Annotated in this window: 53 protein-coding genes and 1 pseudogene (1 of these 54 running past the window's edge); 20 read left to right on the forward strand and 34 right to left on the reverse strand. The window is 49.5% G+C overall.

Annotated features, from left to right (window positions below; translation table 11 throughout):
- A protein-coding gene (punR, locus tag BZG72_RS05650) for a DNA-binding transcriptional activator PunR (protein WP_046073314.1) crosses the window boundary here: on the reverse strand, nucleotides 1–321 show its 5' portion. 579 nt of this gene lie to the left of the window's left edge; 321 of the gene's 900 nt are visible here — the first part of the coding sequence; the start codon lies at nucleotides 319–321; its stop codon lies off the left edge, out of view.
- Nucleotides 322–427: 106 nt separating this feature from the next.
- On the opposite strand from punR, the gene punC reads away from it, so the two are divergent.
- The gene (punC, locus tag BZG72_RS05655) at nucleotides 428–1,633 is read left to right on the forward strand and encodes a purine nucleoside transporter PunC (RefSeq protein ID WP_077666318.1); all 1,206 of its coding nucleotides are present in this window, start codon (nucleotides 428–430) and stop codon (nucleotides 1,631–1,633) included.
- A gap of 60 nt (nucleotides 1,634–1,693) precedes the next feature.
- Here the strand turns inward: punC and BZG72_RS05660 are convergent, their stop codons facing one another.
- From BZG72_RS05660 to BZG72_RS05680, 5 genes are all read right to left on the reverse strand, one after another.
- Nucleotides 1,694–3,355 (reverse strand): acyl-CoA dehydrogenase family protein, encoded by a 1,662-nt coding sequence (locus BZG72_RS05660; RefSeq protein WP_077666319.1) that lies wholly within the window; start codon nucleotides 3,353–3,355, stop codon nucleotides 1,694–1,696.
- Between the two features lie 75 nt (nucleotides 3,356–3,430).
- Nucleotides 3,431–3,859: a VOC family protein gene (locus tag BZG72_RS05665; protein ID WP_046073317.1), complete on the reverse strand. Its 429-nt coding sequence runs from the start codon at nucleotides 3,857–3,859 to the stop codon at nucleotides 3,431–3,433.
- 16 nt (nucleotides 3,860–3,875) lie between these two features.
- A complete protein-coding gene (locus BZG72_RS05670) occupies nucleotides 3,876–4,586 on the reverse strand; it encodes a DUF4336 domain-containing protein (protein ID WP_077638456.1) in 711 nt (236 codons plus the stop codon).
- Nucleotides 4,587–4,658: 72 nt separating this feature from the next.
- Nucleotides 4,659–4,952, reverse strand: a complete 294-nt coding sequence (locus tag BZG72_RS05675; RefSeq protein ID WP_077577859.1) for a hypothetical protein — start codon at nucleotides 4,950–4,952, stop codon at nucleotides 4,659–4,661.
- A gap of 12 nt (nucleotides 4,953–4,964) precedes the next feature.
- Nucleotides 4,965–5,513 (reverse strand): lipocalin family protein, encoded by a 549-nt coding sequence (locus BZG72_RS05680; RefSeq protein WP_077666320.1) that lies wholly within the window; start codon nucleotides 5,511–5,513, stop codon nucleotides 4,965–4,967.
- Nucleotides 5,514–5,740: 227 nt separating this feature from the next.
- Between BZG72_RS05680 and BZG72_RS05685 the strand changes: the two genes are divergently transcribed.
- Entirely contained in the window at nucleotides 5,741–6,520 is a 780-nt protein-coding gene (locus BZG72_RS05685; RefSeq protein ID WP_077577861.1) for a TerC family protein, read from the forward strand.
- Here BZG72_RS05685 and BZG72_RS05690 read toward each other — a convergent pair.
- Nucleotides 6,517–6,843, reverse strand: coding sequence for a DUF4144 family protein (locus tag BZG72_RS05690; RefSeq protein WP_077666321.1), 327 nt, complete (start codon nucleotides 6,841–6,843; stop codon nucleotides 6,517–6,519). The two genes, BZG72_RS05685 and BZG72_RS05690, sit on opposite strands and share 4 nt — an antisense overlap.
- On the reverse strand, nucleotides 6,840–7,202 hold the full coding sequence (locus BZG72_RS05695; protein ID WP_077666322.1) for a DOPA 4,5-dioxygenase family protein: 363 nt from the start codon (nucleotides 7,200–7,202) through the stop codon (nucleotides 6,840–6,842). The genes BZG72_RS05690 and BZG72_RS05695 overlap by 4 nt, the downstream gene beginning before the upstream one ends.
- A gap of 168 nt (nucleotides 7,203–7,370) precedes the next feature.
- Between BZG72_RS05695 and BZG72_RS05700 the strand changes: the two genes are divergently transcribed.
- Nucleotides 7,371–7,844: a peroxiredoxin gene (locus BZG72_RS05700; protein ID WP_046073324.1), complete on the forward strand. Its 474-nt coding sequence runs from the start codon at nucleotides 7,371–7,373 to the stop codon at nucleotides 7,842–7,844.
- A 40-nt stretch (nucleotides 7,845–7,884) separates the two neighbouring features.
- Here BZG72_RS05700 and BZG72_RS05705 read toward each other — a convergent pair whose 3' ends face one another.
- Nucleotides 7,885–8,400 (reverse strand): prolyl-tRNA synthetase associated domain-containing protein, encoded by a 516-nt coding sequence (locus tag BZG72_RS05705; protein WP_077666323.1) that lies wholly within the window; start codon nucleotides 8,398–8,400, stop codon nucleotides 7,885–7,887.
- A gap of 279 nt (nucleotides 8,401–8,679) precedes the next feature.
- Nucleotides 8,680–9,582, reverse strand: a complete 903-nt coding sequence (locus BZG72_RS05710) for a LysR substrate-binding domain-containing protein (protein ID WP_197075722.1) — start codon at nucleotides 9,580–9,582, stop codon at nucleotides 8,680–8,682.
- A gap of 258 nt (nucleotides 9,583–9,840) precedes the next feature.
- Here BZG72_RS05710 and BZG72_RS05715 point away from each other — a divergent pair, with 258 nt between their 5' ends.
- Nucleotides 9,841–11,856, forward strand: a complete 2,016-nt coding sequence (locus BZG72_RS05715; RefSeq protein WP_077666324.1) for a BCCT family transporter — start codon at nucleotides 9,841–9,843, stop codon at nucleotides 11,854–11,856.
- Between the two features lie 43 nt (nucleotides 11,857–11,899).
- On the opposite strand, the gene BZG72_RS05720 is transcribed toward BZG72_RS05715, so the two are convergent.
- Nucleotides 11,900–12,475, reverse strand: a complete 576-nt coding sequence (locus BZG72_RS05720) for a nucleoside deaminase (protein WP_077666325.1) — start codon at nucleotides 12,473–12,475, stop codon at nucleotides 11,900–11,902.
- A 205-nt stretch (nucleotides 12,476–12,680) separates the two neighbouring features.
- Between BZG72_RS05720 and BZG72_RS05725 the strand changes: the two genes are divergently transcribed.
- A complete protein-coding gene (locus BZG72_RS05725; RefSeq protein ID WP_077577869.1) occupies nucleotides 12,681–13,802 on the forward strand; it encodes an efflux RND transporter periplasmic adaptor subunit in 1,122 nt (373 codons plus the stop codon).
- 10 nt (nucleotides 13,803–13,812) lie between these two features.
- Nucleotides 13,813–16,905 carry an efflux RND transporter permease subunit gene (locus tag BZG72_RS05730; protein ID WP_077666326.1) on the forward strand — a complete coding sequence of 1,031 codons (3,093 nt, stop codon included), beginning with the start codon at nucleotides 13,813–13,815 and terminating at the stop codon, nucleotides 16,903–16,905.
- 81 nt (nucleotides 16,906–16,986) lie between these two features.
- On the opposite strand, the gene BZG72_RS05735 is transcribed toward BZG72_RS05730, so the two are convergent.
- Nucleotides 16,987–17,880 carry a LysR family transcriptional regulator gene (locus BZG72_RS05735; protein ID WP_077666327.1) on the reverse strand — a complete coding sequence of 298 codons (894 nt, stop codon included), beginning with the start codon at nucleotides 17,878–17,880 and terminating at the stop codon, nucleotides 16,987–16,989.
- A 90-nt stretch (nucleotides 17,881–17,970) separates the two neighbouring features.
- On the opposite strand from BZG72_RS05735, the gene BZG72_RS05740 reads away from it, so the two are divergent.
- Nucleotides 17,971–18,900 carry a DMT family transporter gene (locus BZG72_RS05740; protein WP_077666328.1) on the forward strand — a complete coding sequence of 310 codons (930 nt, stop codon included), beginning with the start codon at nucleotides 17,971–17,973 and terminating at the stop codon, nucleotides 18,898–18,900.
- Nucleotides 18,901–18,987: 87 nt separating this feature from the next.
- Here the strand turns inward: BZG72_RS05740 and BZG72_RS05745 are convergent, their stop codons facing one another.
- The gene (locus BZG72_RS05745) at nucleotides 18,988–20,235 is read right to left on the reverse strand and encodes an NAD(P)/FAD-dependent oxidoreductase (RefSeq protein ID WP_077666329.1); all 1,248 of its coding nucleotides are present in this window, start codon (nucleotides 20,233–20,235) and stop codon (nucleotides 18,988–18,990) included.
- A gap of 325 nt (nucleotides 20,236–20,560) precedes the next feature.
- On the opposite strand from BZG72_RS05745, the gene BZG72_RS05750 reads away from it, so the two are divergent.
- The 4 genes from BZG72_RS05750 to BZG72_RS05765 all read left to right on the forward strand — a co-directional run bounded on the left by BZG72_RS05750 (nucleotide 20,561) and on the right by BZG72_RS05765 (nucleotide 25,571).
- Nucleotides 20,561–21,787, forward strand: a complete 1,227-nt coding sequence (locus BZG72_RS05750; protein WP_077666330.1) for an ATP-grasp domain-containing protein — start codon at nucleotides 20,561–20,563, stop codon at nucleotides 21,785–21,787.
- Nucleotides 21,780–23,759 carry a hypothetical protein gene (locus BZG72_RS05755; RefSeq protein WP_077666331.1) on the forward strand — a complete coding sequence of 660 codons (1,980 nt, stop codon included), beginning with the start codon at nucleotides 21,780–21,782 and terminating at the stop codon, nucleotides 23,757–23,759. The genes BZG72_RS05750 and BZG72_RS05755 overlap by 8 nt, the downstream gene beginning before the upstream one ends.
- 130 nt (nucleotides 23,760–23,889) lie before the next feature.
- On the forward strand, nucleotides 23,890–24,897 hold the full coding sequence (locus BZG72_RS05760; protein ID WP_077666332.1) for an amidoligase family protein: 1,008 nt from the start codon (nucleotides 23,890–23,892) through the stop codon (nucleotides 24,895–24,897).
- Nucleotides 24,873–25,571: a gamma-glutamyl-gamma-aminobutyrate hydrolase family protein gene (locus BZG72_RS05765; RefSeq protein ID WP_077606356.1), complete on the forward strand. Its 699-nt coding sequence runs from the start codon at nucleotides 24,873–24,875 to the stop codon at nucleotides 25,569–25,571. The genes BZG72_RS05760 and BZG72_RS05765 overlap by 25 nt, the downstream gene beginning before the upstream one ends.
- Nucleotides 25,572–25,638: 67 nt before the next feature.
- Here the strand turns inward: BZG72_RS05765 and BZG72_RS05770 are convergent, their stop codons facing one another.
- The 8 genes from BZG72_RS05770 to BZG72_RS05805 all read right to left on the reverse strand — a co-directional run bounded on the left by BZG72_RS05770 (nucleotide 25,639) and on the right by BZG72_RS05805 (nucleotide 30,083).
- Complete coding sequence (locus tag BZG72_RS05770; RefSeq protein WP_046073335.1) at nucleotides 25,639–26,112, reverse strand: 2TM domain-containing protein; 474 nt, start codon at nucleotides 26,110–26,112, stop codon at nucleotides 25,639–25,641.
- A gap of 147 nt (nucleotides 26,113–26,259) precedes the next feature.
- Entirely contained in the window at nucleotides 26,260–26,475 is a 216-nt protein-coding gene (locus BZG72_RS05775) for a VF530 family DNA-binding protein (RefSeq protein WP_046073336.1), read from the reverse strand.
- A gap of 76 nt (nucleotides 26,476–26,551) precedes the next feature.
- Nucleotides 26,552–27,160, reverse strand: coding sequence for a GNAT family N-acetyltransferase (locus BZG72_RS05780; RefSeq protein WP_077666333.1), 609 nt, complete (start codon nucleotides 27,158–27,160; stop codon nucleotides 26,552–26,554).
- Nucleotides 27,161–27,180: 20 nt separating this feature from the next.
- The gene (locus BZG72_RS05785; protein WP_241832524.1) at nucleotides 27,181–27,738 is read right to left on the reverse strand and encodes a GNAT family N-acetyltransferase; all 558 of its coding nucleotides are present in this window, start codon (nucleotides 27,736–27,738) and stop codon (nucleotides 27,181–27,183) included.
- Nucleotides 27,731–28,252, reverse strand: coding sequence for a GNAT family N-acetyltransferase (locus tag BZG72_RS05790; RefSeq protein WP_077666334.1), 522 nt, complete (start codon nucleotides 28,250–28,252; stop codon nucleotides 27,731–27,733). Before BZG72_RS05790 ends, BZG72_RS05785 begins: the two co-directional genes overlap by 8 nt.
- Nucleotides 28,253–28,391: 139 nt before the next feature.
- Nucleotides 28,392–28,940, reverse strand: a complete 549-nt coding sequence (locus BZG72_RS05795) for a hypothetical protein (RefSeq protein WP_077577978.1) — start codon at nucleotides 28,938–28,940, stop codon at nucleotides 28,392–28,394.
- The gene (locus BZG72_RS05800; protein WP_077666335.1) at nucleotides 28,937–29,476 is read right to left on the reverse strand and encodes a GNAT family N-acetyltransferase; all 540 of its coding nucleotides are present in this window, start codon (nucleotides 29,474–29,476) and stop codon (nucleotides 28,937–28,939) included. Before BZG72_RS05800 ends, BZG72_RS05795 begins: the two co-directional genes overlap by 4 nt.
- A gap of 19 nt (nucleotides 29,477–29,495) precedes the next feature.
- Nucleotides 29,496–30,083: a GNAT family N-acetyltransferase gene (locus BZG72_RS05805; protein ID WP_077666336.1), complete on the reverse strand. Its 588-nt coding sequence runs from the start codon at nucleotides 30,081–30,083 to the stop codon at nucleotides 29,496–29,498.
- 211 nt (nucleotides 30,084–30,294) lie between these two features.
- On the opposite strand from BZG72_RS05805, the gene BZG72_RS05810 reads away from it, so the two are divergent.
- Entirely contained in the window at nucleotides 30,295–30,939 is a 645-nt protein-coding gene (locus tag BZG72_RS05810) for an NAD(P)-dependent oxidoreductase (RefSeq protein WP_077666349.1), read from the forward strand.
- A 62-nt stretch (nucleotides 30,940–31,001) separates the two neighbouring features.
- On the opposite strand, the gene lhgO is transcribed toward BZG72_RS05810, so the two are convergent.
- From lhgO to BZG72_RS05830, 4 genes are all read right to left on the reverse strand, one after another.
- Complete coding sequence (gene lhgO, locus BZG72_RS05815; RefSeq protein ID WP_077666337.1) at nucleotides 31,002–32,237, reverse strand: L-2-hydroxyglutarate oxidase; 1,236 nt, start codon at nucleotides 32,235–32,237, stop codon at nucleotides 31,002–31,004.
- Between the two features lie 7 nt (nucleotides 32,238–32,244).
- On the reverse strand, nucleotides 32,245–34,398 hold the full coding sequence (locus tag BZG72_RS05820) for a TRAP transporter permease (protein ID WP_077666338.1): 2,154 nt from the start codon (nucleotides 34,396–34,398) through the stop codon (nucleotides 32,245–32,247).
- An 83-nt stretch (nucleotides 34,399–34,481) separates the two neighbouring features.
- Nucleotides 34,482–35,492, reverse strand: a complete 1,011-nt coding sequence (locus tag BZG72_RS05825; protein ID WP_077606274.1) for a TAXI family TRAP transporter solute-binding subunit — start codon at nucleotides 35,490–35,492, stop codon at nucleotides 34,482–34,484.
- Nucleotides 35,493–35,786: 294 nt separating this feature from the next.
- A complete protein-coding gene (locus tag BZG72_RS05830; protein WP_077666339.1) occupies nucleotides 35,787–37,136 on the reverse strand; it encodes a sigma-54-dependent transcriptional regulator in 1,350 nt (449 codons plus the stop codon).
- Nucleotides 37,137–37,280: 144 nt separating this feature from the next.
- Between BZG72_RS05830 and BZG72_RS05835 the strand changes: the two genes are divergently transcribed.
- The gene (locus tag BZG72_RS05835) at nucleotides 37,281–39,440 is read left to right on the forward strand and encodes a sensor histidine kinase (RefSeq protein WP_077666340.1); all 2,160 of its coding nucleotides are present in this window, start codon (nucleotides 37,281–37,283) and stop codon (nucleotides 39,438–39,440) included.
- A gap of 28 nt (nucleotides 39,441–39,468) precedes the next feature.
- Here the strand turns inward: BZG72_RS05835 and BZG72_RS05840 are convergent, their stop codons facing one another.
- Together BZG72_RS05840 and BZG72_RS05845 are read right to left on the reverse strand one after the other, a co-directional pair.
- On the reverse strand, nucleotides 39,469–39,966 hold the full coding sequence (locus BZG72_RS05840; RefSeq protein ID WP_077666350.1) for a GNAT family N-acetyltransferase: 498 nt from the start codon (nucleotides 39,964–39,966) through the stop codon (nucleotides 39,469–39,471).
- A 206-nt stretch (nucleotides 39,967–40,172) separates the two neighbouring features.
- On the reverse strand, nucleotides 40,173–40,601 hold the full coding sequence (locus BZG72_RS05845; RefSeq protein ID WP_077486335.1) for an organic hydroperoxide resistance protein: 429 nt from the start codon (nucleotides 40,599–40,601) through the stop codon (nucleotides 40,173–40,175).
- A 179-nt stretch (nucleotides 40,602–40,780) separates the two neighbouring features.
- Between BZG72_RS05845 and BZG72_RS05850 the strand changes: the two genes are divergently transcribed.
- Both BZG72_RS05850 and BZG72_RS05855 read left to right on the forward strand, forming a co-directional pair.
- Nucleotides 40,781–41,224, forward strand: coding sequence for a MarR family winged helix-turn-helix transcriptional regulator (locus BZG72_RS05850; RefSeq protein ID WP_077666341.1), 444 nt, complete (start codon nucleotides 40,781–40,783; stop codon nucleotides 41,222–41,224).
- A 117-nt stretch (nucleotides 41,225–41,341) separates the two neighbouring features.
- Nucleotides 41,342–41,578 (forward strand): RNA recognition motif domain-containing protein, encoded by a 237-nt coding sequence (locus BZG72_RS05855; RefSeq protein ID WP_077666342.1) that lies wholly within the window; start codon nucleotides 41,342–41,344, stop codon nucleotides 41,576–41,578.
- A 58-nt stretch (nucleotides 41,579–41,636) separates the two neighbouring features.
- Here the strand turns inward: BZG72_RS05855 and BZG72_RS05860 are convergent, their stop codons facing one another.
- Complete coding sequence (locus tag BZG72_RS05860) at nucleotides 41,637–41,957, reverse strand: HigA family addiction module antitoxin (protein ID WP_077577889.1); 321 nt, start codon at nucleotides 41,955–41,957, stop codon at nucleotides 41,637–41,639.
- Nucleotides 41,958–42,140: 183 nt separating this feature from the next.
- On the opposite strand from BZG72_RS05860, the gene BZG72_RS05865 reads away from it, so the two are divergent.
- Together BZG72_RS05865 and BZG72_RS05870 are read left to right on the forward strand one after the other, a co-directional pair.
- A complete protein-coding gene (locus BZG72_RS05865) occupies nucleotides 42,141–42,392 on the forward strand; it encodes a hypothetical protein (RefSeq protein WP_025739952.1) in 252 nt (83 codons plus the stop codon).
- Nucleotides 42,389–43,216, forward strand: a complete 828-nt coding sequence (locus tag BZG72_RS05870; protein ID WP_077666343.1) for a TauD/TfdA dioxygenase family protein — start codon at nucleotides 42,389–42,391, stop codon at nucleotides 43,214–43,216. The genes BZG72_RS05865 and BZG72_RS05870 overlap by 4 nt, the downstream gene beginning before the upstream one ends.
- Before the next feature lie 13 nt (nucleotides 43,217–43,229).
- Here the strand turns inward: BZG72_RS05870 and BZG72_RS05875 are convergent, their stop codons facing one another.
- Nucleotides 43,230–43,739: a GNAT family N-acetyltransferase gene (locus BZG72_RS05875; protein ID WP_077666344.1), complete on the reverse strand. Its 510-nt coding sequence runs from the start codon at nucleotides 43,737–43,739 to the stop codon at nucleotides 43,230–43,232.
- A gap of 336 nt (nucleotides 43,740–44,075) precedes the next feature.
- On the opposite strand from BZG72_RS05875, the gene BZG72_RS05880 reads away from it, so the two are divergent.
- On the forward strand, nucleotides 44,076–44,453 hold the full coding sequence (locus BZG72_RS05880) for a hypothetical protein (RefSeq protein WP_077666345.1): 378 nt from the start codon (nucleotides 44,076–44,078) through the stop codon (nucleotides 44,451–44,453).
- On the forward strand, nucleotides 44,401–44,940 hold the full coding sequence (locus tag BZG72_RS05885; RefSeq protein WP_131828026.1) for a hypothetical protein: 540 nt from the start codon (nucleotides 44,401–44,403) through the stop codon (nucleotides 44,938–44,940). The genes BZG72_RS05880 and BZG72_RS05885 overlap by 53 nt, the downstream gene beginning before the upstream one ends.
- Nucleotides 44,941–45,113: 173 nt before the next feature.
- On the opposite strand, the gene BZG72_RS05890 is transcribed toward BZG72_RS05885, so the two are convergent.
- Nucleotides 45,114–45,557: a hypothetical protein gene (locus tag BZG72_RS05890; protein WP_077600484.1), complete on the reverse strand. Its 444-nt coding sequence runs from the start codon at nucleotides 45,555–45,557 to the stop codon at nucleotides 45,114–45,116.
- 331 nt (nucleotides 45,558–45,888) lie between these two features.
- On the opposite strand from BZG72_RS05890, the pseudogene BZG72_RS05895 reads away from it, so the two are divergent.
- Nucleotides 45,889–46,863 (forward strand): annotated as a pseudogene (locus BZG72_RS05895) (IS30 family transposase).
- A gap of 83 nt (nucleotides 46,864–46,946) precedes the next feature.
- Here the strand turns inward: BZG72_RS05895 and BZG72_RS05900 are convergent.
- The 4 genes from BZG72_RS05900 to BZG72_RS05915 all read right to left on the reverse strand — a co-directional run.
- Nucleotides 46,947–47,546 carry a glutathione S-transferase family protein gene (locus tag BZG72_RS05900; protein ID WP_077666346.1) on the reverse strand — a complete coding sequence of 200 codons (600 nt, stop codon included), beginning with the start codon at nucleotides 47,544–47,546 and terminating at the stop codon, nucleotides 46,947–46,949.
- Nucleotide 47,547: 1 nt separating this feature from the next.
- Nucleotides 47,548–48,699 carry a YbfB/YjiJ family MFS transporter gene (locus BZG72_RS05905; protein WP_198930054.1) on the reverse strand — a complete coding sequence of 384 codons (1,152 nt, stop codon included), beginning with the start codon at nucleotides 48,697–48,699 and terminating at the stop codon, nucleotides 47,548–47,550.
- A 131-nt stretch (nucleotides 48,700–48,830) separates the two neighbouring features.
- Entirely contained in the window at nucleotides 48,831–49,430 is a 600-nt protein-coding gene (locus tag BZG72_RS05910; RefSeq protein WP_241832525.1) for a methyltransferase domain-containing protein, read from the reverse strand.
- An 8-nt stretch (nucleotides 49,431–49,438) separates the two neighbouring features.
- Nucleotides 49,439–49,756 (reverse strand): integrase core domain-containing protein (locus tag BZG72_RS05915; protein ID WP_158075449.1); only part of this gene is annotated, 318 nt, incomplete at its 5' end.

Raw genomic sequence — 49,756 nt, forward strand, 5'->3', positions numbered from 1 at the left:
GACGCTATCTTCGCGCACGACGTTGTCCAGCGCTAACGCGACACTTTGTGTCCAACCATTGGCCACACGTTGTGTTTGCTGGCGAATAGTTTCCATGTTCTTAATCATCTCACGCGATTGAGAGACAAAAAACTCCCCCGCCGCCGTCAACCGAACCTGACGATGAAGCCGCTCAAACAGGGTAACCGCCAGTTTGTCTTCAATCTGGCGCACCGTGTAGCTCACCGCACTCGGTACTTTGTGCAACTCGTCGGCCGCCGCGGAAAAGCTTCCTCGCCGTGCGACCACGTCTATCACTTGAAAATCTTGGTAAGAAAACATTCAAATCAATTTTTTTGAAAGCAATGTTCAAATCATAGCGTTTCACAGCATAGATTGTTAGTCATAAACTGCTTGTTACACTATTATTTACATCAAGAGATAAAAAATGAACAAACAAGTGCCGTTTATCACTCTGTTCTGGCTAGCAGGGCTAAGTATGCTGGGCTTTTTAGCCACTGATATGTATCTGCCCGCTTTTGAAGCCATGCAAGTCGATTTTGCTACATCGTCCGCAAATATTGGGTTGACCTTAAGTATATTTTTGCTTGGTATGGCTTGCGGTCAACTGGTTTATGGTCCGCTGTCCGACCGCGTTGGCCGTAAGCCTGCGCTATTGATCGGCTTGCTTCTTTATATTGTCGCAACTGTCGTATGCCTTTTCGCGAGTAATATTTATCTGCTACTCGGTGCACGTCTTGTTCAAGCATTGGGCGCATGTAGCGCGATTGTGATTTGGCAAGCGGTGGTCATTGATCGCTATGAGGGTAAACTAGGTCAGAAAGTGTTCGCCACTATCATGCCATTAGTTGCCTTATCTCCAGCTCTAGCACCATTATTAGGTGCCTACTTACTCCAGCATTTTGATTGGCGCAGTATTTTTGTGGTTTTATTTGTACTAGGACTTGTTTTCGTTGCTCTTACTCTACGTGAAAAAGAAAGCTTAGCTAAGCCAGTACAAGACACTAAAATTATTGATAAACTTAAAAGTGACTACCAACAAGTTTTTAAATCAAAAAAATTCATCGGTAATATGCTCATTTTCGCGGGTTGTTCCGCTGCATTTTTTGCCTATCTGACAGGGTCACCGTTCGTGATGTCCGCCATGGGTTATACCGAAGCGGATATTGGTCTGAGCTATATTCCACAAACCATTGCTTTTGTCGTCGGTGGTTATGCCTGTCGTCATGCCCTCAACAAGCTTAAAGATCACAGTATCTTACCTTGGCTGCTTAAGCTGTTTGTCATCAGTGTCGTGGTTATCTTTTTGATCAGCTGGCGCACCGACGTCACCAACATCTGGGCAATTTTAGGTCCGTTTTGTTTCCTCGCAGCAGCGAACGGTGCCATCTACCCACTGGTCGTCAATCGCGCCTTGGAAGATTTCAAATCCTGTAGCGCGACCGCTGCGGGGCTGTTGAACTTCTTACAAATGATGGTCTGCTTCGTGGCGAGCGCCGTGGTGTCTGCGTTTGCAGCCTCCGGCTTGATCGCCGTCACCACGGTGATGCTGTCAACCTGTGCGGTGGTGATTATTGGCTTTGGCTTGGTCTGGCATGCAAACCGTCAAGCGCAAACGCTAGCAGCCGCGTAAGGCAACGGGGTTTAGAGACTAAAAAGGCGTCTTTCCAGACGCCTTTAAGTGGCCTCTTGCTTATCCGCTGGACTGCGGCATCGCGCGAGAGATGATCGCTGTCATATCAATGTGCGAAGGGAGCGTACCATATTGATGATATTCTGAGGTTTCGACACGCGCTTGCACGAAGGACTCGGCAATGTCTGGTTCTCCATAACGCAACAGTGTCGCAGCTTGCCACAGTATCGCCATTTTCTCTATCACTTGGCGAGCACGATAAGCTAACATCTCAGCATTACCTAGGTGTCGTTCCAGCAGATCTACCGCTCTATCAAAAGCGTCATTCGCCCCTGTCGCACAGCGTAATTCTGCAATGAAGACCGATACAGTATCCGGCTCTCGAGTCAGCACTCGGAGTAAATCCAAACATTGCACATTACCCGATCCTTCCCAAATGGCGTTAACAGGTGCCTCACGATAAAGCCGACTGGCGACATTTTCGTTTACATAACCCACCCCACCCAAGCACTCCATCGCTTCATAGGTATGTTGTACTGCGCGCTTACAAATCCAATATTTACCAATAGCCGTGCCAATCCTAACCAAGGCGGCTTCATGTGGGTTATCCAGTTGTTCAAGCGCCCGAGCCAATCGCATGGAGATCGCGAGCGCGGCTTCTGACTCTAAGGCCAGATCAGCCAAAACATTTTGCATTAATGGCTGATGGTGCAAAGGTTTACCAAATACCTCACGACCTGCAGTATGCCAAACGGCCTCTTTGGTGGCTTGTGCCATAAGAGCGCTAGAGCCTATCATGCAGTCATAGCGCGTTAATGCCACCATTTGAATAATGGTTTTAATCCCCTTTCCTGGCTCACCTAACAGCCACCCCTGCGCATCACGAAACTCAATTTCCGAACTGGCATTTGATTGGTTTCCTAGCTTGTCTTTCAGACGCTGAATTTGAATCGGGTTTTTACTCCCGTCTTCTCGCCAACGTGGAACCAGGAAGCAGGACAAACCGTGGTCAGTTTGTGCGAGAACAAGAAAGGCATCACTCATGGGTGCTGAACAAAACCATTTATGCCCCACCAGTGAATAACGTTTACCTCCTCCGGGCGCTTCACAAGGCGTTGCATAGGTTGTATTAGCCCGCACATCCGATCCTCCTTGCTTTTCGGTCATTGCCATTCCGATAGTGACACCCGCTTTCTCAAACCAAGGAATGTTACGTCCATCGTAGCGACCACTCACGATTTTAGGCAGCCATTTTTCTGCGATATCTGCTTGAGCTTGTAATGCGGGTACGCTGGCAAATGTCATGGTGAGCGGACAGCCAGAGCCCGGATCCGCATGGGTGTGAAGAAATGCCATGGCAGCACGAACCACATGACGCCCCGAGGCTTTTTCACACCAAGGCATGGCGCAATGGCCATGCTCGATAGCATGTGCCATGAGCTGATGATACGCCGGATGATAATCAACCTGATCAATTCGATAGCCAAAGCGGTCAACAGGCCGGAAAGTGGGCAGAAACTGATTCGCATCCATACCCGCCTCTAACAGGTCGCCGCCGATACGGCCACCAAACGAGGTTAAACGGTCTTCACCCCATTGCCCGCCAAATTGCGCGACCCAATACTGTAAAATACGGTCCGCAGTGAAGGCATTATAATTTTCCAACGGCTTTGGTTGATTAAAAACAACATGTGTATCCGATTGATGGTTTTTGCTTTCCATTGCTTGTTGCGCTCTCCATGTCTTTATCGAAAGTCATCATGTAAGTAGACGACGCGTTCACCTTTATGACTGTCACTAGTCCAAGACAAGGCTGCCGTTATCATCAAACTGCCAACAATCGCCATAAGCGACTTCCCAAAGGTAGTTATCCGGATCGGCAAAGTAGCCGCTGTAGCCTCCCCAAAAAACGTCTTGTGCGGGTTTAACAATACGACCGCCACATCGCTCTGCCAACGCCAACACCTCATCCACTTCCTCTTTGGACCGCGTATTATGCGCCAACGTAATGCCACCAAAACCCGTCTCCGCCACAGCTGTGCCAGGTTTAATGTCATCAGCCAAGGCATCAATGGGGTACAGCGCCAAGCGTGTGCCTGCCGTACTAAAAAACACAATCCCCTCTTCGGGATGACTATGCGTGGGGAATCCCAACTGGCGATAGAAATCATAAGAGTGAGAGAGATCTGCAACCCCCAATGTGATGATACTAATTCGTGCTTCCATACCGTTGCTCCTTGGTTTAATCCGTTGGGGCGGTCAGTTTGTCTTTCCCTAACCATGAAAAAGCGCGCAATAAATGGGGCACCGCCTCATCAATGATTTCGCCATGTGCCATGACAAGACGCTGTGGTGCCCAATGAATCAAGGTGCGAATGTGTGTTGCTAATTCGTCTTTGTGAAACCAAAAGCTTAATCGCCAATCAAGTGGTGTCTTACCATTGGGGGCTGTCACACCTGACCACTCGGCAATTTTGCGTTTAAAAGGTGAAAATGCCTCTGGACGAAAATTTTCGATAAGATCAGTGACAATCAGCGTTTGGCTTTGCCGATGAAAAAACACGCATTCTGTCATCACTGGAGACCCTGTAACCAAACACTGGGCAATATCATCTTGCCAAGCGGGCTCAAGCAGATCTTCAAAATGATAATCAAATCGTAAATCTTTTCGCTTTTTCGCCACTTGTTGGGTGCCAATAAGTTGCGCCTCGGGAAAGGCCTCAACCCATTCGGCTAAGTAGAGGTGGTGCAACTGGTTAGGGGCGATTAAATAGCGAACGGCCCCTAACGACGCCAGTTCACTGCGCAGTGCGCCAGTGAGCTTTATCGGGCTGTGAATCCATAGGGACTGATCGGCAAGCCTCACCACCACCATACGTGTGGTGTAGGGCAGCGTGAAAAAGGGAACAGCCTCGCCATCAGCTATCCAAATTGACGTATCGAGTTGATACACAGCACTCTCCTCATGACCGACTTTACACTGTAGCGTGTCAGCCAACCGGTAAGTGTGCGAATAATCACAGCCTTACAGAGTGCCTAACTGGACATGGCGCGTAATGTTTTTCAGTGTGACCCCTGCAGCTGCAAGGCGAGATTGCATATCATCCAGTGCGCGCTGGTAGTCATCACTCTGCTCAAAGCTAGCTAGCGTTTGCCTGTCTTTAAACATCAGCCGCACGGTTAAGCTTTGTGGAAAGCGTTGATAATTCACCTCATGCGTGAGCCATTCAAACCCCTCGACCTTTTCCATTGTCAACTCACAGACGTCAGTCAGTGCTTCTCGAATCGCTTTGTCATACTTCTTGTCTGTTTTTCGCATGATGCTTCTCTTCTACTGCTGGGTTTTCTTGTGTTTGGGGTCCGTGCGGCTGTGCTCGACAAAAATCAGCTCTTCGGTGGCAAAGCCTCGCTGTTTCGCCGCTGCAATAAACTGCTCCTTCACGGACTCCGAGACAGTTGGCGTGCGCGATAACAGCCATAGGTAATCGTGGTCAGGACCCGAAATAAAGGCATATTGGTAATCATCATACAAATCAAACACCACATAGGAGCCATAGAAAGGCCCAAAGAATGAAACCTTCAGGTACCCCGTCTTATCGTTTTCAACGAAGTACGCCTTGCCTTCTGCCTCTTGCCATTGACCCTCTTCACGGCTGTAGCCACGATTAATCACTTTGACGCCGCCGTCTTCACGTAAGCTGTATGTTGCGGTGACATCCGATAAACCCCGCTCAAAAGAGTGATCCAGTCGCGCGACTTCATACCAAGTGCCTAAATAGCGGTTCAGCTCAAAGTCGTTGACGGGAGTGACTTGTTTCGGCATGCCTAAGCATCCGGACAATATTAAGGACAATAACCCAATTATCCAGCCTCTTTTCATTGTTATTCCCTCTTTAAATCCAACATGATGAGTTTTACTCAGCAACAGGTTTGATCAATTACATGCTTTGTCAATTTTTGGTCAACTCGCTGTTTGTCTGCTTGCCAAGGTGTCAAGTGAGTGCTTTTATAAGCGCTCTTTAGTCACAGAGGTAATCAAAAATCCATGGACAGCGACCGATGTCGTGTTATGCCCTCCCCCGCTTCCTTTAATGAGGAGGCAATCGTATGTTAACACTCTTTATGGAACCCCAAACTTGGGTGGTCTTTTTTACCCTTCTGACCCTTGAAGTGGTGTTGGGTGTCGATAACTTAGTCTTTATTTCCGTATTGTGTGAGCGTCTCCCCAAAGAGAAACGCCGCTTCGCGCGTACCTTGGGTATTGGTCTTGCCGTGATCAGCCGGATTGGCTTGTTGCTCTCCATCGCTTGGGTCATGTCGTTGACCGCGCCACTGTTTACGATTGGTACGGAACCGGTTACCGGTAAAGACCTTATCATGCTGTTTGGTGGTGGCTTTTTGCTGCTAAAAAGTACCAAAGAGCTGTGGGCATGGTTGGGCCATGGCGAACCCATTACCCACTCGACACAAGTGCGCACCGGTATGGCAGTGATTTTGCTGCAAATCGTTGCGGTAGATGCGGTATTTTCAATGGACTCAGTGATCACTGCGGTGGGTCTTACCCAAGATGTGCCCGTGATGGTCGCCGCCATTATTACCGCCGCCATCATTATGATGATCGCGGCAGAACCCGTAAATAATCTGGTCAGCCGTTATCCTGGGTTTAAAACCTTGGCCTTGCTGTTCTTAGTGCTACTCGGCGTGCTGCTGATGGCCGAAGGTGCTGGCATTCATATCAACAAAGGCTACGTGTATGTTGCGATGGCATTTGGTTTGATACTTGAGCTTTGCCACATTCGATTGCGCCACAAGCAGCGCTTGAACATCAAGCGTATTGGTCCGCACTTTTCGTTAAAAGTGTCACGTCGCATTGCTGACAGCCGTTAATTCTCAGGGACCGTCGCCACATTCTTGATGGCGGCGGCCCTATCTTTGAATTGAATTTTTCCCACACAGCATTGACCCAATTGCGCATAATGCGCTTGGACATGTGCCACGAGCTGCTCAAGTGGCATGATTTGCCCACTCGGCTGCCAGTGCTGACCGCCGTCTTGGCTCAACCAGCATACGCCTTGGCTATCCACCAGCCGGTCGTCTTCTGTGATCACGTTTTCGCACAGCGCCTCAAGGGACGCCAGATCGGATGCAAACGAGAGTTCGTCATCGCCATGCCAAATCAGGAGCGCCGGATAGTCAAGAAACGTATTCATTGCTTGGGCTTAAACATGGCCAGATTGAGTTCAACAGGCGAACCCATCCAACCGACATGGTCAGTATGATCTATGTAGTCATCGCCCGTCACGCCATGCAAGAACACGGTTAAATCGCCCCGGTGCGTCTCAAGCCATGTCATCACCTCATCGAACGCGGCTTTGTCAAAAGCGATCTGAAAACTCCACTTTGGGTGTGGGCCAACGCATTTGCGATGAAAGCGGCCAAGGTCGATAGGCAGTGACGATGCAGCGGCTGCTTGATAGATAATATCCGCCTGCGCTTCGGTGTCAGCCTCATAGTAGACATGGGCGTGGTAAGCCTGATGGACATTGGGAAAAGAGTAAGAAGATGACATAAACGCAATGTAAATTAACAGAATGAAGTGAACGATAGTTTACTCTAAGCACACAATGATAAACAGACGATACCGATAAAGAGACTCGGATGGGGACGAATATGTTTGCTTATGAATACGCATGTTATGCTGAGAATGAACAATCATACAACGATTAAAGGAGTCATCATGATTCAGCAAGGACAACCTTTACCTAGCGCGACGCTCAGTGAACTCACCGAAGATGGCATGCAAACCCACGACATTCCTGCCCTTTTCGCCAACAAGAAGGTTGTGCTGTTCGCAGTGCCGGGTGCCTTTACCCCAACCTGTTCAGAATCGCACTTACCGGGCTTTGTGGTGAAGGCGGATGAGATTAAAGCAAAAGGCGTCGATATGATTGCTTGCGTCTCCGTCAACGATGCCTTTGTGATGCAGGCGTGGGGCGAAGCACAAAACGCCAATCAGATTCATATGCTGGCCGACGGCGATGGCAGTTTTACCCAAGCGCTGGGCCTGGAAATGGACTCAGGGAAGTTTGGGGGTATTCGCTCACAGCGTTATGCGATGGTGATTGATAATGGCATCGTCACGCATTTGAACGTTGAAGCGCCAAAAAGCTTTGAAGTCTCCAGTGCCGAGGCGATTCTCGCCCTGCTGTAGCAGTTAGTTAGCGATGGCTGCCAACAGCCATCGCTATCGTTTAAGCGACATGCTCCACCGTTTGATAGTCTCGGCCTATAGCGCTTAACCAGCGGGCGAGATCTTGGGTGGCAATAACCCAAGTTTGATCGTGACAAAAAGGCTGGCATTCCACCGCTTGGACTTGCCATATCGCATTCGCGATCACCAAACTGACCCGATGCTCAGGATCGTTCATTACATCAAATACCGATACGGCGCCTGATTGTGCCTGTAAATAGGTTTCAAGTTGCTGCAACGACGCAAACGATAGGCGAGACGTGCCCAAGGCTTCACTCAATCCGGCTAAATTGACGGTGGCTTTGCCCGGTAACACCACCAAGAAAAACTGTTTTCCTTTTCTGTCTTTCAACAGCAAATTCTTGGTCGGATTTGCATCAGTATGCAAACCGAGCGCGTCTGCTTGTTCACACGTATAGACAGGCTGATGGCGGTATATATTTACTGAAATACCGTGCGCATTGAGGCTTTGAAACAGCGCAGCCTGTTGACTAGATAGCGGAGGATTACCCGTCATAACGCTCCTGTTTGAAAATAATGTTGACGAAGTTTTTCGATCTCGCCGCGTTCCGCAGCGGACGCTATTTGAGCGGCTCAGAGGTTGCCGACCAAACTTGAAAAGAAAGCATGGTCAGCCAAACGATGGTTAGCCTTCGTACCCAGTTGGTCATTAAGCAGCATTTCACGTTGGTTGCTTCGCAAGAAGTATAACCGAATGTATTGTCATGTCAGCGCAGTAAAGCGTCCATGTTTGCGATACGTCATACCCTCAAACATCAAACCGAGACACGCTCTTCTATTTATTGACGAGCGCATCTTGATGTGGTTTGAAAATGACACTGTCACGCAACTGTTGTATGAGTGCAATCGCAGCCCCCGATAAGTCACCTTGACGCTGATGCAACGTAATTTCAGTATTGGGGAGTTTCGGTAACCCTTCCTCTTCACCAAGTACTCTAAGCCCTTCCCCCATCATCGATGGCGTTAACACCGTAATCGCTAGCCCTGCACGAACGGCTGACGAAAGCCCTGACAAACTTGCACTCGAATACGCAATTCGATGGGTAATACCGGCTGATGTTAAGGCCGCCAGTGCACGCTCTCGGAAAATACACACCCCTTGCTTAGACAGCGCCAAAGGTAGAGGTTGGCGCTGATGCGTATCGTGCCCCACACCCGTGACCCACGTCATCGGCTCGGCGCGCAATACTTCGCCACCCGGGCTGTTAGGCTGACGCGTCGTTATCGCGATATCTAGCGCACCGGCTTTTACTTCTTGTACCAGTTCGACACTCAAACCACAGCTCACCTCAAGCTCTACTCCTGGGTAACGAGCCTCAAACATAGAGAGCGCCTCAGGAAGATAGATTAAGTAATCATCAGGGATCCCTAAACGAACGACGCCGTCTAGCCGTTGGTCGGTCATCTCTTGCCAAGCGAGTGCATTTTGCCTAAGTAGCTGTCTGGCATGCGCCAATAACCGCTCACCTGCAGGAGTAGGCAGTACAGCAGTCTGCCCTCGTTGCAGCAACGGTTTTTCAAATAGTGCCTCGAGCCGTTTCATATGTGCACTCACGGTAGATTGCGCAAGGTATAAGCTCTCTCCAGCTCGGGTAAAGCTACCCTTTTCTACCACGGCGACAAAGGTTTTAAGAACCACGAGATCGAGCTCTCGCACGGCGCCTGACTCACGCATCATGATTTGTGATGACCCTATTATAAAAATTCGTTTTCATGATTGTAGCGTTTTCGCCAAAGTACACCAACACATTCACTGAAACAGAGATAAGGAGAGACGCGATGAATCAGAAAAAATCGCCTCAATATCAGTCATCTCGAGATTCGTTTCCCGCACTGTATATGCCTGCGATGCCACCAATGGCTTGGATTAACGGTCGCTCGAAAAAAAGAACACGTTAACCCGACAATTTCTCACTCACAGGCAAATAAACTCATTATGCGTCACGAACACTCATCAATAAGCGCGGGCATTAACCCGCCGGTATTTTATCCTGCCGCCGCTTTAATCGCGGCTTTTGTTATTTTTACCATTAGCGTGCCAGATACCGCCGGCGCGCTATTTGGTAGCGCGCAAGCTTGGATCATCGACACCTTTGGTTGGTTTTACTTACTCGCGATGGGGCTATACCTTGGCCTGGCCTTGATTTTTGCACTGAGCCGCTATGGCCAATTTAAGCTGGGCCCGGATCACAGTGAGCCCGAGTTCAGCTACCACTCATGGTTTGCGATGCTTTTTTCTGCTGGCATGGGGATCGGGTTAATTTTTTACGGGGTCGCCGAACCAGTATTTCACTATGCGACCCCAGTAGTTGGCGAAGGCAATACCGCAGAAGCGGCTAAAGCAGCAATGCGCATGACCTTTTTCCATTGGGGGTTACATGCATGGGGCGTTTATGCCATTGTCGCCCTTGCCCTCGCCTATTTTAGTTTTCGCCATCGTTTACCACTTCGCATTAGCTCAGCGCTTTATCCTCTAATTGGTAAACGTATTCATGGCCCAATTGGTTATACCGTCGACGTATTTGCTGTTTTTGGCACCATGTTTGGTATTGCTACCTCTTTGGGCTTGGGCGTGATGCAGATAAACGCAGGCTTGAACTATTTATTTGATATTCCGACAACAACCAGCGTGCAGTTAATACTGATTGCTTGTGTGACGGGACTCGCCACCATCTCAGTCGTACTAGGGCTCGATGGAGGCATCCGTCGATTGTCTGATTTAAATCTCTGGCTAGCGATTGCCTTACTGCTCTTTGTCGTGGCGGTAGGTCCTACCCTCTTTATTTTCGAAACATTGGGGCAAAATATTGGCACCTATTTGTCATCAATGGTTGATATGACATTTAATGCCTACGCCTATACGGGTGATGAAAGTACAGATGGTTTTTTAGGGGGATGGACACTCTTTTACTGGGCGTGGTTTGTCGCTTGGTCACCGTTTGTAGGGATGTTTATCGCAAGGATATCTCGCGGCCGGACGATCCGCGAGTTCATTCTTGGCGTCATTTTTGTCCCTGTCGGTGTCACCTTTATTTGGCTAACTGTGTTTGGCGATACCGCGCTACACGGTATTCTTACCAACACCATGCCAAACTTGGTAGACCAAGTATTTGCCAACAGTTCAACATCGTTATTCCACTTTTTGGATAGTTTCCCGTTGGCAGGTGTCTCCTCCGTGATTGCAACTTTATTGGTGATCACCTTTTTTGTCACCTCATCCGATTCGGGCTCATTAGTGATCGATACCTTAACGTCCAAGGATGATGGCGAGTCGCCGGTAAAATTGCGTATTTTCTGGGCGCTTGCCGAAGGTTTAGTCGCCTCAGCGTTGGTCGTGGCTGGCGGTAGCAATGTCCTATCTGCACTGCAAGCAGCCTCTCTGACTTCGGCACTGCCTTTTGCGGTCATTTTACTCGCGGTTGGCTTTGGTTTGCTTAAAGCGTTAAAAATGGAGGCTCTCAAACGCGATAGTCTCCAACATCTGGCGACGATACCGGGCAATGTGACGCGCCATAGTCCACATTACGCAGAAAACTGGCAAAATCGCCTACAAACCTTAGTGGCTTCACCTGAGTGGCAGGAAATCGCTGTAATGTTGGATAAAACCATTGAGCCCGCGATGCGTGCGGTCGCCGAAGAGCTTGAGAAGCAGGCGCTGGATGTCAGTATCAACCGCGAACACGATCGCTGCTATCTGCGAGTTCACCACGGCAATGACCCTGATTTTATTTACGGAGTACGAGCCCGTGCCTATGCCAGCCACACGTTTAACCTAAAAACCTTAGCGGATAATGAGACATTGGATACGCCACACCATTATCGTGCAGAGGTATTCTTACGGGAAGGCGGGCAGCAATACAATATTGCGGGCTACAATCAAGCGCAAGTGATTGAAGATATGCTGGATCACTACGAAAAGCATCTGCACTTTCTTCACGTGATCAATAGCTAAATCTTATTTTGTCGAGTAACTAGCGCCGCCTTTGCGCGGCGCTTCATCCTTGTCGAGCGTTTACGGCACTCACACCTTGCCAATCTTCCAACTCTTGTTCGGGGTGCTCGGCTCTAAATTGCTGATACAGCGCAATGCCCTGTGGATCTTCCAGCACATCAACCATCACCCCTTTCTCTTGCAGCACCGTCTCGTTACCGCTCGCACTGGTGATATCCCCGACCACCACTCGAGAGAAACCGCGCATGGCGATCAATGCCGCGCACACATCGCATGGGCTTAAACTGGTAAACAAAGTTGTTTGGCTGAAGTCGATTCGCCCGGCATCACGTATCGCGGCCGTTTCACCGTGGTTGTAGGGATGATTTTCTTGCACCAAGGTGTTGTGTCCTTTGCCCACTATATGACGTGTTTCATTGTCAATAATCACCGCGCCGATGGGGCATCCTCCTTCCTCAGCGCTTTTTTGGGCTAGCAGCACCGCAATGCGCATCAAGTCCGCATCTGTTAGTTTTTGGCTGAAGCTGTTATCCACCAGCACCGGCAAACTGCGCGTTGGCATATGCGCCACGGCACGCAGCGCCGCTTCGTTCACCGTACTGTTTGCATTTAATAGCATCCGCTCTCTCCTTATTCCATCTTACAGATAACGTTAAGCTGCGTCATACCACAAGATCATCAATTTACTCGCAATTAATGAACCAAACAGTGATAAGGTTTGTATTGGTCAATTCAGTATTTGTTATTGGTTTAATCGACCTTTTGCGCCTTCGTCTGTACTTGTTAGCCAAGGGTGGTGATAGCAACTCTGTTCAGGGATTTTTATGATAAAACGTTTGATTATTATGTTAGTCGCATGTGGTCTCCTTTTTGGGGGAATTTTTGCTTACAAAGCGGTAGGCAACCATTTTATGAACCAATTCTTTGACAACATGCCTGCCCCCACGGTCACCGTGACGGCCACCACAGTCTCAACCCACCCTTGGCGTGAACAACAGACCACTATTGGCAGTTTTGCGGCCATTAATGAAACCCAGCTAACCACCGAGGCAAGCGGCATTGTCAACGATATTATGTTCGATAACGCGACATCGGTGAAAAAGGGACAATTGCTCCTCACGCTAGATGCCAGCGTTGATGAGGCAGAATTGCGTCGGCTCGAGTCCGTGGCAGAACTGGCACAACTTGAACTGCGGCGTTATCAGCGGCTATTTAGAGATAAAAACATCTCCGAGTCAGAGCTAAAGCGCAAAGAAAGCGAAGCCAAACAAGCGATTGCCGCTGTCGACAGCCAAAAAGCGCGCATTGAGCAAAAGTCATTAACCGCGCCTTTCGACGGCATCATTGGCATCCGAGAAGTCAGTCTTGGCCAATTAATGTCCCCGGGGACAGCGGTTGCGACACTCACGTCAGTGACCCCGATTCACCTCAACTTTACCTTGCCGGAACAGCAACTCAGCACGTTGAAAAATGGTCAAACCGTTTCTGCCACGATTAGCGCACAGCCTGACGAGGTCTTTGCCGGCACAGTGACTGCAATTTCGCCGGTTGTGACGCCGTCGAGTCGCAGTGTCGATATTCAAGCCACCTTTGACAACCCAGATGCCGTTTTACGGTCAGGTATGTTCGCACGCGTGAGCCTTGATCAAGGTGAAGAAACGCAAAATGTCTTGCTGGCACCACAAAGCGCAATTCAATTTAATCCGTATGGCAACGCAGTCTTCGTGATCCAAGAGCAAGACGATGCATTGACGGTACAACAGCGCTTTGTGCAAACGGGCGCGCGCCGCGGTGACATGATTGTGATTAAAGACGGCCTTCAACCCGGTGACCGTATCGTTACCTCCGGCCTCCTCAAGCTCCGTAACGGCAGCAACATCAAGATCAGTGACAATGAGCGTGTTCAGCCGAGCGAAGATCTTGATCCCAACGTTGTGAATCAATAGGAGCGATTCGATGCGATTTACCGACGTCTTTATCAAGAAACCCGTCTTGGCCTCCGTGGTGAGCCTATTCATTATCTTGCTCGGCTTACGCGCCATCACCGACATGAATGTGCGTCAATTCCCCGAGATCAAAAATGCAGTGGTCAGTGTCTCTACCACTTATATCGGTGCAGATGCCGACCTGATTCAAGGCTTTATCACTACGCCGCTGGAGCGTGAAATCGCTGCCTCAGAAGGGATTGATTACTTAGTCTCCACCTCAACCGCTGGTGTGAGCACCATCGAAGCCTATTTACGCCTTGATTACGATCCGAATGAAGCACTCACGCAGATTGCCGCACAGGTGAATAAGGTGCGCTCAGAGCTCCCTGATGATGCCCGTGAGCCCGTCGTCACCCTGCAGGTGGGGGAAACGGTCGCAGCGATGTACCTCGCGTTTTATTCTGACGTCCTCACTGATAATCAAATTACCGATTACTTGGTCCGGGTGGTCGAGCCACAACTGTCGACGATTCCCGGCGTGCAGCGTGCTGATGTGTTGGGTGCCAGTAGTTTTGCCATGCGAATCTGGCTCGACTCGGTCAAAATGGCCGCGTACGATCTCACCGGTACGGATGTGATTGCCGCCCTGCGCAGCAATAATGTGCTTGCGACGCTAGGGCGCACCAAAGGCCAAGACGTAGCGATTGATTTAAACGCCGCCACCGACATTCATGACGTGAAACAATTTGAAGATCTGGTGATCAGCAGTGATGGCCAATCTGTTGTGCGTTTGAGTGATGTGGCGACCGTTGAGCTCGGCGCGGAAAGTTACCAAACATCGGTCAACTTTAACGGGCTCGATGCCACCTTTATCGGCATCGAAGTCTCGCCAGATGCCAATGCGCTGGATGTGATTGAGGCGGTGAATCAGGTATGGGATGCCGACATTACCACCCAGTTGCCTCAAGGGTTGTCGGCGTATATCGCCTATGATTCAACCGAGTATATTGATAATGCCATTGATGAAGTAGTGATATCGATTATTCTCGCCTTAGCCATCGTAGTCTTTGTGATTTATGGCTTTTTGGGGTCGTTACGCTCGGTGGTCATTCCTGCGGTCGCGATCCCCGTATCGCTCATCGGCACCTTCTTTTTAATGTGGCTGTTAGGATTTTCCATCAACCTACTGACACTGCTTGCCATGGTGCTGGCGATTGGTGTGGTGGTTGATGATGCGATTATCATGCTTGAAAACGTGCACCGCCATATCGAAGAAGGTAAAAGCCGAACACAAGCCGCACTGGAAGGCGCGCGCGAGCTGGCGTGGCCGATTATCACCATGTCGACTACCTTGGTCGCGGTGTTCCTGCCCATCGGCTTTGTCGGTGGCTTAACCGGGGTGTTGTTTGTTGAATTTGCCTTTACCCTCGCCGCGTCGGTGATCTTATCCGGCGTGGTGGCACTCACGCTCTCGCCCATGATGTGTGCCTATGTGCTCAAGCCCTATCAAGCGGATAAAGCGACCCAAGAGCGCTCCCTTGAGCATTGGCTGGATAAGCAGTTTGACCGATTGCATCATCGCTACCAACGCACACTCCATAGCTTGTTGAATACCAATGCGGTGATCCTCACGTTTGGCGCGATTGTTTTAGTGTCTTGCTATTTTTTGTTTATCACCAGTCCTTCTGAGCTTGAGCCCGCTGAAGACCAAGGGTTTGTGTTCTCCATACTCGAAGCCGACAGCCAAACCACGCTGGATGCGTTGTCTGCCAGTACCGATGAATTAAACCGACTGATTGACGATGTACCAGAAATCGACAACGTCTTTATTATCAATGGCTCTGGCGGCACCAATAACGCAATAGCCGGTATTGTACTTGCGCCATGGGATGAGCGAGAGCGCAGTACCCAAGCGATTTTGGAAAACGAGATTCAACCCTTTATGGACAGCCAACCGAGCTTAAGCAGCTTTGCCTTGGTGCCCCCTTCACTGCCGTCTCCGGGCGGCGGCACACCGGTTGAATTTATTATCGGCTCAACACAACCCTTTGAGGCGATTAATGAAGTGGCGAACAATATTGTGGGCAAAGCGATGCAGACTGGGCGGTTTATCTTTGTCGATACCGATCTGAGCATTGACCGCCCCAAACAAACGGTCAAGATCGACCGTGAAAAGGCGGCTTTGATGGGCGTCGATATGCAACAGCTCGCCGCGGATATGGGCTCATTGTTATCCGGGGCGGACGCGGGACGCTTTTCACTGGAAAACCGCTCTTATCGAGTGATCCCCCAAGTGGCGCGTAATGAACGCCTCACGCCAGAACAATTGCGCCAGTTTTATACCCGCAACCAAGACGGTGAATTGGTTCAGCTGTCAACGTTAGTGACCTTAGAGGAAAGTGTGCAACCTCAAGCATTACGCGGTTTTCAGCAGCTGAATGCGGTGAAAATTTCCGGTGTACCGCGCCCTGGTGTGCCTTTGGGGGAAGCGCTGGGTGTGCTCGAAGAGATTGCGGCAACAGAATTGCCAGCAGGCTTTAGTGTCGATTATGCCGGACAGTCACGCCAGTTTATGAGCGAAGGCCAGCAACTGGTCGTGACCTTCTTCTTTGCTTTAATCGTGATTTTCTTGATCTTAGCGGCGCAGTTTGAGTCGTTTAAAAACGCGATCATTATTTTGGTCACCGTGCCAATGAGTGTCTGTGGCGCGCTGATATTTATCAGCCTAGGGTTTACTACCTTGAACATTTACACTCAAGTTGGCTTGCTCACTCTCGTTGGTCTGATTGCTAAACACGGTATATTGATCGTCGAGTTCGCCAATCAGCTCCAACAAGAAGGACGGACCAAACGTGAGGCGATTGAAGAAGCGACCGCCATCCGTTTACGCCCTATCTTGATGACCACGGCAGCGACAGTGCTCGCCATGATCCCGCTTTTGATTGCCTCTGGAGCCGGTGCTGGCGCCCGTTTTGCCATGGGGCTAGTGATTGCCAGTGGGATGACACTGGGCACCTTGTTCACCCTGTTCGTGGTACCTGCGATGTATCTGTTCTTAGCCAAAACCATCACGCCGGCATCCACCGAGTTGTCGCCAGCGCACACGCATCATAGCGATTAATCGAAAAATCGTACCCATTGGGGCCACTGCAACGTGGCCCCTTTAGTCTCGGGAAACAACCCTTTTATATCCGGTTACGCGCTAAGAGGACATAAAACGCGCGAGGACGAATTCCACCAGCAATCGAACACGCAAAGGCACTTGTTCTCGGTCTCGATAGAGTAAAAATAGCGTGCGCGCTCGACTGCACCATTGCGGTAACACGCGCTGTAATTCACCCTTTTCTATCAAAGGTAGCGCAGAATAATCAGGAATATAGCCGATGCCAAATCCAGCCTGCACGGCATGGGTTAGCATCTGAATTTCATCCACTTCTGCACGTATACCCGTGGTGGCTTGATAATCAAACGCCTCCCCCGTTTGATGGTGTGTGAGTTCCCAAACCGTCATTGGATGACAAATCACCACCGGTTTACCACTCAGATCATTAGGAGAGCGCACATCGTGGTAGTCACTGTCGGGACTGGCGCACAAAATGAAGTGAATATCGGTGAGCGGCCGTGCAATCCAATTTTCGACCACGGGGTTCCCGACTCGAAACACCACATCCATGCCTTCCGCTTCAATGTCTATCAAACTATTAGAAAAATTAATATCCAGTTGAATCTCTGGATACTCACGCATAAAGTCGAAAAAGACGCAGCGTAAAAACTGCTTACCGGCATTGATGGGTGCGCTGATACGAATTTTGCCTTGGGGGTGATGTTTCTCGCTCACCAAATCATCGCTCAGTGTCTGCAACTCATCGAATAATCCTGCGGCACGTTCAAAATAGCGATGGCCAATTTGGGTCAGAGAGATACGATGTGCATCGCGATTGAGTAAACGCAGGGCAAGATCCTGCTCAAGCTGGCGAATTCGACGGCTTAGGGTGGATTGCGGCATGGCAAGCTGCTGCGCCGCGGCTTTAAAACTCCCCAACTGCGCCACAGTACAAAAACAGCGCAAATCGTCTAAGGAATAGTTAGGTTTCATATTTGGAATCTACCGTTCTGATATTGCCGGTTTATTCATATTTTGAAACTTATACACTAGCGCCCATCACTCAACAAGTCAGGTCTTGCTATGACAACTACTGCTTCACTGTGGAAAGCCGTTGCCCTTCTCATTTTATGTGCCTTTTTTTGGGGTAGCACTTTTCCTATTGGTAAAGATGCGCTGAATGAAGTGAATGCGCTCACCTTGGTCTTTTGGCGCTTTGCCGTCGCCGCGATTTGTCTAGGCTTTTATCTCAAGCTCACCCGTACCCGCGTTCCCACACTCAGCGCCAAGCAGTGGCTGTGGGCAACCACCGTCAGCGCTGTGGGGATTGGCGGCCTTAATCTCTGTTTGTTCACCGGACTCGAGTATACCCAAGCGACCAATGGGTCATTAATCATGGCGCTCAGCCCGTTGGTGACTTCACTTATCGCCTGTATCGCGATTCGTGCATTGCCGCGGAAAGGACAAGTTTTCAGCTTGGTGGTGAGTTTATCGGGCGTGCTCGTGGTGATCACCAATGGGCAGTGGCAGATGCTCAGCCAATTAAACTTTAACCAAGGTGATCAGATGATTTTCACTGGCATGTTTGCATGGAGTGCGTACACCTTCTTCAGCCAAGGCATTGGCCGCTGGATGCCGGTGATCCCCTACACGTTTTTAGGTATGCTCAGTGGTGCGACTGTGATTGGCATCATGTGTGCACTTACCCCAAACGTTCATCCGTTTGGCGAAGTGCTCGCAGCCACCCCATTAGCCGTCTCCGAACTCCTTTATATCGGTGTGCTGGGTACCGTCGCCGGTTACTTACTCTGGCTCAACGGCGTGCGCCATCTCGGCTCTGCCAATGCAGCACTCTTTTTTAACTTTGTGCCCGTGTTCGCGGTACTCACCGCGTTTTTGATGGGACAAGCCGTGAGCCAACTTCAGGTGATGGGCATTGTCATTGTAATCGCAGGGCTGTTGCTGCCACGCCTTCCTCACCCACGCCAATGGCGCGTTGCACGCTCTGCTTAGCGGTGTCGCTATTATGCCTCTGAGTGCATCATGAGTCGCGCGCGGTGACTCGTTTTCATCGCGCGCGACTCATGCCTCATCATAGGGTTACCCGCCGAATCGGGTGACACGATAGGGTTGCATATCCACATCCGTGGCCTCCCCATCCATCATTTGCCCTAATAATTTCCCGGTGACCGGCCCTAACGTAAACCCTTGGTGGCCGTGACCAAAGGCAAGCCATAACCCTTTACGTTGCGGCGCCTCACCTATCACCGGTTTCATGTCCGGCATACACGGACGTCCGCCTTTCCACGGCGTTTCATCAATACGCGCGCCAATAGGATATAAAGCTTTCGCTTCATGCTCTGCTGCTTGTAGCTGGCTTTGATCCGTGGGGGCGTCCAAGGCGGTTAACTCTGCGCCCGTGGTCAAGCGGATACCTGCACGCATAGGTGCCAGCAAATACCCCACTTCCGCATCCATAATCCAGTGATTAAGTGGCTTTTTTTCATCGCATTGGTAATGCATGTGATAGCCACGCTTGGTAAACAAAGGGACCTCTAGACCTTGCTGACGCAACCAGTAAGAGGACCAAGGGCCCATTGCCATTACGACTTGGTCAGCATGTAACTGACCGTCATCGGTTTCGATAACCCACTGCTCGCCTGCTTGTTTCAATGCCTGCAAGTTCGCGCGTTTAATCTCGCCGCCTTTATCAATCACATCGTCAGCATAGGCCTTGACCAAAGCGCCTGGGTCGGTGACTGTCCAAGGTTGTTTCCAGTGGATCGCGCCCGCCAGCGAAGCCGTTAAATTTGGCTCCATCGCCGTGATCTGTGCTGCGTTTAGCACCTCATAGTCAACGCCATAGTTGGCACGATCTGCGGCGGCACGCGTGCATTCATCATCTAAGGCTTTTTGCGTGCGGAAAAGCTTGAGGTAACCTTCCTTACGAATCAAGGACGCTGCGTTCGCGGAGGCAATCATTTCCTCATGAGTGTCTAACGACTGCATAATTAACGCCGCGTACTCTGGCACCAATTGTTTGTATTTACTCTCACTGGAATAATGCCAGTATTGTAATAACGGATGGGCGGCTCGGATAACGCTCGTAGGACGGTAACGAATATCGACCGAGCGATTCGGCAATACGCGCAATAAGGTGGCAAGGTCGCGGGGAAATGCGTAGGGTCTAACCGCCTCGCGCTGAATAATCCCGGCATTACCAAATGAGGTTTCTTGTCCGGGGCTTACCCTATCGACCACGATGACCTCATACCCGCGCTTTAAAAGGTGCCATGCCACAGAGACACCTACCATGCCTGCACCTAATACCACTACCCGCTTTGCCATACTTCACTCCCTGAATAACTTGAAATTATGTTTTTATTGTACTTTGCTTGTCATTATGCCGTTGTGTGCTTTTTGCACATAAGTTACAAGCTTTTAACCAATGCAGGTAGAGGTATTTAACAATCAATCTCACACTTTTTCGACCATCCCCGCCCCTGTCAGACAAGCTCAAGCAAGTAAGTCTTTGTCAATGAAACAATTCATTGTTCTTACTGATTCCAGCTAGCTAGCGCACACTTCCAGCAGAGAAACAGGGGCAAGTGGTTACTATTTAGACCTAGCTATGTGAGAGTGACAAAACACATTCGACGTAAAAGGAAGCAATATGGCTGACTATGATCCAAACAAAGGCTTCGTCGCCATTCTAGGATGGAGCCTCAATGCAATTGATGCGATTAGCCGTTTCGATCGTAAATATGTCGTTGTTGCCCCAACATGGGCAGAAGAGTATGCCAAAGAGCATGATATCCCCTACCTTCCTTGGGACTTTGAGCGCCTCAATGACCGTTCCTTTGAAATTGCCACCACCCTGCAAGAAATGGGGGTCGATGTGGCGATTCCTCTGTTCGAAGAAACCGTAGAGTGGGCCGGCGCCATTAACGCCGTGCTGCTCAAAAAACCTAAGCTGATGGGACAATCTCTTCTGTTCCGCGATAAATCCTTAATGAAACGCCGTGCACAAATCGGCGGTATTCGGGTTGGGATCTTTGAAGAAGCGCAAGATAAATCCGACGTGGTACGTTTCCTGCGCCGGGTTAACCAAGCCTTGCTGAAACTTGACGGCGACCCAAATGACCCGATCCACCTCAAAGCCTTTGACAAAGCAGGCTGCGAAGGCCACTGGATGGTGCGTGAGCCTGATGATCTCGATCGTGTTTCCGATGAAGAGTTTCCGCTATTGATGGAAAGCCACCTCGATGGTTGGGAGTTTGCTGTCGAAGCATTTATTAGAAACCGCAAAATCCAGTTTTTAAACATCTCCGAGTACGTCACCCTCGGCTACTCTGTTTTCGTCCCGGCCTCCCCCGAGTTGGAAAAATATAGGGAAAAAGTGACCCAGGAAATCGAGAAGCTGATCGAAGCGTTTGATATTGATTTCGGCTTTATCCATCCAGAGTACTTTGTTACCAACGATGGTCAGATGTACTTCGGTGAAGTAGCCTACCGCCCACCCGGTTTCCAAGGCTTTGAAATTATTGAACGTGTTTATGACTTTAACTGCTATCAAGCGATGGTGGTAGCGTTTGACCCTAAAACAACTGACGAAGAACTCAACGCTTTCTTCCCAACGCCTATCAAAGATGCCAAAGGCGTCGCCGGTACCTTTGGGGTATATCCAAGACGCCGAGTGGTAAGCCAGCTAGCCATACCTGAAGAGACCGAGAATCACGAGTACTTTGAGTTTCATGAGCTGCAGTCGCCTATGGAGGGGAAAGTGCCTAAACGCAGTGCATTTGGCACACACTGGGGTTTGCTACACTTTTATGGTGACGACCCGCATGTTATGCGTGACTTATTAAAAGCACAGGAAGACCTTGATTTCTATGTCTAGCTTACTCAATAAGCTTGATCATGCCGTTGAACAACTTGATCAAGTAAGCTCCATCGCCAAGGCACGCCACCAATTTCACGTGATTGATATTTGTGGGCGTGTATTGGCACAGGATGACGGCATTAATCAACTGTACTCACGGATTGTCACTCTCACTGAGGCAGGCCTTTTTGAGGGAACAGATTGGGGGCAGCCCGAGTATCTCGTACCGAATCTCGTGCCAGATACCCTCGCGCATGCCGACAAAGCCACCGTGGTGCTAGATTGTCTCAGCCAGCTTCGAATGCTGGCTATCGTCGAGGGGAAGCTCTCTTCCCCGCCTTTTTCCCAACAAGAAGCACATCAATTTCTTGCCAGAGTATTAAGCCTCAATTTATCACTCGTAATGGGTCTTACCGATGAGTCGAGCCGTATTCGACTCGGTGCAACGGCGCCCGCTATTAGTACTTTATATCGTTTTATTCTCAGCCACTTGGGCTATGAAACCATTCTCAGTGAACTGGTTGATGAAGTTTGGCGTGTACTCGCGCAGCGCCCCATTCAGGTCAATCCAATTAAGGCGATGATCAATCAGATCTCTATTTTGGTGTCGCAGGAGCAGATTAACCTCGGTGAAGCTAAGCTCGGCATCGATCGTCTTGTCAGTGCGTTATACGGCCCAACCCAGGGCTGCTATGACGATCCGGGGTTGGACGCGTACTGTGAGCGTCTGAATGCAATGGACAGCAATGCTTTACAACAAGAGGCGTTGGGATTTGCACGTGCGATGCATGATGTCGGTTTAGCATCTGATTACCACGCCATATTTTTACGATGGTTACTGGACAATGAGGGAAGCGACACACTCCCCACCGCGCTAGGTTTAAGTAATACTGGCTTAGACTGCCTAGTTACCTATCGTCAGCTGGTGCACACACTGATCCAGGAAGCCATTTATCCGCAAACCGCGCAAGCTGTGTATGGTTTGGCAATGATGCTTGAACGGGGTGTTCTGTTCGATGCGCCTGTCGCCCCGAGTCTGTGGCGTCAGATTCATCTCAACCTACACCCAGACGTCACCCATACACTGACCTTGGCCTTTGGTGAGCAACTCCCCGCTCGCGTTCATCTGTTAGCGGGTGTCATGTCAGTGCTTGGCCAGCCGCTAGGTGTGGCTCAAGGCAACAACCCGACTTGCCAATCGGCACGTGCAATATCCATGTGGGCGTATAATGACCCTGATTACTTACTTAACTGTATCGTTCAAGTTGCTTGCAATCAGAGCCTACGCATGCATTTTGAAGGACAGTCGTTAGACTCTCACACCCTCTTACAGGGGCTGAGTACCGCACTGCCATTCGATACTGACCCTGTGTCAGTCGTTCTGGTGCCGCATTTGGATAAACTTTACATCGAAATGGGCCGGCTTTGTGTCAACCGAGAGCAAGACCCCCATAAGTGGATCAATCCAGAATTTCATGGTTGGTACGTGGGGCGTGAGTTCATGATTGCCGTTGACGTTAAAACAGGACAACTCAAAGAGTTTGATAGTTTTATCGAGCGCTTCTACCGCAGTTATCATCCGCTTTATAACGGCAATATTCCCGTTATACACCCCCAGCCGGTTGGGATCGCAGTCACCAGCAGCCAGGGCCGATTTGTCGGCTGGCACGCGATCACCTTGATACGTATCGCCCTTGACCAAGACAGCGTGATGCGGGTTTATTTTTACAACCCTAATAACGATAGTGGTCAAGATTGGGGACACGATGTGGTGGTGTCTACGCAAGGGAAAGGAGAGCAATACGGGGAAGCTTCCTTACCCTTTGAGCAATTTTTATCTCGACTATATCTGTACCATGACGACACGATTCAAGTTGGTATAAAGAGTCCTCTACCCAGCGAAGCTCTCAATGAAATCAAGCGCATGGCGTTTGAAAGCTGGGCACAAGAACGCATAGAAAACAGCACAGATGCCGTTGTTAATGGCTAAGCATCAACCTGTTCAGTGGTCTCGACACCACTGAACAGGTGTTTATTATTTATCCCCTCAGGCCTTTAAGTGTCAAAGGTTTATCCCCACCTCTTATCTATCGTTGATAAAAAATGAGGCTTAAAAAACCATGGATGCGCCAGATTCATCACTGAAAACACCGCCTCAGATCACCAACGCTGAGGGGAAAACGCGTCGCGTAGGCGTTGAGATAGAGCTCAGTGGCTTAGAGCTGGATACCATTACGCGTTTAGTGGCGGATTTTTTCTCCCTACACATCAAGCGAGGGGGTCGATATGATCGCCGCCTGAACGGAGACAAAGCCGGAGACTGGGTAGTGGAACTCGACTATGCCAAGCTCAAGCGCTTGGGACAAAGCGATCGTAGTGAAAACACCGTGACCAACCGACTAGATCAATCCGCCGAAGATCTATTGGCATGGGCGGCAAAAGCCTTTGTCCCCGTGGAAATTGTCGGCCCGCCTCTGCCACTTGACCGCCTGCAAGAGGTTGACCAACTCATTGCTCATCTGCGTCAACAAGGTGCCGAAGGAACCGAGGACAGCCCAGTTTATGCGTTTGGCATGCAGCTCAACCCAGAGCTGCCTGATTTAACCGCCAAAACGATTTGTGCTCATTTAAAAGCATTCTTATGTTTGTATGACTGGCTTTTAAAGCGTGCCGACATTGATTTGTCGCGGCGTCTAACCAACTATGTCGACCCTTTCCCGAAAGCATATATTGAACGCGTGCTAGCGGCTGATTATTGGCCGGATCTCGATACCCTAATCGACGACTATCTGATTGATAATCCTACACGCAACCGTGCGCTAGATATGCTGCCCTTATTCACTCACCTTGATGCTGAGCGAGTGAATAAAGTGATTGATGATGGGCTCACACAAGCGCGGCCAACGTTTCATTATCGGTTGCCGGACAGCAAAGTCAGCCGACCCCATTGGGGCATTCACGAAGCATGGAACGATTGGGTGGAAGTCGAAAAACTCGCCGCCGATCCTGCACGACTGGAAACATGCTGCAAAGCCTATTTGGGCTATCTCAACGACCCATTGGCGCGTATCGTTAATAATTGGGCGGAAAAGGTGCACAATTTATGGATAAACCCGTCATCGCAATAACCGGCCCGAGCAAAGGCGCAAGGCTGCCACGTTTTTTTGTCGCCGCGGCAGTCAAACTTTATGGTGGCAAACCGTTACAGTTACACCCCGGCACCGCGCTGGATCCAAACGCCTATCAAGGCGTGGTGATTACTGGCGGGCACGATGTCGAGCCTGTGCTGTACGCCGCCGAGCCCGAAGTGAAACCCAACTACGACTCTGAACGCGATGCGCTAGAGAGCAAAGTTATCAAAAGCGCATTGGCGAGCCAAAAGCCCTTGCTGGGCATTTGCCGTGGTGCGCAACTTCTCAACATCTGTTTGGGCGGCACCTTGCACCAAAGCTTGCGCGAGCAACGCAAAAAAACCTCTCATCGCTGGACAGTGTTCCCGATGAAAACCTTGTGTATATTGCGTGATGTCAACGGCCATATACAGCAACGGTTGGGGCAAGGCAGACGCAAAATAAACAGCCTACACAACCAAGCGATTAACGCGTTAGGCGAGGATTTGACGGTAAGCGCACGTGATTTAGATGGCATTATACAAGCCATTGAGTCGCCCAACCGCCCTTATACACTGGGGGTACAGTGGCATCCAGAATTCTTGCTTTATCTTCGCTGTCAGCGTGCGCTGTTTAAGGGCCTAGTCGAGCACGCAACACGCTTCCAGCAGCGACAAGCGGCATCTCAGTAAAGATGTCTGTTAGTTGGTGAAAAACAAAAACGCCGAGGCACATTCACTCGGCGTTATCAGGTAGCGACTAACGCTTTGACCGCGCATTCAGTCGCTTCTCTATCTGACGTTTTTCCCACTTATCACCAAAGAGATCGACAATGCCCAGAGCACTGACGCCGTGGCTGACCACTGCAATCCCCCATCCCATTGCAGCCCACCAAGCCCAATAATAGCCGGGGCTAGTTTGCCAGTTGATAATAAACAAAATCGCCATCACGACCACATAGCGCGTCAAATGAGAATAAAACCCGCCGAGGGCACGGACGCGATTGGCAATCGCTCTTTCTTCTGGACTCATTGAAGTATCTGCCTGCATGTCTGTCTCCTTTTGCAAATCACTAATGTCGATATCAAACACAGCAGCCAACGATTTCAGCGACTCCAATCCGGGTTTGTGGCCGCGTTCGATACGTTGAATCGTTCGAACACTTAGCCCACTAAATTGTGCTAATTGGTCTTGCGACCACCCTTTTTGAACTCTGAGTGCTTTCACGTTCATCCTTGCTCCTTTGTGCTCTTCCCTAGCGACACTATGCAAAATGGGGGCGACATTACCACGACAGCACCCCGACACCTTAACGACAGTTATTTAAAATCAATCACTTAAAAAAAACACCGCCCGATAGCCAATCCGCGTATTTTACCCTTAGCAAAAGGTATCAATATACAAAGCTTCGACTTTATCGCGCGCCCACTGCGTTTTACGCAAAAATTTCAACGATGATTTCATCGAAGGATCGTTAGAAAAACAGTTCACATTGATATGTTGGTAGAGGCCTGACCAACCATAGTGTTCAACCAAACGGGTCAAAATGGTTTGTAGGGTTAACCCGTGCAGCGGGTTATTGGGTTGTGTATCCATAAGGGTTCTCAGCAACTCGAGCACGCGCTCGTCAATAAAAGCGCTACTTTACGTGACGATATTGCAAAACGCGAATTTAACCACGGTAGCGCGCCAGCTTATAATCAAGGTTTAGCTTAATCGCCGGCCATTCGCTTTCGATAATCGAGAACACAACGGTATCACGGTATACGCCATTCACGATCTTGTGGTTACGCAACACACCATCTTGTTTGGCCCCTAAACGGGCAATGGCCGCACGCGATGCCTGATTCAACCAATGGGTGCGAAACTCAACGGCAATCACCCCCAAGCTTTCAAATGCATAAGCGAGTAATAACCGCTTACACTCGGTGTTTACCGACGAGCGGTGATAACGGCTGGCGTACCAAGTGTAACCAAGTTCCACGCGCTTATTGGCGGCATCCGCATTGGCCAATCGTGTTGACCCAATCACTCGCCCCGATTCTTTCTCAATCACGGCGAACGGCAATGCTTTATTTTTCGCTTTTTCGTCCAAGGCGCTAGCGATGTAGCCTTCCACCGATTCTGCGTTCGGGACCGAGGTATACCAAAGCTCCCAAAGCTTTCCATCGGTAGCGGCTTCAACTAATGCATCCGCGTGCGAGGCAGATAAAGGAACCAAGGAAACCGTGTCACCGTGCAATATGATGTCATCTTGAATAAAAAAGCGTTCCATGCTCATGATTTAGTCCTCACTATTTTTCATTCCGCCACTTTTGCATAAACCACAGTGCTAGAAATCGCACCGCTCGGCAGAATACGGTCATTGATAAGTATCGCTTCTTGATGATAACCACAGCGCTCGGCTACCGCACGGCTACGTGTATTTTCGTAGGCAGTTTTGATTTCGACACGCTTGGCATTAAGGTCATTAAACGCGTATTGCTCTAGCGTTCGCACCGCTTCACTCATATAGCCAAGGCCTTCTTTGGAGCTCCGCAGCCAATAGCCTATTTCAAAATAAGGAATCGCGATGTTGCGGATGATTAAGCTGATCACACCCACCAGTTGCCCCGTCGATTTTTCAAAAATTGAGTAGCGTAGCTCATTGATAAACATGCCGAAGTCATCAATCGCTTGTTGGGTGTTTTCAATCGAGCTCGATTCGGTCAACGCGTGCGGAAGCCAATCCATAAAAGGAGCAAGGGTGTGCTGGCTTTCCAACACGGCTTCTAAAATGAAAGGCTGATGGGTCATATTGGGTGCCACCAGCAACAGACGATCGCTGTCCAGTTGGTCTACGCGCGGGGAATCATCCATTAATATCCACCCAGTACCGCGCCAATGATTCATTGAACACTTCACCATTGATGATGTTTTCCAACGTGCCGCCATTAGCTTCAATTACTTTGCGCGATGCCATATTGTCTTCATTCGCGGTAATTAGAGCGCGAGTGATCCCCAGTTCTCTCGCCTTGGGGAGTGCTAAGGCTAACATTTGCTTGCCACATCCGCGCCCACGATATGATGGCGAAATGTCGTAGCCAATGTGTCCAGCTTCTTGGGTTAGAAATGGCGTATTGATGTGATGACGGATCCGAATCGCGCCAATGATTTGTTGCTCAGCATCAAGCAGCCAAAAATGACTACACGGCACATACCCTTTACGAAGGTTTTTACCCAATGACTCATCCGTTAACCGCGTCACGTAAGTGGGGAAATCGTCTTTCCCCGACCGATAGTAATCGGCATTGTCGGGGTCAAAATGAACAAAATCATCATAAAAACGTGTAAAGGCTGCTTGGTGATTGAGTGCGGGGACGACTAATTCCATGTGCTTGTTCCAAGTCCTATAATAGAACTAGGCTATCTCATTGATATTGAGAAATAAACACTTATTGGCCGCCTATCATCCGCCGCCTTAGCGCGCCCTGCTCGCCACACAGAAGTGATTGATGGTTGATTGCCGCGCATCACTGCCAACGCATCACCGCATCAAACGTTTGACAATGTTGAACCGCTTGCTCCGCCTCTTGCAGATAAACTTGCTGGGCACTTGAGGTTGGATAGGTTAAATACTCGGAACATTTCGCGCTTTGACCATTACCCACCACAATCTTGGCGCCTGGTTGCAAGGTGCACTGTACCAATTTATCGAGCGGCGACCATTGATAACAAATCTCATAGTCTTGGCGATAATCCGCCACCAAGCCAGACGGTTGTGATAACGCCCACCAGTGACCAAACTGACTATGCGGGTTGGTGCTATTCCACGCACGATACACTGTTACCCCTTCAGTCGCCTGATATACCTTGCCTTGGCAAAGCTTCCCTTCCAATGGCTGACCCAGCGACGCCGCCAGTAGCGCTGGATCGTCCACGGCTACAAACTTATCTGCCCATGCGCTTGGCAACGCCGTGCTACCGACACATTCTGCAGCGTCGGTCGTTTCATTACCAACGGGCGTACTGGTACACGCTTGCAGTGTAACGATCAGTGCGCCAAGCAGTGCTTTTTTCACCATCCTTGCTCCCATTCGTCTCGTAATATGGCGTAAACCACCGTATCCCACCACCGTTCTTTAAAGAAACGATGCTGATGAAAATGGGCCTCTTGTCGCATGCCAAGTGAACGACAAAGCTTGGTTGCAGCGAGATTATCGTTAATGGTCTCAGCGTATAACCTATGCACGCCCAGACACTCAAAACCGAAGTTGGCCAGTGCGACAGCCGCCTCTCTCATTAGCCCCGCGCCTTGCGCCTCCACAGCTAAGCCGCACCCGATGGATGCTTGATGGTTGTCCTCAAGCCTTAAACCGACAGTGCCAATACATTTTTCTGATTGCTTGCAGATAACCGCCAACTGATAAGCCACGCGTGGATTTGCGTTGGCTTGTTCGATAAAGCGCGCGTGTAAGTCTCGGTATGTCTCTGGCTGGCAGTCCGTTTCGCTATAAAAACGCTGGTACTTCTGGTGTTGCGTTAAGTGAACAAACGCCTCTTCATCGCTTGGCTGCATGTCACGCAGCACTAGTCGACGTGTTTCAATCATAAACATCCTTGTCTCTCTTGTTGTTTTAGCTCAGCGCCTTGACCATGGTGGTGGCGCCTGAAAAGCCGACTAACCAGTTTAGGTGCGGAAAGCGCTCTTCTTTAGTGGCGACAAAGCCTTTGGCTTGATAAAGCTTGCGGGCTCTGGGGTTACTATCAATCACATCCAACCGAACGCTTTCAAAGCCATGCGCTTGGGCATAATCCATAATGGCATCCAATAATTGGGAGCCAATCCCCTGCCCGCGTACTGCGCTATCAACAGCAATGCCATCCATCACCAATTCATTGGGTGCCGCTTTACGCTCAAACAGCGCCAATACTGCACAGGCCCAAGTACCCTTGATGAGCCCCAAGCTATCGATCAGTTGTTTTGCGCCCATACCCTGTGTCAACGCACCCGCTTGGGTTTGAAACCCGGCCAACCCCACCACCTTGCCGTTTTGCATAGCAGCAAACGAAAAGTTTGGGACAAAACATCGGGACAGCATCGCCACGCGCGCTGCCTGATTAGGGATTGCCCGTGCGAACTTCATCCCAAACGCCTGCTCATAGAGATCAGCCACTTTTTGTGCTTGCTCAAGCGGCCATCCTTGCTGGATCGCGATATCCATTGGATCCCCCAGTTTTTTCCTAGATTAAAAAAGCCACACATTTATCTTGACGTAAAGATTAATGGCGTTTATCTTTATATCAAGATAAATAATTAATAATAACTTAATCAGTTCAGCATGGTTTAACCACAACCGTATGACAGCCGCATCCTTTTACTGGTTATCGCGCGGCATAAGGACACACAGGAGTCATGACATGGAAACTAACACAATGAATATAATCGTATTTGGTGCCACGGGCGATATTGGCAGTCGAATTGTGGCAGAAGCGTTGCAACGCGGGCATAAGGTCACGGCAGTCACACGTAACGAGGCCGCTTTTGCGAAGTTACCCGACGGCRTAACGCCTGTCGCCGTCAATTTGAACGATGCGGACAAGGTGGCATCGGTAATGGCTGATCATGATCTTGCCATTACGGCGTTACGCCCACCGACAGGCGAAGAAGCACAGTTACCCGTGTTAACCCAAGCCGTCGTCCAAGGCGCAGCACATCATCAAATGCGCGTTCTGATTGTCGGCGGTGCCGCTCGACTGATGATTCCGGGCACTGACGGTGAAACCGTGTTAAACGCAAAGGGCTTTCTCCCCGCCTCAGCCGTTGAGATAGCACGCGCGTGCCAAGTGCAATATGAGCAATGTTTAGCCAGCCAAGATGTGATTTGGAGCTACCTCTCGCCTGCCGCCATGATCGCACCTGGTACTCGCACCGGTCAGTACACATTGGGGACAGACACCTTAGTGACAGATAGTGACGGACAGTCTCGCATTTCAATGGAAGACTTCGCGGTCGCTATGCTTGATGAAGCCGAAACACCTAAGCATCTGCAGCAAGCATTTACCGTGGGTTACCAATAATCAAAGTAAGAGCCAGCGGCCACGAATAGGCGCTGGCTCTTACTTTCCGATATGTAACAACGCTAATCAGCCTCATTACTGAGCCACTGCTGTTTTTGCGTCACCTTGTCACAAATGTATTCACCAATCGGCATCGCAGAGGTCGCTGCCGGCGATGGCGCATTACACACGTGTAAACTCCGCGCACTCTCAGCAAACAGAAAGTCATGGACCAAGGTGCCGTCATTTAGCACGGCTTGAGCTCGGATCCCCGCAGGATAAGGCTTCAAATCCTTAGCTTTTATTGTCGGGCAGTATTTATTTACTTGTTTGACGTAGCCCGGCTTCCACCAGGAATTTTTCAGCTCGACCAAGCCAGTCTTTAAGTTGTTGATGGTCACTTTCCAAAAGCCCGCAAAGGTTAGCATTTGCCAGGTATCTTTTAGACTGATATTCACCTTGCCATAGCCTTCTCGCTTCCAACCTTGCACCGCGTTAGGTCCCACCGTGATGGAGCCGTCTATCATCCGCGTGAGATGAACGCCTAAAAAAGGTAAATCGGGATCGGGAATCGGATAGATAAGGTGATTAACAAAGCCTTGGTACTGGCTCGCAAGTTGATAGTATTCCCCGCGGTAAGGGATAATTTGAAACGCAGTTGGGATCCCCATCATGTTGGTCATTCTATCTGCCATCAACCCACTGCATGTCACCACAAACTGACAATGAATCGTTAGCGGCTCCCCGCTTGCTCGGCAATGGAGAGTGACTTGTTCAGCCGCTTCGCTGGCTCCAACGACTTCTGTATTAAGCTGGGTGATACCACCGAGCGCTTCAAACTCAGACACCATTTGCTCTGTCACCCGCCGATAGTCAACAATGCTGGTCGCGCGCACCGCAATGGCACCTAAGCCTTTAACATTGGGCTCTTCAGCATGAAGCTCCGCCGCATCCAGCCAGCGCACGTCGATATCATTGGTTAAGCATCGCTCATAGAGCGCCCGCATCCGAGCCATCTCTTGCTCGTTGGTGGCGACCAATAGCTTGCCACAGTTCTCCACTGCAATATCGTGCTTGGCACAAAATTCAACGGTCAGCGCCGCTCCTCGTTTACAGAAATCGGCTTTTAAACTGCCTGGTGGATAATAGACACCCGCGTGGATCACACCACTGTTATGCCCGGTTTGATGCTGGGCAACGCTTGCCTCTTTTTCCACCAGCAATACGGAGCAATCTGGGTATCGCTGCTTTAATTGCCAGGCTGTGGATGCGCCAACAATACCACCACCGACAATCACATAATCATAAACAGATTTCATATACGCCTCATGACACTGGCAGTTGAGATTGTTGCAACTGATACTTGCGCCCACTGTATATAAACAGGCCCACAAACCCAACGACGCTCACTAAGCGAAGCCACAACGGGATATCGTGCCACACTAACAAAGCACCAATCATTAATAAGCAAAGGCGGCTTAGCCAGTTAATCGGGCCTTCAAGATACCCTTCAATCGCGCCAATTAAGGCATAAGTGCCAATAATGGCAAAAAAGCCAACCTCTAACACCGAGACGATATCCCAGCTGACCAGGCTGGTATAAGCAATGAGCAAAGGCACGAGATACAAGCCTTTAGCAATTTTCCACGCCATCAGCCCCGTGCGCATCGGTGGGGTTTTAGCAATGGTGGCCGCGGCAAAAGCCGTCAAACAAAACGGCGGGGTCACGTTACTGTCTTGCGATAACCAAAAAATAATTAAGTGGGCGGCGAGCAGGGCCAAACTGACGGCCTCCAGCCCTAAGCTTTGCTCTAACAAGGTTTCCATAAAGTCAGCCGGCACTAAGGCAACCATTTGCTGCGCGGTTTCCATGGTCATTGGCGCATTTAAAAGATCGAGTTTGTCTGGGGCAGCCAACATAAATATCGCCTTGGCTTGCTCGGGAAGTTGGCCTGATACCAGCAGCTCCAACAATTGGTTTTCAGCGATCAGCTTATACAGAGCAGGTGCCGACAAGGTGCCCAGTACGATATAGGCAGCGGTCACTGGTAATCCCATCCCTAACACTAACGAGGCGATAGCAATTAGCACCAGCATCATAAACAGATCACCGTTCGCCCAACCATCAATCATCAGCGAGAAAGTATTGCCGATACCCGTGGTACTGATCACATTCACCACCAAACCAATGCCCACGAGCAAGATGGCGGTGGTGGCCATATTTTTTGCCCCTTGCGCCAAGGCCTCGATGATCGCTTTCGGCCCCATCCGGTGCTCTTTAGAAAACCAGGAAGCGAAAATCACAGAAATAATCGAAATACCCGCAGCATAGGTGGGTGTGAAACCTTTAATCAGCAAGGTGACAAGCACCGCAAGCGGGATAAGGTTATGCCAACCGCGGAGAAGCACCATCAATAAAGAGTCCTCGGTGGTGACAATCTTTTGCACGCCACTGCGCTTTGCTTCAATGCGCACAAAAAAGCTCACAGAGAGAAAGTAGATCAGCGCAGGAACCAGTGATACAGCAATAATGTCAACGTAAGGAATTTGGGTGTACGAGGCCATGATAAACGCCCCCGCCCCCATTACGGGCGGCATTAATTGCCCCCCAGTTGAAGCCGATGCTTCGACCCCAGCAGCAAAGCGCGACGGAAAACCGGCTTTTTGCATTAAAGGAATACTGATCACCCCAGTCGATACGGTATTCGCTACGCTCGAGCCTGACACTGACCCCATTAACCCAGAGCCAATCACCGCAATAAAACCCGGCCCGCCAATAATCTTACCCGCGGCCGCACGGGCCACGTTGATGATATAATCTCCAACCCCAGATCGGACAAGAAAGGCGCCAAATAAAATGAACATAAACACGAACGTCCAGCTAATCCGGGTAATCGCGCCAAACATGCCTTCCGAGGAGTAGTAACTGCGATATAAAAGGGTTTCAAGGCTCAATCCGGGAAAGTGAAAAATCCCCGACGCCCACTCGCCCCACAGCACGACATAGCTCAAACACACCATAATCAGAATGGGAATAAACCATCCCATGGTACGACGAATCAGCTCCACCACGATGATGATCGCTAAGCTGGCGAACACCCAATCGGCAGTGACAAATTTTACCCCACGCGCGTACAACGCGTCCTCGGCATAAGGGATATACAACAGACAAGCCACTGCACCTAACGCAATAAAAATATCGACCGCCAGCGCTATTTTATTCCGCTTCAAAGAGATATGGGCCGGGTACCAAAGTGCACAAATCACCGCAAACCCCGCAAAGTGGGTCGCCGAAATCCATAACTCCGGTAGTGTTGATAGCGTATTGAACCAGATATGCAATACAGACAACACCACGCCCAGCACAGTGATGGTGGTAGTCACCCACGGAAAATCATCGCGCGTGGGTAATTCAAATTTCTCCAGCGCTGTTTCATCAGGCCCTTGCTCAACAGGCTCGTGCTCTCTTGGCTCGCTCATCCCTTTACTCCAAGCAGTATCCGCGTTTCCATGCAGTATTTGATCTCGATAGGCGCTCCGAGCTATCCCGGAGCGCTATCGCCTTATTCCATTACCAGTTCAGACGGGATATCGATACCCACTTCCTGGTAATAGCGTGCTGCACCTGGATGTAGCGGCACAGGCAAACCAGCGATCGCTTTTTCAATCGCCATCGCTTTGGTGGCTTTATGAATGCCTTGAAGGAAAGACAAGTTCTCGTAAATAGCCTTGGTGAGCTGATACACATCCTCATCGGAAAGATCTTTACGCACGGCCAAGAAGTTAGGTTGAGCAATGGTGGTGACCGGCTTATCCAGCTCAGGATAGGTATTAGCAGGAATTTCGTACTTGGTCCAAAGGTTGTATTTACCGTTAGCCGCTTTGATTTGCTCGTCAGTAAAAGACAGGATAGAGATATCATTCCCCAGTGCGGCGAACGCTTGGGTAACTGCGCCAACCGGCACCCCCGCTGGGGTATTCATGCCATCAATGGTGCCATTTTGTAGTGCGCTGGCACTGCCACCATAACCCATGTAAGCCAAATTAAAGGATTCCGGATCCACGCCGAGTCCTTTCATAATCTGGCGACCTGAATTTTCGGTACCTGAATTCTTCTTACCAATCGAAAATTTTTCACCCTCAAGGTTACTCAAATCACTCACGGTGCCCGTTTCTGCCAGCTCACTGCGCACAATAAAGTGCTCAACGTTTTGCCAAAGCATAGACACAGAGCGCAGTTGATCTTGGCGGCCACTTTCAGCATATGGCCCCTCGCCGGACCAGGCCCATGCGCCGTATAAGCCCTGCAAGATCGCAAATTGTGCTTCATCTTCGTTCAGTAGCTTCACATTCTCGCCGGAGCCAGCGGAGCTGATTGCCGACAACGAAAAATGGTGCTTAGGCGCCAGCTTGACCTTACTCAGCGTCGCCAGCGCGACACCAACGGGATAGTAGGTGCCACCGGTTGAAGCCGTTGCGAGGATATAGCTTCGGTCTTCTGCGACAGCGGTCGAGGCGAGGCTAAACGAGGCCGCGGCAAACGTCAGTGCTTTAAATAGCTGATTGATCTTCATCTTTACTCTCCATGTAGGGCTGCATTATTGGTTTACATAAATTACAAAATTATTTAACAGCAAAGCATAGATAGCAAAGGGAATGCCAAATCCTATATCCCTGTTCTAAAAGGAAATATAAGAAGAGGCCATGGATAATCAGCAAGATTTTTCTCATTTATGGCTGGGCCAATAAGCAAAATCTTGCTGATGATAGCGCCTCACTAGGCAGTCAGGCATCACAAAATGTAACTAAAGTGTGATCAACGCTTAAACGCGGCGCGTTTCGCCTTGAGCAATTTTTTGCCGATTCACTTAGGTATAGTCAGCACGGTGTAAGCCAAACTTTTTCATTTTTTGGTTCAAGGTACGGCGAGGCAAATCAAGTGCTACCATCACTTCATGAATTCGCCCTCGATGGGCGACCAAGCACTCATGCAATACCTTGCGCTCAAAGTTATGCAGTTGGATTAGAAGCGGGACATCCGACTGGATGGTTTCCATAGTCGATGAGGGACGATTCGATAAGATTTCCATCACTGAAATACTGTCATCCAAGGCAAACCGCACTGCTACGTTACGCAGCTCGCGAATATTACCCGGCCATGAATAAGACAAAATGGCGTGCCGATCAGCCTCACTGGCCAAGCGTGTCTCCGGATTGGTCTGACGGGTAAAGTGTTCAAACAAGATTAACGCATCATCGTCACGCTCTCTTAAGGGCGGAATATGAATTTGTGCCACGTTTAAGCGGTAGTACAAATCTTGCCGAAAGGTTTCATGACCACTGAGATCTTCTTTCGCTGCCGCAATCACCCGCGTGTCGATCGCTATTGACTGATTTCCTCCCACTCGCTCAACCCTTTGCTCCTGAAGCACACGTAAAACCTTTACTTGCATGCTCATCGGCATGCTCTCTACTTCATCGAAAAACAAGGTGCCTTTGTGCGCGTATTCGAGCTTACCAATCCGACGCTGATTGGCACCGGTAAACGCCCCCGCTTCATGGCCAAACAGCTCACTTTCAAATAAGTTTTCTGGGATCGCACCGCAGTTAATCGGCACCAAGCGTTGTCCACGACGTACACTCTCATTATGCAAGCTGGTCGCCACCAGCTCTTTGCCACAGCCTGTTTCCCCATAAATGATCACATTCGTGTCAATGCGTGCCAGTTTTGCCACTTGCTCACGTAACTGTTGCATCACACGACTTTGCCCAATCAATACCTTTTCTAACCCGCTGATACGCGCTAAATACGCTTGCCGCTCTTGCGTCGATGCTTGCTGGCGATAAGTATCAACCGCCTCGGTAACACGCTGAGACAAACGCTCGGGCTCAAAAGGTTTTTCGATAAAATCAAACGCCCCGTTTTGCAACGCCCCCACGGCCATATCAACATCACCGTGTCCGGTAATAAACAACACAGGCGTGGCCACCTGGTGCTGCTCAAGCTCACTCAGGATCGATAATCCATCAACATCAGGGAGTTTGACGTCACTGACCACCGCATCAAACGGGTGCTGTAGCACTGCATCCAACCCGGCTTTGCCATGACTAAATGCTGCCACCTCAAACCCTGCCAGCTCTAGCCACTGGCAGGTGGTCTGGCGAACAATATCGTCATCTTCAATCAAGGCAATGCGTGGGGGTGTTTCAGCAATCATGAGGGTTCATCCGTGATACGTTTTTCATTACGGTAGCAAAAGCCACCGATCAGAAAAGGAGCTAGCTCTCACTTTCTCATCACACTGCTTTAACATTTTTTCGGCGCACCGCAGTCTAAAACAGAATAAGAATGAGAGTGTGTTATGCATCAGGATCACCACAGCCACCAAGAAACCAGCATCAAGACGACATGGGCTCGATTAGTATTCGTCGGCATACTGGTGATTTTCTCATATGGCATCAGCCGTGAAGCGGCTTATCAGTGGTTAAGCGTACAACATCATACTGAGGTGCAGAACAAGCTTTTGGACTACATCGGTGAGGTCCGCCGTGCATTAAGACGCTTCTATCATCTGCCTTATTTGCTGACCAACCATCCTGACACACTGGCGATTGTAAAGGGCGAGCAGCATGACCCCGCCGCCTTCCAAGCAAAACTCACACAGCTCGACAAAGCGGCCAATACCGAAGGCTGGACACTGCTCTCCACATCAGGCGATGTGCTGGCGTCGAGTTTGATTGATGAACGCTTTAGCCGCCCCGATCGGTTGGCGATCGTCGAGCAAGTATTGCACCAAGGTGAAGGCGTATCATTGGTAAATAAAACCAAAGGCTATGGCCCACTCTATTATTTATCCGCCCCGGTTTTTGAGGGGCTTAACATCGCCGCTATCGTGGTGGTGCAGATTGACCTGAGTTTTCTCACCGAACAACCCATTACCAGTCAAGACATCATTCTGCTGCAAAATCGACAACAGCGCTTTTTCCTTTCAAGCAGCAGCGAGTACAACGCAGACTGGCTGAATGCAGCCCAGCTGAATGCAGCCCAGCTGAATGCAGTTCAACAGAACGCAACACAAACACCAGAACACGATAAGACACAGACGGTTAACAGGGAAACGCGTTATCTCTACGACAGTACCGCCATCAGTCAGTGGCGGCTGAATGCCACCTCCTTTCTCGGCCACACGGTAAAACTGGACGATCTAAAGTGGTCAGTGAGCTACCTTACGCCTTACAAGCCTATCAAAGGCGCGGCAAGCCTGTTCGCATGGGGAGTGGCCGCCGCACTGCTCGTGGTCATTCTGCTGTTGATTATCGGTCAACAACGCCGGCAAAAACACCGTCACCAGCAGCGTATTCAAAGCTTATTGCAAGAGTCGCAGCGCCGGCTTAAACAAATGATCGATAAAACACAAGTCGGGTTACTGTTAATTGATCAGCAAGGAGCGCTGTTTGATCTCAACCCGATGGCCAAGCGGTTATTTGGCTTGCCAGAAAACAATCATCACCGCATTTTTGCTTGGGAATTATTTGATACCGGCAATCCCCATTCCACCACCCTCACCTTGCTCAAAAACCTCGATAAGCACAATGAACTGGCCGAGCTCAATGCGGTTGAAACCATGGCGCGTCGCAGCGACGGGAGCGTCTTTCCAGCGCTTTTCTCGCTCACCCGATTTCCTTGGCATGATGAGCAATACTACCTAGCGACGTTGATTGACATTAGCAAACGTAAAAAAGCCGAACAGTCACTGCAGCAGATGAACCAAGCACTTACCGAACGGGTAGAAGAGCGCACCCAAGCGCTGCAACAAGCACAAGCGCAACTGATTGAAACCAGCAAAATGGCCGCCTTAGGGAGAATGTCGAGCGCCATTACTCATGAGCTTAATCAGCCACTTACCGGCCTTCGTACCTTACTCACCACCAACACCTTGCTTGCTGAGCGCGGCGAGACAGAAAAAGTTAAAGCCAACAATCAGCTGGTGCAAAAGCTGATTGATCGTATGACCAATATGACCAGCCAATTAAAAACCTTTGCCTACAGCAAACCACAGCATCTCCATCCCGTGTCGCTGGCTGATGCCCTCAATGAGACCTTGCGTGTGTATCAAGCTCAGTTGGCAGACATTGATGTGCGAGTGCGGATGCCTCACGACACGCCCCTGATTGAGGGTGAAGGACAACGACTATTACAAATATTGGGGAACTTGGTGTCTAACGCGTGCGATGCGATGGCAAATACCGCGGCACCGACCTTGGTGTTTGTGGTCACTCCTGCCGAAAGGACAGTCGAGCTGATGGTCAGTGACAATGGCTGCGGTGCCTCAAAAGACGTTCTTGAGACCATGTTCGAGCCGTTTGTCACCTCTAAAAAAATTGGCGACGGACTGGGTTTGGGGCTCGCGATTACCGCCAACAATGTGCGAGATATAAATGGACAAATAAGCGTCGCCCCTAATGCCCAGAGTGGACTGAACTTCACACTTACTTTTCAGTCAGTCATCCCTGGTCACTAAACCGCGCGCCGCTCGCCTCCGCGCGCAATTACAGTGCGGCCGACATAATATGCTGAGGGCCAGCCGCACCGCCCCAATACAGCTCGCCTGTATCGGTAAAGCCGCCCTTTTGGTAACAGGTTTTAGCGGCCGGGTTTCGACAGTTAACGGTCAGATACACCCAATTGAAATCACCATAAGCAACGGGTAAATACGCCAGCAAGGCTTTAACCGCACCGGTACCTAATCCCTGCCCTTGATACCGCGCATCCACCACAAACATGCGCAGACCCAGCGTCTTTGGCGGGCAAAAGTCATACTGAGACGCATAGTCGGTATCGAGTTTAAAAAAGCCCACCGTCTTGCCCGCTCGCTTGATCACATGGCGGTGAATGGTCTCACTGTCCTCGGCAAGAAATTCGTCTGCAGTCCCTGCAAACTTTACTTGTTGGTCAGGTAACGATACCTGGCGAACTCCCTCTGTGTCTTCATTCGTTAGCGGGGCGACACTTATCTCGATAAGCTTACTGGTGGTGGCGTCTGGCATGTTAACTTTCATCATCCTTGTTATTGGTATAGGGCTTGCGCGTTAGTCTTCGTGGTCAATAGTCTTCGTGGTCAATAGCCTTTGCGGTCAATGCTGAGCACTCGAAGTTAGGGAGCACCGAACAACGTGCTGCTTCCATAAAAAAGCGGGCATAAAAAAGGGAGCCCTGCTACACAGCAGCTCCCTATCATAGCGTGCCAGTTAGGTTAAATCACTGACAATTCAACCTTAATATTGCCACGCGTGGCATTGGAATACGGGCATACCTGGTGTGCTTGTTCCACCAATGACTGCGCGGTGTCTTTATCCAGATCGCCAACCGATACTGCCAACTTCACGGCAATACCAAAACCGCCATCAATGGGACCAATCGACACTTCTGAGTTGATATGCGTATCTTCCGGCAAGGTGACGCCTGCTTTACCCGCCACTAGACGAAGCGCGCCAATAAAACAGGCCGCATAGCCGGCAGCAAAAAGCTGCTCAGGGTTGGTGCCTTCACCATCGTTCCCGCCAAGCCCTTTGGGGGTTGAAAGCGCAACATCTAAACGCCCATCATCGGATTTTGCAGACCCTTCTCGGCCTCCCGTAGCGGTCGCTTTTGCTGTATAGGCAACACTTTGTAGCTCTTTCATTTCACTCTCCTGTGTTCCAGTCCGCTTGCGGCTCACTGCTTCGCCCAGCAGGTGCGGTGAAGCCGCTTGCATCAGGTTTATTTATTTTGCATGCAAAATACTAGATCGCATGACCCAGCATTGCAAATACTTTGCGTACAAAATAAAATACTCATTAGACACACAGACAATGACAAGCCATGACCTATCCCCAATTACAGCTCAATAGCCAAATTTGCCACCGCTTGTATAAAGCCTCTAATGGGATTTCGCGCGCCTACCGAACCTGGTTGAGCGAGCTTGATCTCACCTATCCGCAATATGTGGTGATGATGGCGCTGTGGGAAGAAAATCAACTATCGATCGCCACGTTAGTCGAGAAGACGGGGATCGATGGTGGCGCGATGACGCAGATTTTGAAAAAGATGAGCGATAAAGACTTGCTCACCATCGTGAAAGACCAAGACGATAAGCGAAAGCGATGGGTCACCCTCACGGGCAAAGGCATTGAGCTGCAGCACCAAGCCGCTGCTATCCCTGAGAAAATCCGCTGCAAGTTTCCCAGCATTGATGATGAGCAAGCCCAGCACCTGATTGCGCTGCTGGATAAGATTAATCACGACTTAGGAGAAAGTGACGCATAACCGTCCGGAAAACGGCACCTGCGCAATACGCATCGGCAACAAAGGCAAACTATTGCTTGGTCGTGGCCCTCTTTACTGACACAATCGATGTTGTTACCTCGATATTAACGGACAACAATGAAACTTTTAGCTCGCAACCTTGCACGCACCACCACCGAACAAGAACTCCGTCAGCTGTTTTCTGAACACGGCGATGTCACCGAATGCACTCTGGTGCTGGATCAAGAGACCGGCGAATCCAAAGGCTTTGCTTTTGTGACCATGCCTGACGAGACACAAGCCAAAGCCGCGATGGCCGCCTTAAACCTCACCAGTGTTGCGAAAAGCAAAATCCGCGTGAAAATCGCGAACTAAGCAAAAAGCCCCCTTGCACTTACATCGGCTATGGGGCGGGAACGATAAGCCAACATGATCATACGTGCTGGCTTTTGTTTATGGTCGAGACTTCTGTCCATGGGCGAATACTATTCAGCTGATCTTCGAGCTCATGTTCAGTAATTTCAGTATCATAGGCGACTTGAGCACGCAGCCAATAGCCCTTCGATAATCCAAAAAAACGGCATAAACGCAGGTCTGTATCAGCTGTTATAGCCCGTTTACCAGCAATAATTTGACCAATACGCTGTGCGGGCACTCCGATTTCTTTAGCCAAACGATATTGCGAAATCCCCATGGGAGTCAGGAATTCCTCTTTTAGCAACTCGCCCGGTGTGACGGCTTCTACAGTACGCATGAGCGACCTCCTAGTGATAATCAACGATTTCGACATCTTTGCACTTAAACGATCGAATCATCTTTCAATAGTAACGCATTGCGTTAATAACGTAAAGCGTCACCAAACGATAGCTGATTGACAGCCTACGCCCGACTCGTCACTATCAAGTTTTCGGCATGTAGTGACACTCGAGCAGTAACAATGGCAAAACCGAATAAAAAAGGCCCCACCAAAACCATCGATATTTTCTGTAAACGCTGTAATGCGCCGCTGTTTAAATACCGCAAAGGCGGCAAAGGTGCATTGGTGAAGTGCTTTAAAGAAAGGATTGTTGAGGATGCCACCACCACGCCGTGTCACTGCCCTCAGTGCGAACAGCCCTTTGCGCGTGACACCCTGGTGCGAGGCACACCAGCCTATAAATTCATTGGCGGTAAGGTATGGTTCAAATGAAGATAACCCCGTTAGGCGATACGTTAGGGGCGCAAGTCGATAATATCGATTTATCCCAGCTTTCCGAGGCCGAGTTTGCGGCGCTGTATCAAGCATTTTTACGCTACAAAGTGCTTTTCTTTCGCGAGCAGCCTCTCTCGACCGACGACCATGTCGCACTGGCAAAACGCTTCGGCGAGCTTGAGCCACCTCACCCGTTTTTCCCACATCTGTCCGACAACGACCAAGTGGTCGTAATTGAAACCAGCCGCGGCAATCCACCCAACCAAAGCTATTGGCACACCGACATGACATGGCAAGCAGTGCCGCCCAAGTGCTCGGTTTTACACGCGCAATATGTACCAGAACATGGCGGGGATACGATTTGGTGTGATATGGCGGCAGTATGGGCCGATCTAACCGACGAAGAAAAAGCCGAGCTACGCCAGCTCAACACCATTCACGCGCTACACGCCTTTGAAGGCAGCCGTTACGATCATCAAGACGCCGACGGCCAGAGTGTTGTCTCGAAACGCGCTCAAGACTACCCGCCCATTCGCCGTGCCATGGTGCAAACCCACCCTGAAACCGGCCAAGACGTGCTATTTATTAACGAGCAATTTACTCGCGCGATTGCCGACTGGCCAGAGGCGGCTAGCCAACAACGGCTCGCGACACTGTTTAGTCAAGCACGCCAATCGAAATATCACGTTCGCTTTCGCTGGCAAAAACACTCGGTGGCTATCTGGGACAATCGCGCCACCCAGCACTACGCGGTAACCGATTATGGTGACGCCCCCAGACGATTACACCGTGTCACCGTTCAGGGGGACAGTGCTCAGTAACAACTCATGGCGCTCAGACGCGGGTATATTGATACAGATTGTTGCGATGCCCATAAAGCATGATTTGGCTTTGTAGCCGAAACCCTAGCTTTTCAAGCAAGCGGTTTGAGGGTTGATTGTCCGGTAAGGTAACGGCCTGAACGATAGTCAGCCCGCTTGCTAACAGGGTTGCTTCTAGTACCGCCTCGGCGGCTTCTGTGGCGTACCCTTGCCCGGTGTGACGCGATAAAAACGCGTAGCCTAAATCTGGATATACCAACTCATCGCGCTTAAGCACACCGCACATACCGATGGGCTCACCATCTTCCCGCCGTTCTAGCAGATTTAAACCGAAGCCATGTGCTTGATAACTCGCGAGCGGCCCGTGACGGAGATACTCGACTGCATCTTGTTCAGTACGCACGTTTTTATCCGCGATATAGCGTATAAACGACGCATCATTAAGCAGCTCAACAATAAACGGCGCATCGTCGAGTGTAAACTGTCGCACATTGAGCCTTTTTGACTCGCATATCAGAGTCATAAACCACTCGCCTACTGAAACATTCTATCGCGCCATAATCGCATATTGGCGCGAATAAGTATCTACGCTGGTAACCAACACTGATAAAAATCGGTCTTCACTAATGAAAACCTTCAAACCCCTCATCGGAGCCAAAGCTACAGACAAAAGCGTCCCGACGTGCAGCTACGCAATAAGCAACATCGGTTTCAAGATTGATGGGACGGAAAGTCAGGTGCATGGGTGTATCCCAAAAATTGATATTTACGTGATGACGCTCCAATATCATAAGGTTCTCTGTGACTCTTGTAAGTATTTACTTTTAAATACCGAGATAATGACTCACAGGGAACAGGTATGCCAGTATCAAGCTTTAAAGGTGATTTTTGCAATATAGATAGCTTTGAGCCTAGCGCTCAGACCCTTGATGGCATCAAGGAAATGAACAGGATAATCGATACTGCCAATGTACTTGAAGCAGTCTTATCTGGTGTTCCACTATTTCAACTATTTGCATCAAGAAGTGCGAATGGTTCAGTTATTATTGAGGGTTCAGCATCAGTAGTATCCACAGGTATTAATATCAGTATATATGACTGGAAAGGTTTCGCTGATGCATTTAAAAGTGTAGGAATTATTCGGCGCCGTAGACTGCAAGATCACGCTGATATGACAGCACTAAATGCAAAAGGAAAAGATTACGAATTTTGGAGATGTGTTTCTAATGCTCTGTAGAAAAGCCACCTTACTTTTACTGATAAGCCTTCCTATTGTAGGCCATGCCCTTACATGGGAAGAATTTTTAAAGTCCGAAATGGATCGCACTTATTCTGCACTAGAAGAAAAAGCAAGTAATTGCCGTAAAAATCGTCAACCATTAGAGCCGATCAAGGAAAGCTGGTTTGTTAATCTTAGTCGAAGCGAAAAAGTAGCAGCAACTGGTTATATTAAACATCTAGCAGAAATTGATTGCTGGGGAAAAGAGCTATCCTCCTACAACTCTGCATTGTTAGCATATACTTCTGAATCGAAAGATACACAGTACTTAGACGAGTGGCTCGAGCTATCGAATGTATATCGCAGTGACGACTTTAAGCATGAATTTGATGCACTCAACGTAAAATCGCTTGTAAAATGGTACAACCGACAATCAACAGTTATGCCTTTCGATATGATTGAGTTCCTTGAGCAATACCCTGAATTTCAGAATAGCAATGAATAGCCGTAGAGATAATACCTCGGGCAATAATACGATCAAAACCAAAGAATAATCAGCAGTTTCGGTAGCTAAATAAAACCCGACAATCGTATTGCGACTCTTGTTATCCCCGCTACTAATCAGTCAGCTAAAGAGTAGTTTGTTTAGAGCGGGAGTCCAATTAACCCACTATACACCTATCTCCAACGCCCTGCCTCTATCACATTTTTCAGTTCATCATAGAGCCTATCTAAATCTTCGTATCTTGACAAATCAGCCGTTAACCCATGGTTACCAAAGATTTTTATAGATTTTACCTTTCCCTTTGAACGCTTAACCTTGATCGTTTTAACGCTTTCCCACTCCATGATTTCTTGTGTGTCAGGCTCATAAGAAATCAATCCCTTGTCTGAAACTTCAATGGTATGATTTTCAGCGTAGTTTTTAAAATCGCATCTTCCTTTATAGTTTAATAGCGCAGGAACAGAGCAAAAAAGGCAAACATAAAGGAGATACTCAAGACTAATTACATCACCCATAAACCATGAACCAAAAAATATCAAAGAAGGCCAAAACATAAAAACACTAAGCGGCCCTAGATACAAATTTCTTGTTCTTTTATCTGCTATTTTAAACTTCATTAGCACTACTCTATCTAAATGTATAACGAATGACAGGGTTACCCTCTTGAATATCTTCCACACTGAGGTGCGACTTTTAATACCGGAGGTAGCTATATTTACTCATTCTTTTTTAGCGCAGGGCGAGCGCATGAGTGTTTATTTTTCAACCATCGCTGGTATGCCTGCGGCTAAGACCTTCTCCAAGAAGCTAGTATTCATGAGACAACGCTTCTGTTTTGATACCCCTGAATTCAGATAATAAGTGCAACACTCATGGTTAAACTGGCGAGAGGAAGTCAACTGCTGATAGTGGTACGCTTCTCATCGCCAAAATCAAAACGTGATTACCATGAGTTACCAGCAGTTGACCGAAGGACAACGATACCAGATTTCTGTCCTTTTGGCCCGTGGCTGTTCACAAACAGTCATTGCCGAAACCCTCTGTAAGTCAAAATCAACAATATCGAGAGAGCTAAGTAGGAACTGATTACCAGACGGCCGTTACGAGCCTGCTCAAGCTCAGCAGCTAGCGACAAGTCGACGTATACATGCCACCAAAAGGCGCATCCCTTCGATGACAATCGACTTTGTTAAACTCTGCCTGAACGTTGATTGGAGCCCAGAGCAGATTAGCCATGTGAGCACGCGGTTGAGCATGCCTGTCAGCCATGAATGGATTTATCAATATGTGGCAACGGATAAAGCGGCTGGCGGCAAATTATATAAATCATTGCGCCAAGGGCACAAACGCTATCGTAAGGGCAAAACAAGCAAGCGCTGTGTGATACCAGACCCCGTCTCTATCGATGAGCGGCCAGCCATTGTTGATACTCGTGAGCGTTTTGGTGACTGGGAAATCGATACTGTTTTAGGCAAACACGGCACAGGCGCGCTTGTCACTATTGCTGAACGAACCAGTCGCTTTTACTTGGCAAAAAAGGTGGGCAGCAAAAACGCTGATGTCGTCCGTGATGCCACCATTGAGCTACTTCGACCGTACGCCGCGCATGTGCACTCAATCACAGCAGATAATGGTTCAGAATTTGTCGGACACAAGGCAATAGCCGAGGCATTAGAGACAGACATTTACTTTGCTCACCCTTATTCATCTTGGGAGCGAGGTTTAAACGAAAACAGTAACGGGCTGCTCAGGCAGTATATTCCCAAGGGCACTGACCTGCGTGAAATCACTGAAGAAGAGGTGATGCAAGCAGTGGCCCGTTTGAATGCTCGACCAAGAAAATGTCTTGGTTTTAGGCAGCCTAGCGTAATCTTTAACAAGTTATGTCAGGCTGCAGACGAAAGTGTTGCACTTCGCGGGTGAATCCGCGGTCACGCTCATTACTATATTAAAAATTCACGGCTTAGATCCCTATTGATATTCACGAAAAACGTTCTTTCTAAGGGCTAGGTAAAGGCCGTTTCTTTGACACTTGCACGCTCTAAAAACCTCGTTAACCAGTCAGCGAGAAGTGGCTGGCTTTCACCCCATTGCAGCTCCGGTAATCGAAAATCGATATAGCTCAGCGCAACGCCAGTAACAATCTGGCCAAGGTTAATGTCGGACTGCATAACGTCAGTATTCACCCTATCCTCCAGCGTCTGAAGGCACCTGACAATGGCACTCTGTCGACGAACTCCGAGTACTGTACTATCGCTCTCTTTCCCAAAGTGCTTCCGATTAATAACCGTCATAAAAGCCGCATCGGTCAGGCCCTGACTCAGCCCCGAGAGAGCAAGGACATCAGTGTAGTTGGGTGCACCAAGCAAGCTGTTCGTCGAAGAAAGCCCGTCCAAGTATGACGCGATGAGAAGGGATTCTGATAAAGTCTCTCCCCTATCCGTTACAAGCACGGGAATTTTCCCATTCGGATTGGCGGTGAGCAACGCATTGTCATCCGCCCAAGGATCTATCCAGATGAGCTTCACATCATCCAACTGCTTTTCAATCGCGCAAATTCGGACAACTCTTGCATAAGGCGACGTCGTGTTCAGATACAGTTCCATATCAATTTTTCTCCATCTGTGTAGCTTTTCGAACGATAAGATATCGGGTTGATAGCAAGAGGACGCCGCTCGCCAGAATAATGGCACCAATGCTGAATAAAGCTTCATAGGTACCAAGAAAGCCGTAGACAAATGCCAGAGCGTACCCACCTGCTGCTTGAAATGCAGCGAACATGGCTGTGGCCATACCCCATATCTTTTTGTGACCAGCAGGCCCCATAATTTCTGAAAGTCGTCCTGCTGTGAGCGCAACAATGCCGGGGATCATGGCTCCGACGACAAAGGATGAAACGGTAATACTGGCCATCGATACCGATATAACCGGTAATGCCGTCGCGATGGACTTTGCCAGAAACCCTGACAGCAGAGCCCCGTGCCAACCGAACTTTTTGGCCGCCCTCCCGGCAATGAAAGGTCCGAAAACAGCACCGACACCCAGAATAGCCCATTGGAAACTCGCGATGGTCTGCCCCATACCGACTTCACGTGCAAGATAATCTACCCAGAAAACCGTATGGGGAACGAAGCCGACTCCGTCCATCGCATACGCCGCCATGACTATTCCTATGCTCCACTTCTGTGCAGCGGTTAAGCCCTCTGACCCATTTCCTGCATGGGGAATAGCTGGTAATGATTTCAAGCCTGCGAGCGCCCTATCGGCGACAAGACCAGCCGCAACAGCAAGCACCCCGAGCCCAATCCAGGCTAAAACAAGCCCCACATTTAACAATAACGGAATCGCGGTGGCCGACAAAAAAGCCCCAATTCCGATACCGGTAAAAACCATCGCTCCAGTAGCTGGTCGTTGTGACGCTGGCGTACTTGAGAGAGCCAGAGACGGACCGACAACCATCAAGGTTGCGCCGGCAAAACCAGACACAAATCGCCAGATAAAGAACCACGCGAAGCCGATCGGGCTCAGACAAAGAAAGAAGCTCAACGCGACTGCGATATAAGCGCCGCCAAGCACATAACGGAGTTTGTATCGTTCAGAGAGGGTGTGCGCGCCAATCGCTCCACCGAGATAGCCGAGCAGATTCGCGGCCCCCAAGTATGCCGCTTCCGTGGCCGTAAACCAGTTGGCTTCTACGAGTGCAGGAATAATTGGTGTGTAGGCGAACCGCGCTACGCCTATTCCCACAAATGTTGCCATCGATCCGACGAGCAACGCAGAGAGATTGAATCTGCTCGGTCTCATATTGTTATGCCCTCCATGGCGCTAAGTGTGCCAGGCTCATAGCCTTATTCAGACTGGGAGAGCCTCAGACTCATTTTTTAGATGCTTTAGGGTGTAGCGTGAATGAATAGGTATAGAGCAAACCCCATTGTTTCTCGCCCCCACCTCAAATACGCATCTTTCCAATGTCGTCTCATTTTTACTTTATCCAATAGCTCGATATTTTCAGGGTCTAGCAACAACTCGCGTTCAGCAGCTAGCCAAAACGAGCTTTCAAACGTATCCCAATCTTGATAAGAAGAATGGACGACATAAGCGCATTTAAGGCCTAGTTGATTTCCTGCTTTTATATTTTGAAGGTTTGAGCGTAACTCTAGCGGATCAATACCTGTTGCGAGTAAGTACTCTTTATCTGGTTCTTTTCGCCAATACGCATCCCCAAGTACAATTACGCCATTAGACGCTATGAGAGCCTTCATGTCAGACAATGCATGGTCTAAAGCTTCACCAACATCGCCAAAAGCATGAGTAGAGCCTAAGCTAAAGCACGCATCAAATACGCCCCTAGGCAGTTCCACATCTTTGAATGCTGCATTATGAAAGGTGACTTTATCTAAATAAGGCTCCAAGTTTTCCTTGGCTTTAGCAATCTCCCTTTCATCAATTTCAATGACTACCGCCTGATGTTGATCCACTTTAACGGACACGTCTTTCGTTAAGTACATTGTTTTTCAAACGCTATCGGCGACATATAGCCAATGCTACTGTGTAACCGTGTTCGATTATAAAAGTACTGAATATATTTTCTGAGCTTCTCTCGTAAGTGCCTTAAGTTAGCAATCGGTGCATCTTTGATTAACTCGCCCTTAAGCGATTTAAAGAACGACTCGACTTCTGCATTATCCGTGCATTTCCCTGGCCGATTCATGCTCTGCTCAATACCGTGTTCCGCCAGTAAATGTCGCACCCTATCCGCACAATACTCGCGCCCTCTGTCGGTATGAAATAGCAGCCCCCGTTTAGGCTTTCGGCT

Source organism: Salinivibrio sp. PR6, assembly GCF_001995955.1.
Taxonomy (GTDB): Bacteria; Pseudomonadota; Gammaproteobacteria; order Enterobacterales; family Vibrionaceae; genus Salinivibrio; species Salinivibrio siamensis.

Coding starts and splice junctions, on each gene's coding strand:
- punC (WP_077666318.1), top strand. CDS start 428: ATGAACAAACAAGTGCCGTTTATCACTCTGTTCTGGCTAGCAGGGCTA.
- BZG72_RS05660 (WP_077666319.1), bottom strand. CDS start 3,355: ATGGAAAGCAAAAACCATCAATCGGATACACATGTTGTTTTTAATCAA.
- BZG72_RS05665 (WP_046073317.1), bottom strand. CDS start 3,859: ATGGAAGCACGAATTAGTATCATCACATTGGGGGTTGCAGATCTCTCT.
- BZG72_RS05675 (WP_077577859.1), bottom strand. CDS start 4,952: ATGCGAAAAACAGACAAGAAGTATGACAAAGCGATTCGAGAAGCACTG.
- BZG72_RS05680 (WP_077666320.1), bottom strand. CDS start 5,513: ATGAAAAGAGGCTGGATAATTGGGTTATTGTCCTTAATATTGTCCGGA.
- BZG72_RS05685 (WP_077577861.1), top strand. CDS start 5,741: ATGTTAACACTCTTTATGGAACCCCAAACTTGGGTGGTCTTTTTTACC.
- BZG72_RS05690 (WP_077666321.1), bottom strand. CDS start 6,843: ATGAATACGTTTCTTGACTATCCGGCGCTCCTGATTTGGCATGGCGAT.
- BZG72_RS05695 (WP_077666322.1), bottom strand. CDS start 7,202: ATGTCATCTTCTTACTCTTTTCCCAATGTCCATCAGGCTTACCACGCC.
- BZG72_RS05700 (WP_046073324.1), top strand. CDS start 7,371: ATGATTCAGCAAGGACAACCTTTACCTAGCGCGACGCTCAGTGAACTC.
- BZG72_RS05705 (WP_077666323.1), bottom strand. CDS start 8,400: ATGACGGGTAATCCTCCGCTATCTAGTCAACAGGCTGCGCTGTTTCAA.
- BZG72_RS05710 (WP_197075722.1), bottom strand. CDS start 9,582: ATGATGCGTGAGTCAGGCGCCGTGCGAGAGCTCGATCTCGTGGTTCTT.
- BZG72_RS05715 (WP_077666324.1), top strand. CDS start 9,841: ATGCGTCACGAACACTCATCAATAAGCGCGGGCATTAACCCGCCGGTA.
- BZG72_RS05720 (WP_077666325.1), bottom strand. CDS start 12,475: ATGCTATTAAATGCAAACAGTACGGTGAACGAAGCGGCGCTGCGTGCC.
- BZG72_RS05725 (WP_077577869.1), top strand. CDS start 12,681: ATGATAAAACGTTTGATTATTATGTTAGTCGCATGTGGTCTCCTTTTT.
- BZG72_RS05730 (WP_077666326.1), top strand. CDS start 13,813: ATGCGATTTACCGACGTCTTTATCAAGAAACCCGTCTTGGCCTCCGTG.
- BZG72_RS05735 (WP_077666327.1), bottom strand. CDS start 17,880: ATGAAACCTAACTATTCCTTAGACGATTTGCGCTGTTTTTGTACTGTG.
- BZG72_RS05740 (WP_077666328.1), top strand. CDS start 17,971: ATGACAACTACTGCTTCACTGTGGAAAGCCGTTGCCCTTCTCATTTTA.
- BZG72_RS05745 (WP_077666329.1), bottom strand. CDS start 20,235: ATGGCAAAGCGGGTAGTGGTATTAGGTGCAGGCATGGTAGGTGTCTCT.
- BZG72_RS05750 (WP_077666330.1), top strand. CDS start 20,561: ATGGCTGACTATGATCCAAACAAAGGCTTCGTCGCCATTCTAGGATGG.
- BZG72_RS05755 (WP_077666331.1), top strand. CDS start 21,780: ATGTCTAGCTTACTCAATAAGCTTGATCATGCCGTTGAACAACTTGAT.
- BZG72_RS05760 (WP_077666332.1), top strand. CDS start 23,890: ATGGATGCGCCAGATTCATCACTGAAAACACCGCCTCAGATCACCAAC.
- BZG72_RS05765 (WP_077606356.1), top strand. CDS start 24,873: ATGGATAAACCCGTCATCGCAATAACCGGCCCGAGCAAAGGCGCAAGG.
- BZG72_RS05770 (WP_046073335.1), bottom strand. CDS start 26,112: ATGAACGTGAAAGCACTCAGAGTTCAAAAAGGGTGGTCGCAAGACCAA.
- BZG72_RS05775 (WP_046073336.1), bottom strand. CDS start 26,475: ATGGATACACAACCCAATAACCCGCTGCACGGGTTAACCCTACAAACC.
- BZG72_RS05780 (WP_077666333.1), bottom strand. CDS start 27,160: ATGAGCATGGAACGCTTTTTTATTCAAGATGACATCATATTGCACGGT.
- BZG72_RS05785 (WP_241832524.1), bottom strand. CDS start 27,738: ATGGATGATTCCCCGCGCGTAGACCAACTGGACAGCGATCGTCTGTTG.
- BZG72_RS05790 (WP_077666334.1), bottom strand. CDS start 28,252: ATGGAATTAGTCGTCCCCGCACTCAATCACCAAGCAGCCTTTACACGT.
- BZG72_RS05800 (WP_077666335.1), bottom strand. CDS start 29,476: ATGTTTATGATTGAAACACGTCGACTAGTGCTGCGTGACATGCAGCCA.
- BZG72_RS05805 (WP_077666336.1), bottom strand. CDS start 30,083: ATGGATATCGCGATCCAGCAAGGATGGCCGCTTGAGCAAGCACAAAAA.
- lhgO (WP_077666337.1), bottom strand. CDS start 32,237: ATGAAATCTGTTTATGATTATGTGATTGTCGGTGGTGGTATTGTTGGC.
- BZG72_RS05820 (WP_077666338.1), bottom strand. CDS start 34,398: ATGAGCGAGCCAAGAGAGCACGAGCCTGTTGAGCAAGGGCCTGATGAA.
- BZG72_RS05825 (WP_077606274.1), bottom strand. CDS start 35,492: ATGAAGATCAATCAGCTATTTAAAGCACTGACGTTTGCCGCGGCCTCG.
- BZG72_RS05830 (WP_077666339.1), bottom strand. CDS start 37,136: ATGATTGCTGAAACACCCCCACGCATTGCCTTGATTGAAGATGACGAT.
- BZG72_RS05835 (WP_077666340.1), top strand. CDS start 37,281: ATGCATCAGGATCACCACAGCCACCAAGAAACCAGCATCAAGACGACA.
- BZG72_RS05840 (WP_077666350.1), bottom strand. CDS start 39,966: ATGCCAGACGCCACCACCAGTAAGCTTATCGAGATAAGTGTCGCCCCG.
- BZG72_RS05845 (WP_077486335.1), bottom strand. CDS start 40,601: ATGAAAGAGCTACAAAGTGTTGCCTATACAGCAAAAGCGACCGCTACG.
- BZG72_RS05850 (WP_077666341.1), top strand. CDS start 40,781: ATGACCTATCCCCAATTACAGCTCAATAGCCAAATTTGCCACCGCTTG.
- BZG72_RS05855 (WP_077666342.1), top strand. CDS start 41,342: ATGAAACTTTTAGCTCGCAACCTTGCACGCACCACCACCGAACAAGAA.
- BZG72_RS05860 (WP_077577889.1), bottom strand. CDS start 41,957: ATGCGTACTGTAGAAGCCGTCACACCGGGCGAGTTGCTAAAAGAGGAA.
- BZG72_RS05865 (WP_025739952.1), top strand. CDS start 42,141: ATGGCAAAACCGAATAAAAAAGGCCCCACCAAAACCATCGATATTTTC.
- BZG72_RS05870 (WP_077666343.1), top strand. CDS start 42,389: ATGAAGATAACCCCGTTAGGCGATACGTTAGGGGCGCAAGTCGATAAT.
- BZG72_RS05875 (WP_077666344.1), bottom strand. CDS start 43,739: ATGACTCTGATATGCGAGTCAAAAAGGCTCAATGTGCGACAGTTTACA.
- BZG72_RS05880 (WP_077666345.1), top strand. CDS start 44,076: ATGCCAGTATCAAGCTTTAAAGGTGATTTTTGCAATATAGATAGCTTT.
- BZG72_RS05885 (WP_131828026.1), top strand. CDS start 44,401: ATGCAAAAGGAAAAGATTACGAATTTTGGAGATGTGTTTCTAATGCTC.
- BZG72_RS05890 (WP_077600484.1), bottom strand. CDS start 45,557: ATGAAGTTTAAAATAGCAGATAAAAGAACAAGAAATTTGTATCTAGGG.
- BZG72_RS05900 (WP_077666346.1), bottom strand. CDS start 47,546: ATGGAACTGTATCTGAACACGACGTCGCCTTATGCAAGAGTTGTCCGA.
- BZG72_RS05905 (WP_198930054.1), bottom strand. CDS start 48,699: ATGGCAACATTTGTGGGAATAGGCGTAGCGCGGTTCGCCTACACACCA.